Origin of the sequence: Mucilaginibacter sp. (assembly GCF_039207105.1) — a bacterium.
GTDB lineage: Bacteria > Bacteroidota > Bacteroidia > Sphingobacteriales > Sphingobacteriaceae > Mucilaginibacter.
This window is the reverse complement of record NZ_JBCECK010000034.1, coordinates 1-42,973: the sequence shown is the minus strand read 5'-3', so window position 1 is coordinate 42,973 and position 42,973 is coordinate 1. Positions and strand designations below refer to the sequence as shown.

General features: G+C 41.0%; 37 protein-coding genes and 1 tRNA gene. 13 read left to right on the top strand and 25 right to left on the bottom strand.

Annotated features, from left to right (window positions below; translation table 11 throughout):
* Positions 1-950 (bottom strand): tRNA (adenosine(37)-N6)-threonylcarbamoyltransferase complex transferase subunit TsaD (gene tsaD / locus AAGC65_RS09655; protein ID WP_343112235.1); only part of this gene is annotated, 950 nt, incomplete at its 3' end.
* Between the two features lie 189 nt (positions 951-1,139).
* On the opposite strand from tsaD, the gene AAGC65_RS09650 reads away from it, so the two are divergent.
* Positions 1,140-5,585, top strand: coding sequence for a translocation/assembly module TamB domain-containing protein (locus AAGC65_RS09650; protein WP_343112234.1), 4,446 nt, complete (start codon positions 1,140-1,142; stop codon positions 5,583-5,585).
* Here the strand turns inward: AAGC65_RS09650 and AAGC65_RS09645 are convergent, their stop codons facing one another.
* From AAGC65_RS09645 to AAGC65_RS09635, 3 genes are all read right to left on the bottom strand, one after another.
* Positions 5,586-6,791 (bottom strand): bifunctional 3,4-dihydroxy-2-butanone-4-phosphate synthase/GTP cyclohydrolase II, encoded by a 1,206-nt coding sequence (locus AAGC65_RS09645; RefSeq protein WP_343112233.1) that lies wholly within the window; start codon positions 6,789-6,791, stop codon positions 5,586-5,588.
* 146 nt (positions 6,792-6,937) lie between these two features.
* Positions 6,938-8,368 carry an LptF/LptG family permease gene (locus tag AAGC65_RS09640; protein WP_343112232.1) on the bottom strand — a complete coding sequence of 477 codons (1,431 nt, stop codon included), beginning with the start codon at positions 8,366-8,368 and terminating at the stop codon, positions 6,938-6,940.
* 107 nt (positions 8,369-8,475) lie between these two features.
* The gene (locus tag AAGC65_RS09635; protein ID WP_343112231.1) at positions 8,476-8,856 is read right to left on the bottom strand and encodes an START-like domain-containing protein; all 381 of its coding nucleotides are present in this window, start codon (positions 8,854-8,856) and stop codon (positions 8,476-8,478) included.
* A gap of 340 nt (positions 8,857-9,196) precedes the next feature.
* Here AAGC65_RS09635 and AAGC65_RS09630 point away from each other — a divergent pair.
* Positions 9,197-9,270, top strand: a tRNA-Met gene (locus tag AAGC65_RS09630).
* Positions 9,271-9,858: 588 nt separating this feature from the next.
* Positions 9,859-11,121 carry a glycosyl hydrolase family 28-related protein gene (locus AAGC65_RS09625; RefSeq protein ID WP_343112230.1) on the top strand — a complete coding sequence of 421 codons (1,263 nt, stop codon included), beginning with the start codon at positions 9,859-9,861 and terminating at the stop codon, positions 11,119-11,121.
* A gap of 152 nt (positions 11,122-11,273) precedes the next feature.
* Here AAGC65_RS09625 and AAGC65_RS09620 read toward each other — a convergent pair whose 3' ends face one another.
* The 8 genes from AAGC65_RS09620 to AAGC65_RS09585 form a co-directional block, all read right to left on the bottom strand.
* Positions 11,274-12,143: an alpha/beta hydrolase gene (locus AAGC65_RS09620; RefSeq protein ID WP_343112229.1), complete on the bottom strand. Its 870-nt coding sequence runs from the start codon at positions 12,141-12,143 to the stop codon at positions 11,274-11,276.
* Between the two features lie 21 nt (positions 12,144-12,164).
* On the bottom strand, positions 12,165-12,962 hold the full coding sequence (locus AAGC65_RS09615; RefSeq protein ID WP_343112228.1) for an SDR family NAD(P)-dependent oxidoreductase: 798 nt from the start codon (positions 12,960-12,962) through the stop codon (positions 12,165-12,167).
* A gap of 43 nt (positions 12,963-13,005) precedes the next feature.
* The gene (locus AAGC65_RS09610; RefSeq protein WP_343112227.1) at positions 13,006-13,821 is read right to left on the bottom strand and encodes an AraC family transcriptional regulator; all 816 of its coding nucleotides are present in this window, start codon (positions 13,819-13,821) and stop codon (positions 13,006-13,008) included.
* A 490-nt stretch (positions 13,822-14,311) separates the two neighbouring features.
* Positions 14,312-15,190 (bottom strand): alpha/beta hydrolase, encoded by an 879-nt coding sequence (locus AAGC65_RS09605; protein ID WP_343112226.1) that lies wholly within the window; start codon positions 15,188-15,190, stop codon positions 14,312-14,314.
* Positions 15,191-15,532: 342 nt separating this feature from the next.
* Positions 15,533-15,952 carry an OsmC family protein gene (locus tag AAGC65_RS09600; RefSeq protein WP_343112225.1) on the bottom strand — a complete coding sequence of 140 codons (420 nt, stop codon included), beginning with the start codon at positions 15,950-15,952 and terminating at the stop codon, positions 15,533-15,535.
* 61 nt (positions 15,953-16,013) lie between these two features.
* On the bottom strand, positions 16,014-16,751 hold the full coding sequence (locus tag AAGC65_RS09595; protein ID WP_343112224.1) for an SDR family NAD(P)-dependent oxidoreductase: 738 nt from the start codon (positions 16,749-16,751) through the stop codon (positions 16,014-16,016).
* A gap of 51 nt (positions 16,752-16,802) precedes the next feature.
* A complete protein-coding gene (locus AAGC65_RS09590) occupies positions 16,803-17,597 on the bottom strand; it encodes an alpha/beta fold hydrolase (RefSeq protein ID WP_343112223.1) in 795 nt (264 codons plus the stop codon).
* Positions 17,598-17,746: 149 nt separating this feature from the next.
* Complete coding sequence (locus tag AAGC65_RS09585) at positions 17,747-18,349, bottom strand: Crp/Fnr family transcriptional regulator (protein WP_343112222.1); 603 nt, start codon at positions 18,347-18,349, stop codon at positions 17,747-17,749.
* A 201-nt stretch (positions 18,350-18,550) separates the two neighbouring features.
* Here AAGC65_RS09585 and AAGC65_RS09580 point away from each other — a divergent pair, with 201 nt between their 5' ends.
* A complete protein-coding gene (locus AAGC65_RS09580; protein ID WP_343112221.1) occupies positions 18,551-19,375 on the top strand; it encodes an alpha/beta fold hydrolase in 825 nt (274 codons plus the stop codon).
* A 174-nt stretch (positions 19,376-19,549) separates the two neighbouring features.
* Here AAGC65_RS09580 and AAGC65_RS09575 read toward each other — a convergent pair whose 3' ends face one another.
* Together AAGC65_RS09575 and AAGC65_RS09570 are read right to left on the bottom strand one after the other, a co-directional pair.
* Positions 19,550-20,536: an MBL fold metallo-hydrolase gene (locus AAGC65_RS09575; protein ID WP_343112220.1), complete on the bottom strand. Its 987-nt coding sequence runs from the start codon at positions 20,534-20,536 to the stop codon at positions 19,550-19,552.
* Positions 20,537-20,599: 63 nt separating this feature from the next.
* On the bottom strand, positions 20,600-21,364 hold the full coding sequence (locus AAGC65_RS09570; RefSeq protein ID WP_343112219.1) for an SDR family oxidoreductase: 765 nt from the start codon (positions 21,362-21,364) through the stop codon (positions 20,600-20,602).
* Between the two features lie 396 nt (positions 21,365-21,760).
* Here AAGC65_RS09570 and AAGC65_RS09565 point away from each other — a divergent pair, with 396 nt between their 5' ends.
* The 4 genes from AAGC65_RS09565 (at position 21,761) to AAGC65_RS09550 (ending at position 24,891) form a co-directional block, all read left to right on the top strand.
* Entirely contained in the window at positions 21,761-22,594 is an 834-nt protein-coding gene (locus AAGC65_RS09565) for a helix-turn-helix domain-containing protein (RefSeq protein WP_343112218.1), read from the top strand.
* A 200-nt stretch (positions 22,595-22,794) separates the two neighbouring features.
* Complete coding sequence (gene cynS / locus AAGC65_RS09560; RefSeq protein WP_343112217.1) at positions 22,795-23,235, top strand: cyanase; 441 nt, start codon at positions 22,795-22,797, stop codon at positions 23,233-23,235.
* 88 nt (positions 23,236-23,323) lie between these two features.
* Positions 23,324-23,995, top strand: a complete 672-nt coding sequence (locus tag AAGC65_RS09555) for a carbonic anhydrase (protein ID WP_343112216.1) — start codon at positions 23,324-23,326, stop codon at positions 23,993-23,995.
* 14 nt (positions 23,996-24,009) lie between these two features.
* Positions 24,010-24,891: a helix-turn-helix transcriptional regulator gene (locus AAGC65_RS09550; protein ID WP_343112215.1), complete on the top strand. Its 882-nt coding sequence runs from the start codon at positions 24,010-24,012 to the stop codon at positions 24,889-24,891.
* A gap of 506 nt (positions 24,892-25,397) precedes the next feature.
* Here AAGC65_RS09550 and efp read toward each other — a convergent pair.
* The 4 genes from efp to AAGC65_RS09530 form a co-directional block, all read right to left on the bottom strand.
* On the bottom strand, positions 25,398-25,958 hold the full coding sequence (gene efp / locus AAGC65_RS09545) for an elongation factor P (protein WP_343112214.1): 561 nt from the start codon (positions 25,956-25,958) through the stop codon (positions 25,398-25,400).
* A gap of 147 nt (positions 25,959-26,105) precedes the next feature.
* Positions 26,106-26,414, bottom strand: coding sequence for a putative quinol monooxygenase (locus AAGC65_RS09540; RefSeq protein WP_343112213.1), 309 nt, complete (start codon positions 26,412-26,414; stop codon positions 26,106-26,108).
* A 31-nt stretch (positions 26,415-26,445) separates the two neighbouring features.
* The gene (locus AAGC65_RS09535) at positions 26,446-27,123 is read right to left on the bottom strand and encodes a type 1 glutamine amidotransferase domain-containing protein (RefSeq protein ID WP_343112212.1); all 678 of its coding nucleotides are present in this window, start codon (positions 27,121-27,123) and stop codon (positions 26,446-26,448) included.
* A gap of 124 nt (positions 27,124-27,247) precedes the next feature.
* Entirely contained in the window at positions 27,248-27,838 is a 591-nt protein-coding gene (locus tag AAGC65_RS09530) for a Crp/Fnr family transcriptional regulator (RefSeq protein ID WP_343112211.1), read from the bottom strand.
* A gap of 174 nt (positions 27,839-28,012) precedes the next feature.
* Here AAGC65_RS09530 and AAGC65_RS09525 point away from each other — a divergent pair, with 174 nt between their 5' ends.
* Positions 28,013-28,525, top strand: coding sequence for a DinB family protein (locus AAGC65_RS09525; protein WP_343112210.1), 513 nt, complete (start codon positions 28,013-28,015; stop codon positions 28,523-28,525).
* Between the two features lie 10 nt (positions 28,526-28,535).
* Here the strand turns inward: AAGC65_RS09525 and AAGC65_RS09520 are convergent, their stop codons facing one another.
* Positions 28,536-30,680: a TIM-barrel domain-containing protein gene (locus AAGC65_RS09520; RefSeq protein ID WP_343112209.1), complete on the bottom strand. Its 2,145-nt coding sequence runs from the start codon at positions 30,678-30,680 to the stop codon at positions 28,536-28,538.
* Between the two features lie 121 nt (positions 30,681-30,801).
* Here AAGC65_RS09520 and AAGC65_RS09515 point away from each other — a divergent pair, with 121 nt between their 5' ends.
* Positions 30,802-31,986, top strand: a complete 1,185-nt coding sequence (locus AAGC65_RS09515) for a heparan-alpha-glucosaminide N-acetyltransferase domain-containing protein (protein WP_343112208.1) — start codon at positions 30,802-30,804, stop codon at positions 31,984-31,986.
* An 85-nt stretch (positions 31,987-32,071) separates the two neighbouring features.
* On the opposite strand, the gene AAGC65_RS09510 is transcribed toward AAGC65_RS09515, so the two are convergent.
* The 3 genes from AAGC65_RS09510 to AAGC65_RS09500 all read right to left on the bottom strand — a co-directional run bounded on the left by AAGC65_RS09510 (position 32,072) and on the right by AAGC65_RS09500 (position 34,815).
* Positions 32,072-32,989, bottom strand: coding sequence for an AraC family transcriptional regulator (locus AAGC65_RS09510; protein ID WP_343112207.1), 918 nt, complete (start codon positions 32,987-32,989; stop codon positions 32,072-32,074).
* A gap of 8 nt (positions 32,990-32,997) precedes the next feature.
* Positions 32,998-33,831, bottom strand: coding sequence for an SDR family oxidoreductase (locus tag AAGC65_RS09505; RefSeq protein ID WP_343112206.1), 834 nt, complete (start codon positions 33,829-33,831; stop codon positions 32,998-33,000).
* A gap of 162 nt (positions 33,832-33,993) precedes the next feature.
* Complete coding sequence (locus AAGC65_RS09500; RefSeq protein WP_343112205.1) at positions 33,994-34,815, bottom strand: alpha/beta hydrolase; 822 nt, start codon at positions 34,813-34,815, stop codon at positions 33,994-33,996.
* Between the two features lie 349 nt (positions 34,816-35,164).
* On the opposite strand from AAGC65_RS09500, the gene AAGC65_RS09495 reads away from it, so the two are divergent.
* Together AAGC65_RS09495 and AAGC65_RS09490 are read left to right on the top strand one after the other, a co-directional pair.
* Positions 35,165-35,722 (top strand): thioredoxin family protein, encoded by a 558-nt coding sequence (locus AAGC65_RS09495; protein ID WP_343112204.1) that lies wholly within the window; start codon positions 35,165-35,167, stop codon positions 35,720-35,722.
* A gap of 109 nt (positions 35,723-35,831) precedes the next feature.
* Positions 35,832-36,809: an aldo/keto reductase gene (locus AAGC65_RS09490; RefSeq protein ID WP_343112203.1), complete on the top strand. Its 978-nt coding sequence runs from the start codon at positions 35,832-35,834 to the stop codon at positions 36,807-36,809.
* Between the two features lie 85 nt (positions 36,810-36,894).
* On the opposite strand, the gene AAGC65_RS09485 is transcribed toward AAGC65_RS09490, so the two are convergent.
* From AAGC65_RS09485 to AAGC65_RS09475, 3 genes are read right to left on the bottom strand one after another with little or no spacing between them, the layout of a single operon-like run.
* Positions 36,895-37,587 carry a response regulator transcription factor gene (locus AAGC65_RS09485; protein ID WP_343112202.1) on the bottom strand — a complete coding sequence of 231 codons (693 nt, stop codon included), beginning with the start codon at positions 37,585-37,587 and terminating at the stop codon, positions 36,895-36,897.
* Positions 37,588-37,590: 3 nt separating this feature from the next.
* The gene (locus AAGC65_RS09480; RefSeq protein ID WP_343112201.1) at positions 37,591-39,237 is read right to left on the bottom strand and encodes a HAMP domain-containing sensor histidine kinase; all 1,647 of its coding nucleotides are present in this window, start codon (positions 39,235-39,237) and stop codon (positions 37,591-37,593) included.
* A 7-nt stretch (positions 39,238-39,244) separates the two neighbouring features.
* Positions 39,245-41,170 carry a prolyl oligopeptidase family serine peptidase gene (locus AAGC65_RS09475; RefSeq protein WP_343112200.1) on the bottom strand — a complete coding sequence of 642 codons (1,926 nt, stop codon included), beginning with the start codon at positions 41,168-41,170 and terminating at the stop codon, positions 39,245-39,247.
* A 120-nt stretch (positions 41,171-41,290) separates the two neighbouring features.
* Between AAGC65_RS09475 and AAGC65_RS09470 the strand changes: the two genes are divergently transcribed.
* On the top strand, positions 41,291-42,919 hold the full coding sequence (locus tag AAGC65_RS09470; RefSeq protein ID WP_343112199.1) for a tetratricopeptide repeat protein: 1,629 nt from the start codon (positions 41,291-41,293) through the stop codon (positions 42,917-42,919).
* Positions 42,920-42,973 lie beyond the last annotated feature (54 nt).

The following is a 42,973-nucleotide window of genomic DNA, read 5'->3' as shown; positions in this document are numbered from 1 at the left end:
TTTAAATATTTATAGTAACCGGCAATGGCAATCATGGCGGCATTATCGGTACAGTATTCCATCTTAGGGATAAAACTTTCCCAGCCGTTTTTGGCGCACATATCCTTTAAGCCTTCACGTAAACCTGTATTAGCCGATACACCGCCAGCCAGGGCAATCTGTTTAATGCCGTGCTCCCGGGCAGCTTTCTGCAATTTATTAAGCAGTATCGTAGCAATCCGTTTTTCAACCGAGGCGCAAATATCAGGTAGGTTCTGAGCTATAAAATCAGGTTGTTTGGCTACATTATCCCTGATAAAATATAGGATAGCTGTTTTGAGCCCGCTAAAGCTAAAATCAAGCCCGGGTATTTGTGGTTCCGGAAACTTATAAGCATCAGGGTTACCCTGGCGCGCGTATTTATCTATAAGCGGTCCGCCGGGATAAGGCAGCCCTAAAATTTTACTGGTTTTATCCATTGCTTCGCCGGCAGCATCGTCAAGGGTTTCGCCTATAACCTGCATGTCAAAGTAATCGTTCACCAGAACTATCTGCGTATGCCCGCCAGAAACGGTAAGACATAAAAATGGGAACGAAGGTTTATGATCGCCAATAAAATGGGCCAGAATATGGGCCTGCATATGGTTAATATCAATAAGCGGCAGGTTCCTGGCCAGCGCGAAGGCCTTAGCAAATGACACCCCTACTAAAAGCGAACCTAAAAGTCCTGGTCCGCGCGTAAAAGCTACTGCATCAACATCATTTTTGTTTACTTTTGCATTCAACAAAGCTTGTTGAACAGCAGGAACAATATTTTGCTGATGAACCCTTGAGGCAAGCTCAGGGACAACACCTCCGTACGCTTCGTGAATGGTTTGGTTGGCAATTACGTTGCTCAGTATCACCCCATCAACACAAACAGATGCAGAGGTTTCATCACATGAAGATTCAATTCCTAAAATTACAGGCACGTTATTAAGTCAAAAATCAAAAGTTAAAAGTCAAAAATACCAGCCTTAGCTTTTGATGGGTTATCAATACATTTTAAAAAAGTAAAACATTTCAAGCGCTTTTGAATTTTTACTTTTGAAATTTTAATTAAACACAAAGTTATTAAAAAAGTACTCAATATAGCGTTAGGGATAGTGTTGTTCATTTTATTGACACTGAGCATACTTTTACTGGCTTTTCAATTTAAACCCGTACAAACCTGGGCCGCCAAACAGGCAGCCGATTACCTTTCAGGCGAACTGCATACCAAAGTTGCTGTTAAAAGTCTTTACATACGCCCCTTTACCTCTGTAGTATTGGAGGGATTATACGTATTGGATAAAAAGCAGGATACGCTCTTGAGTACCCCTAAGCTGGCAGTTGATATCGATGGGTTTTCGCTTGTCACCAGTATTAAACAGCGGGTTATCAACTTTGAATCCATTGAGTTGGATAATGGTTCCTTTTATTTAAAAAAGCAAAAAGACAGTACCACCAATCTAAAATTCATTATTGATTACTTCGCGGGTGATACCACTAAAAAGGATACCACCAAAAAAGCACCCGGCAAACCCTGGACACTGAATTTTGATAAGGTAACTATCAACAATTTTCATTTCCGATATAAAAATCAGCTGATAGATACGGTAGAGAACAAAGTCAACTTCGATGATATTGATGTAAGCCATTTCAGCACGGAAGTAACCGGTATGGATATCAAAAACCACTTATTCAAGGGTAATGTGCACAACCTTACCCTGCAGGAAAAAAGCGGTTTTTATGTCAAAAACTTCACCGCGCATACCACTATTGATACCAACCAGATACTGTTGCAGCATTTATCCATACAAACCAAACACTCGCACCTGAAAGATTATTTCCGGATGCGGTTCAAGTCATTTGATGATTTTGACAATTTTGAGAATAGGGTAAATATGGATGCCAATTTCAAAACGTCACGCATATCATCAACCGATATCGCTTACTTTACCAGCGGCCTGGGCAAGGTAAATTTTGATCTGGGTATTGACGGTCAGGCAAAAGGCCTGGTCAATAACCTGAAAGCCAAGCATGTGACCATTACCGGGGGGCAGGCTACCTTTATCAAAGGTGATTTTAACCTGCGTGGCTTACCAGATTGGGACAATACCTTCCTGGAACTGAAGTTTGACCAGATAGCATCCAACAAAAAGGATATGGACTACCTGATCAGTCATTTTTCGGGTACGCCTACCATGAAAGCGCCGGCCATCATCGGCAAGTTTGGCAACATTAACTTTACCGGCAGGTTTACGGGCTTGCAGAATGATTTCGTGGCCTACGGTATATTCAAAACCGGTTTAGGCAGATTTGACTCGGACATAAACCTCAAAATTGATAAAAAGGGAACGCCAAGCTACAGCGGCAAACTGGATGCCTTTAATTTTGATCTGGGCACTTTAATTGATGAAGAAACCCTGGGCCGCACCACCTTTAACGCCGATATTAAAGGCAGCGGCGACGAACTCAAGAACTTGAGCGAAGTGGTTGACGCAAAAATCAACGCTATTGACTTTAAAGGTTATACCTATAATAACCTGACCGTAAACGGCTCATTTATCAAGCAACTGGCCGATGGACACATCACCATCAATGATAAAAACGTAAAGCTTGATTTAAAAGGCAGTGTGAATTTAGCGCCTAAGCTGCCGATATATGACCTGGCTGCAACCATTAAGGATGCCCGCCTGAACAAGCTTAAACTGATCACCGATACCATAACGATTAGCACGCAGTTAAAAACCGCCTTTTCGGGTACCGAACTGGATAATATACAGGGTAACATTTTACTTTCGCCGGCCAGGGTGGTTGACCCAAGGAATAACTATGTGGTCGATTCGCTATACCTTTCATCTACCGGCACAGGAAATAACCGGGAGATAGCGCTCCGGTCAGACTTTGCAGATGCCAGCATCAAGGGTCGCTTTGATCTGGCCACCCTCCCCTCCTATTATAAAACCATTGCCAAAAAGTATATCCCATCAATAAAAACAACTATTGTCACGCCCAAACCCGAGCAGTTCGCGTTTAACCTGAAGCTTAAAAATTTAGATCCGCTAACAGCTATATTTTTACCTGACCTGAAGATCCCCGACCAGGGTACGCTTATAGGCCAGTTTGATTCTGAAAAGAAAATGGCTACCCTATCGGGCTATATTAAAACATTTAAATATGGCAAAACTGTTTTCCATGATTTTATCATCGACGAAAACACAACGGATAGCATGCTGGGGCTCAGCTTATCATTAAGCCGGGTTGATATTACCGACAGCCTGTTTATTAAGGATATCAACATTACTAACTTTGTTAAAAACGACAGCTTAAACTTTAACGTTAAGCTATCTGATAAAAACGCAGTAAACCAGCTTGACCTTTACGGCCTCGTACAATTTGGGCGTGATACTACGGCCAAGTTAATGCTGCTGCCATCAGATGTGATCCTTGAAAAGCAAAAATGGCACATACAGGAGCAGGTACGCATCCGCTTGCTTGATGGCAAAACTCAGGTGCAGGGCTTTGAGTTATCAAACGGTCCGCAAAAGGTGCGCATCAACGGTTTTATTTCTGATAATCCGGCCGATGAGTTAAAGCTTTCATTTGAGAAATTTAACATGCGCACCCTAAACCAGCTTACCCGCACCTCGGGTATATTTTTACGGGGCAGCATGGATGGCGATGTCAAGTTCACTTCCATCACCAAATCGCCGGGGGTTGACGCGCATCTGACTGTGGACTCCCTAACCATGAACAAAACACTTATTGGTAAAGTAAAACTGGAATCGACCCTGGGTAACGACCGCAAGCAGGCCAACATGAAGTTGAATATCCTGAACCGCGGATTGGAGACCATGAACATTGCCGGTATATACGCTTTTGGCCAAGACACTGACGATAAGCTGGATTTTGATATTAAGATGAACCAAACGGAGGCCATCATCTTCGCGCCGTTTATAAAAGACCTGGTATCGGACGTTAAAGGAAACATATCAACCGACCTGAAATTGAGTGGTAAGCCATCAAACCCGCAACTGAACGGTAACCTTACCCTCGAGAATACCGGCGTAACCGTTAATTACTTAAAAACCGCCTATACCGTTAATACCAAGCTTAACGTTAACAACAGCGTTATCGATATTAAAAACATGGTACTCAAGGATGTTAAAGGCGGCACCGGTACAGCTAACGGCACAGTTGATTTAAATAACATTGATAACCCCAACATTCAAGTAGTGCTTGACGCGCGAAACCTGATGGCACTGAATACTACTTTTAAAGACAACCACCTTTACTATGGTACGGCTTACGGTACAGGCAAATTTAGCTTTAAGGGCCCGGTTGATAATATGAAAATTGATATTACCGCACGTACAGAGGCGGGTACAGTTTTCAATATTCCGCTCAATACCTCATCAACCGCCAGTGAATATGACTTTATTAAGTTTGTAAGCCATAGGGATACTTTAAAAGCCCCGGCCAAGCAACGCGCCTTTAATGGTGTTACCCTGAATTTTGACCTGAGCGCTGATGAAAAAACAATTGTTAAAATTGCTACCGACTACGGCTTATTAGAAGGCAGCGGCGTTGCCAACAACTTAAAGCTGAATATTAACAGCCTGGGCGATTTTGAAATGTACGGCGACTTTTTGATAAGCACAGGTAAGTTTGAGTTTACGGCCAAAAACTTTATCAGTAAAAACTTTACGGTTAGCCAGGGTGGTACCATCAGGTGGACAGGCAACCCATCAAACGCCGAGATAAATCTGAAGGCCCTGTATGAGGTGCGTACCTCTAAAGCGCCGCTTTACACCGCGGCAGGTTTGCAGGCGCCAACATCAGCTCAACAAACATTGGTACAGGCTCAGCTGATATTAACCAAATCGTTATTGCAACCTTTAATTGACTTTGACTTTAACTTCCCTACAGATCCATCAGTAAAGGATGATCTGGCCACTTATCTGGCCGATAACAATAACCGGAGCCAACAGGCTATCAGTATTATTGTGCGCCGTACTTTTTCGTCAAATAACAACAATAACTTAACCAACCAGGTATTCAGTACTGCAGGCGAAGCGGTGAGTGAGTTTGCGTTTAATAAGTTGAACAGCCTGATATCGCAATCAAATATCAAATACTTCGATTTAAATATACGCTCGCTTTATGAGGCCAGCGCTTCGTTAAAGTTTTATGATGGAAGGCTATCCTTTAGCGGCAGTTTGTTTAATAATAACGGCTCAAATGATCCGTTCAACAACAATAATGCTACCTTATTTTCAAGGGGTAATTTAACCAAGGATTTTGAGGCACTATACCAGATCAGGAAAGATGGTAACCTTACCGCCAGGTACTCTTACCGACTTTTGAACAATACGTCGCTTAATACTTTAAACAATCTTGACTTTCAGTATGTAAACGGTATTGGTTTAGTATATACCCGCGACTTTGATACTTTTGGGGAGTTTATCAGGAACATATTCAGAAGGAGCCGGCGCGACAGGGCGCCGGTTACTCCTAACCCGGTACCACCTACAACAGGCGGAACACCGGCCGTCAAACCTGACGATGACGAAAATAATTAATTAATGATCGCGCATAATAGCGTGATCCATTTTATCTCTTTTGGTGAGTAAGTACGATTCGTTATGCGGGTTTGAAGCAATTTCAATAGGCACGTTCTCAACAATCTCCAAACCGTAACCAATAAGTCCGGCCCGTTTTTTAGGATTGTTGCTCATCAAACGCATCTTGGTAATGCCCAGGCTGCGCAATATCTGCGCGCCAATACCATAATCGCGCTGATCCATTTTAAAGCCTAATTTAATATTAGCCTCTACGGTATCAAATCCGTTCTCCTGCAACTGGTAAGCTTTTAACTTATTGATAAGACCAATCCCCCGGCCTTCCTGGTTCATGTAAACTATAGCGCCCTTACCTTCCTTACTTATCATCTCCATAGCTTTATGCAGTTGTGGCCCGCAATCGCAACGGCATGAGCCAAAAATATCGCCGGTAACGCATGAACTATGCACACGTACTAAAATTGGTTCACCAGGCTCCCAGGTACCTTTAACCAAGGCCAGGTGGTTTTCGCCGGTATCCAGCTGGGTATAGCCGATCATGTCAAAATCGCCCCACTGAGTAGGCATTTTTACAGATACCTCTTTCCGCACCAACGTTTCAGCGCTTAAGCGGTAAGCGATCAGATCTTTTATAGATACTATTTTCAGATCAAACTCTTTGGCCATGATCATCAGATCGGGCAGGCGAGCCATATCGCCGTCCTCTTTCATGATCTCGCATATCACCCCGGCAGGCTCAAATCCGGCCAAAACAGCCAGATCAATAGCCGCTTCGGTATGTCCGGTTCTGCGCAACACACCGCCATCTTTGGCAATAAGCGGAAAAATATGTCCCGGTCTGCCCAGATCTTCGGGCTTGGTTAAAGGATCAATCAGCGCCAGCGTGGTTTTTGACCTGTCAGATGCCGAGATACCTGTAGTGCAGCCATGACCCAACAAATCAACAGAAACCGTAAAGTTAGTTTCGTGTGATGTAGTGTTATGGCTAACCATTGGTTCCAATTCCAATTCGCGGGCACGTTGTTGTGTAATAGGCGCGCAAACCAGTCCACGGCCATAGCGTACCATAAAATTGATAGCTTCGGGTGTGGCGTTGCGTGCGGCGGTTAAAAAGTCACCTTCGTTTTCACGATCTTCATCGTCAACAACAATGATCATTTTACCGGCTTTTATATCTTCTATAGCTTCCTGTATCGTATTTAGCATTATATCGAATTTGGGATAGCTCAAATTAATGAGCCATAATTATTTTAATAATAAACAAATTTATAATATATATAAATTATTCTGGTCGGTATTATGTAAAATGCATATAGACTAATACTGTACTGATATACATGATTACGAATGACTTATAGTGTTGCGTTGCCTTTGCGCTTAATTAATTTATTAAAAAAGCGTTTATACAGTTCCATATCAAATATAACAGAATCTGTAGCAGCTTTATAGGACAGGAAAAGCCCTATGGGCGTGAGTACGATAATTGCTATCCACATACCAAAAAAAGTAGATACACTACCGGCCTTTACCGATTTTTCGCCAATGGTTGATATGATGTAATATATCAGGAAAAAGATCACCGAAATTACCACCGGCAACCCCAACCCGCCCTTGCGGATAATGGCCCCCAGCGGTGCCCCAATCAAGAACAATGCTATACAGGCGGCAGAGAGTGTGAATTTTTTCTGCACTTCAGAAGCATATCTGCGTATGGTCATAGAGTCTGACTTGTAACGATCTGTCCGGTTTTTCAGCACATCCTTTACCGACCTAACCTCAGACATGGCACTTGACAATGCCATAACCTGATCAGTAGACTTTATGCTTTTTAATACCCCTCCCTTATCGGCAGGTATATATTTTTTTATGCCCGGCTTTGCCGGAAGCATAAAGTACTTGATATATGGTGTAACCAGTTTATAGTTCATGGCAACACTGCCATTTACCTGCTGCTGTACTGAATCAACAAAAAACTTAAGCTGTTTTAAGTTCATCATTTGCGATGCCTGTTTAAACTCGTTCTCATCGGTACGTGCCAGCTTAAAGCTTGAAAGATCAAATTTTTGCTCGGTTTCTGCAAAGCGAAACCTTTGTAACTGCTGCCTCGGGTCAAAACTACCTTCAGCCTTAGACTCCTCATATCTGACTCCGTTTTTCAACTTCAGTACCAGGAATTTATCACCCATCGTTCTGAACATAACACCTTCCTTCGCCATAGTTACTGTAGTGTTGCTGCCATCTGGCGTTCGCTGGTATATGGTAATATCACGCAGTGTTTGGCCGTCAGGGTCTTTATGTTTTACACGGATGGCATAACCGGTAAAATTATTGCTGAAAACACCTTCGGGTAGTAAATCGGCCGATTTTTGCTTGCGCGCATCATACAGCAGCGAATAATATTTAAGGTTGGCTACCGGCAGCATATAATCTGAGAAAAAGAATGCCGCGATGCTGAGTATCGATACAATAACAATCATGGGATACATGGCCCGGCGTAATGATATACCAGCTGCCTTGATGGCTACCAGCTCATAATTTTCGCCCAGGGCACCATAGGTCATGATGGTTGACAATAGCACAGACAAAGGCAGGGCCATAGCCACATTGGTAGCAGAATTGTACATCATAAGCTCCAGGATGGTGTACCAGGCAAATCCCTTACCTATCAGATCGTCGATGTATTTAAACAAAAACAACATCAACAACACAAACATTACGATGAAAAGCGTAACTACGAAAGGCCTAATAAATGATTTTAGTAGTAAAAGATGTATCTTTTTCATCAGCACAATTTGTATTAGCGGGGCATAAACTACCCTTTGAGCCTGTTAACCTTCATTAACGCACAAATGGTATTTTACAATACAAAATTAGCTAAAATTAAGTTCCTTTAAGCACCTAATACGCTGATGAGGTATTCGATCTGGTTATCCCAGATCAGCTTGCGCTCGGCAATAGCGTCTTCAGTAGCAAAATCAGTTATGCTTAGGGCTACATCATTGGTAAGTTCATCCTGCAAAATTTCCATTTCAAAATAAAACTGGGCATCATCCTCAACCCATTTAAACCTTACCAGTTTATTTTCTTTGATGATAAGCAGTTTTGCTTTTTGCGGCTCGCCATCCCAGATAAATGTATAAACCTGGTCTCTTATGTTCACATCATCAGCAAACCACTGCGCCAAGCCATTAGGCTCATTTAAATAAGGGAACAGTATTCTTGGAGATGATTTTATCTCATACTCAATAGTAAATTTCTTTTTTTCGGACATCGGGGTTTATACTTGTAGGCTAAAAAGCCGTAAACATTAGCATTTTTTCTAAAGAAAACGAATTTCTATTATATATGCAAACTTTTTAAGGCTACCGGTTGTTAACGGCGCAGCAAAGCAACAAAATAAACCGTATGCGCTGCTCTTTAAGCCCATCTAAAAATAAGTTGATGAACGCCGGACAACTTAAAGTTGTGTAAATCAATACCAAGCCTTGATAATCTACAATTATCTGACTGATTAACAGACCTATGCATTAAATTTAATATTTTTTAAAAGTGAAACGAATTTCTGCTATATTTGCAATCCTTTTTAGGAACAACCATATTGTTAATAAAACGGCGGGGTAGCTCAGATGGTTAGAGCGTAGGATTCATAACCCTAAGGTCGGCAGTTCGATCCTGCTCCCCGCTACGTTTCAAGTAAAAAGCCTTGAAGTTCGAACTTCTCTTCTGAGAATCAGCAACTTACAAGGCTTTTCTTTTATCCATAGCAATTATCAGTTAATTTTAATTGATGTAGCTTTTTGACAATCAATTTATTATACACTCAACCCTACTCCCGTTATCTGATTTAGCTCAAGTTAAATAGCAGTACGCCACGAGCTGGCGCAGTATCGTGGTTGCCAAATGCTCATTCCAACAAACGCCCCACTACATCCGGCGATCTTAGTCTTTTCTGTCAAAGTATCGTCTGCTGGCACAACAGGTGTTTTTGGTGTCACTACGGGGCCCATTTTTGATCTATCGTAATTAACCGTAACTATGTTAGCTTTATCAGCATAATCCTGTTTTATTTTTTTAAGTTAGCGGATAATAAACCGGACCTATTTCATGCAAAGCCTTAACCTTCAGGTATCATCTGCCAATATTTTTTCTATATTATTACACCTTCACGTTCAATTTCGCTTTCTTTTTTACCAATGCCAAACAACCGATCATCAAAAATGATATCAGGTCGAATTGACATTCCTATGCAACCTTTTATCTAAAAATAAATCCTATGAAAAACACAATCTATTCTCTGATCGCGCTGGTCTTTTTAATGACCAGCTGCACCAAAAACGAACATGCTGTCCCTCCACAGACTATCAGCAAAAAACAAAAATTATCTTCCACCAACACCCAAGTGTCTGTTAAAGATTTTGGTGCAGTAGGCGACGGGACGACCGACGATACCCAAGCCATCAAAACAGTGATGGCTTACGCCAAAACCAATAACATTCAGACCGTGTATTTCCCTTCCGGCACCTATTACATCAAAGGCACAGGCTCTGTGGGTATCATTCCTTTATTAAATGGCGTATCATTAGTGGGTGAAGGCCGCGATGTTTGCAAAATAAAGCTCAGCTCCGGAAGATTTAATCCCCCTGCTCTCTTTTTCCAGGCCTGGTGGGATGAACCCGCGGTCAGCAACGTAACCATATCCGGGATAGACTTCGATGGCGATATCGCCCATCAAACTTATATGGATACTTTTCAGTATTGTCATGCGCTAAGCATCAACAACGGAGAAAACATCAATGTCAACAATTGCAGGTTCGAGAACTTCAGGGGTGACGGAGTATTATTTGGTGATGTCAATGAACCATCCTTAAATCTGCGAATCGTTAAGCATGTGGTGGTACACGACAACGATTTCAAATCAATATACCGCGAGGGTGCGATGTTTTGTACAACTAATTCTGCCGAGTTTTATAACAACTATGTTCATGGCACCGGTTATCTGGTGGGCGGGGTTGATATTGAGCGGCACAGCGTCCATGAACAAGTGACCAACGTTTATGTCCATAATAACATTTTTGATTTCCGGGATGGAACCGGCCCCATCGAGCGTGGTAAGATCGTCAAATACAGGCGTGCAGTCGCTATCGGTTTCTTTTACGATGGCTACACGAACAACACTGCTGATACGCTTTCCGGAGGACATAAAATTGATAATAACACGATATACCAGGGTCAGATAGATTGTTACAATCACATTAATGTATCCATCATCGGCAATACTTTCTCAAGTACCAATGAAGATCTTTCGGGCGTTACCCATGTTACCGCTCCGGCCATTCTTGTTTCTAACTTCAAGGGTAATGAAATCGGCCTGATCAACGTACATGCGGATAATAATAACATCACGACAACCATGCCTAATGGAGGTATCAGCTTTAAAGGGTATACGAATTGTCAGGCTAACGGCAATACGCTAACGGGAGCTACCATTAACATGCCTGCACAAGACGGAATAGCTTTGAATAATACCATACATTGATGTTTTATTTTAGTATTTAATGCTACCACGAAAAACACCTGTTCCTAAACAGGTGTTTTTCGTAATTACGAACGTGAGATTGAAAAATACCACCTGCAGGTCCTTACATCATGGTCAGAAGTTCGATCATTATAATTTAAATATTGTTAAGGTTAATAATACCCTATCAACTTTACCAATTCCAGGATAGCTGCAATAAGTTCTGGATTTTTAATAATCCGCTCATGCCCTACGTCTTGATATTCCTGTGTTAAAATATCAGGATGCGCGGTTAAAAAGCCTTCAAGATAATTATAAGGTGCAATTATATCCTCCGGATCATATGCCAGCCAATGCTTTACAGCTGCACCGTCTTTGTATAGCTTATTTAAATTAAAATCAGATGCTTCTGTTTCAAACAAAGATTGGAAGCTTTCAAAAAAACGATCCTGTGCTTTTTTTGGCACCTTGGCAAGCCTCATCGTCGCAATAAAGTTTTCCTTTAACATTATAAGAGGAGCTATACTTATCAGCAGCGACGGTTTAATCATAGTTGCATTAATGGCAATAGCATTGGCCATAGCACCCACAGAATGCCCGATCATGACATCGGGTTTACCATAAACGTTTATAATTGCCTCTATTGCTCTGACAAAAAGTAACACGTTAGATAATTCGGCCTCTGAGCTGCCATTTCCTGGCGCATCAAATGCAATGATCTGCAAATCATCTAAAGTTTGCAGTCCGGTGATCAAATCGCCAAAATCAGCAGCTTTAGAACCCCAACCGTGAGTAATTAGCACTTTATACTTACCATTACCCCATATAAAACCATTAAATTTTAACATAGTGCCACTAAAATGCGGATCATTGGCCTCCAAGGTGAAACATCTTGCATCACTCATTAACTGCTGATATTGCAGCCTTACCGGCGTTTTAGGTGAGTAGCAGATCAACTGTAAAAGCAGTTCGGTTATATCATTGCTATTTGTATTGTCCACAACTTTACTAACCTGATTAAAAATCTCTTTTAGTTTTTTCATAACTATATCTCGGCCTATAATTTATAAGCTCCTCATCGTACCACCATCTACACGAATTATAGCCCCGCTGATGTAATCAGAATATGGGCCTACAAGGTATAATACAGCGCCGGCTACCTCTTCAGGCTGACCGAATCTTCCTGTATCATTAGGAACCAGATCCTGAACTGCACGATATTTGATCTCCTCCAGTTCTGTACCCCAACCAAACTTAGGGGCTGACCTCACCAACCATTCCTCTACCATTGGATTCATAATTGCCCCGGGAGAAACCACATTCGATGTGATACCGGTTTCTTTCAGCTCACGTGCAAGAGAAACAGACAGATTGTGCCGTGCAGCCAATGTTGTATTGTAATGAGGCTGTTCTTTTATGGGTTGTATGGCTAATCCGCCACCAATATGAATTACCCGTCCCCAGCCCTTTTCTTTCATCTGTGGCACTATCCTTTGTACCATTCTAACATAAGAAACCACATTTACATTGTACACATCAGACCAGTCACTTGATGGGGTGTCAAACCATCCCGTATGTTGTGTTATTCCCGCGTTATTTATCAGGATATCAACCGTTCCTCCACGGAGCGCAGTTTTAGCTACTGCATCAGCACCCTCATCTGTTGCCAGGTCTCCGATAGCTACCTCTGCCAATCCTCCTGCCTGAATAATACTGTCTGCAACCTTGCCGGCACGAAGGACATCACGACCGTGGACTATTACCGCTGCTCCTTCGGCCGCCAACATTTTTGCTATTGCTTCACCCAAGCCCGAACTTGCACCTGTTACTAAAGCCCGTTTTCCTTTTAATTGCGAATCCATTTTTGATTTATTTTAAATTAGAAATTACTTTTGATATGTTTTTTCAGATAGTATTCTTTGTCGGCGCACGTCCGAAAGCTTTTTTATAAGCATGCGAAAAATGAGAAAGATCGTTAAAGCCAATTCCCAAATAAACATCCGATGGCTTTTGACCTTTTTCTTCGATGAGGAAATGCGCTTCCTCCAACCTTCTCCGTACAAGCCAGCGGCTTGGTGCATTATGAAAAAGTTTCTCAAAATCCCTTTTGAATCCGGATAAACTTCTACCTGTTAAATAGGCAAATCTGTCAATGCTTACATTGAACCTAAAATGCCTGTTCATGAATGCTTCAAGGTCAATCTTTCCTGGCATGCTAAAGTCGAATAACACATTCTTCAGCGCGGGATTAGTTTCCAGCAAAATCAACACCAGCTCCTTTGCCTTGAGCTGATGAATCCTGTCTTGCATTTCACCAGCAGTATTGATATAGGGAGAAAGAGAGTTTATATACGCATCGAGATAGTAATTTGACTTAAGCAGCAAGATATCATCACCGAAATAGGCTTTCTCTGCCTGGAGTCCATACTCCTTACTTATATTTTTAAGGGTGTTTTGATCAAGATGCACGGCAATTGATTTAAAGCCGCTTTGGGAAGTTTTTTTAACAGATTTTGTCAACTGGTTTCTCCGAAAGAACCGATAATCTCCGGCCTGAAATGAATAGAACCGGTCACCGATCCAAACATCATGAGCTCCCGATACGATGTAACTGAATATGTGATCTGAGACAAAACCCTCGCCTTCTATGTCACCGTTGTCGTAACAATTATACAGAACGCTGGGCTGTAATGAACCTGATCGATAATCGAGGGTATCCATATTATTGATTTAAATAAAAGACCTAATTAATAAACCTATTATTCATATTGTACTTTAAAAGCCAGGTAATCAAACCTGCATATACAAATGTCGTTACTATATGAAAAACTCGTTTTGTTGTAAAGTCCAATTTTGTTGGCTTAAAAGTCCAGGTTCACTTTGCGAATAGCATTGAAAGCTCGAAGTCGAAAAACAGATTCATCTAAAAAGCAGATGGTAATTACTCCAGCTTTTGGTTTGCCGTCTGATTAGTATGGTATTTGGTCTAATACATTATTCCGCAAGGAAATCAAAGGGCGCATTATGCTGAACATAGCCGCAGATCAGCATCGGTATAAACGATCAATTTTAAATTCGCAATATTGCGGGCTATGTTGTTTGCATTGACTACCGAATGCCGGGGTTCATTTACCTGCAAGAAAGCCGCAATCTCCTGAAAGACATTGCGGCTAAACCTTAAGCTATGAAATAAAGCCTAACAAATCCTATCTTAATTTTTTAAAAAGTCGTTTGCCGAAGTAACAAACTGATCATAAAACTGAAAAAATGCCGCATGGCCCGCATCTTGATAAATGATCAGTTTTACATTTGGTAAATTTTTAGACATATTTTGCGCGTTGATTACCGGTACGGCTAAATCTTCTGCTCCCTGGGCAATAAGCACTGGTTGTTTTACCGTTTTTAGTTCGTCCAATGCTTTCGGATCTGGCTGTGCCCAGCCTAATACCGCGGTTAATTCAGCAGCTCCTGCCTCGGCGCTTAATTCCACATCATGATCTACCGTGCGTTCCTGAGTTCGCAGCCATGCAGCCTTACCTGCCGCAATGCTGGCTGCCGAACTTGTAAAAGCAAATTTTAAAAAGCTATCCTCACGGCTTAATCCGGCTGCACCCGCCAGTAGATTCGGAAGATTACTAAGTCCTGTCGCTCCTTTAGGGCCTGTTCCAGTCAAAATAATTTTGTTTACCAGGTTAGGTTCGGTCAAAGCAATTTGTTGCGAAATAAAACTGCCCATAGAAAAACCCATTAAATTCACCCTGGAATAGCCTAAGGATTTAATAATGGTGACAACACCTTTGGCCATATCCTGTATACTATTTGGCGTTGTTCCGGTAGAAGAAGCCACCCCTTCCATATCAAATAAAATCACCTTATTTTTTGATGCAAAGCCATTGGTAACAGCAGGATCCCAATCATCCATCGAGCTTGCCAAAGCTGAAACCATAATTAGTGGAATGCCCGGCTGATCTCCCAAAACCCGATAAGCAATTTTAGCGTCACCTACATTGAGAAATTGTGTCTTAGCAGTTTTATGATAATCTACTGAGACCTCTACCGGCTTGTCATGATCCTTTTTACAAGATGTCATAGTCAGACCTAATAAAATTGATAGACCTGTCGCTTTCACAAAGTTTGTTAAATTTTGAATTTTCATAATATTGTTCAGTGTTTTTTCTCAAAACTATGCTGGGTATCTCCCATCAAAAAGCAAATTCCCCGTGAACCGGACAAATGAAAGCGCGAGTTAGACAATCGGTTGGATAAGTATCACGATGGATCATTGTTGCATGAAATATTTCGGTAGGCGCTGTACGCGGTACGCTCGAAACTTATTAGTGCCGAAGTAAAATTTGAGCATCCCAAAACAAAAAAACTCACCGGATATTATCCAATGAGTTTGAGTGGTATGATACTTGACCTTCAGGTCATGTTAAGCGTAAACAATGCTTAATGTAATGGGTACATTCAATGCTTTAGAAACAATGCAATGTGTTTTTGCGCCTTCAGCAATTTCTGCAAATGTTGCTTCATCTACACCTTCAATTACATTGGCCTGTAAATCCAAATGAATACCTGTGATGCTTAATGCCTGCATATCGAGATCTACTGTTGCTGTTGTAAATATGTCACCAGCGGTGATATTGTGATGTGCTAATGTAGCGCTAAGTGCCATTGAAAAACAACCTGCATGTGCCGCGGCGATCAACTCTTCGGGATTAGTGCCTATCCCATCGGCAAACCGGGTTTTAAATGAATATGGTGTCTGATTAAGCACGGTGCTTTGTGTGCTGATTTCTCCTGTGCCGTCTTGTAGTGTACCGTTCCAATGTGCTTTTGCTATACGTTTCATGATTTTTTGATTTATGATATAAAGTTTGATGTTTAATGATTTAATATTTACTGTAGCTTTTTTATGCCACGCCATTCAGCGCGTTAAAAGCTTTTTCCGGAGATTCCTTATTGATGTTATAAAAATGGTCTGTAAAACCGATCCTTATTTCAAATTTGTCTTCAGCTATACCGCTTACAATTGCTTCGGCAACTGCAGCAGGAGGCATCTTATCGACAGGAATATTTTTTGAAAATTCAGTATCTACCAATGGAGGCAACACCTCAAATACTTTGACATCTGATTTTGACAATAATAATCTTAATAACCGGGTGTAAGATTGCAAGGCTGCTTTGCTGGCGCTATAGGTAGGCATAACAGCCCAGGGCACAATAGCTACAACTGACGTAATGTTAACTACTGCTGACGCTGCATTTTTCTTTAAGATTGGCATAAGCTTTTCAGTCAATCTTACCGGGGTCAGGTAGTTAATTTCTATTTCCTTGCGGGCACCATCGTAAGCATTAGCGTTTTCATTTAAAGAAAATTGAAATGCGCTGCCAGAGTTGTTGATCAATACATTCAACTCAGGATAGTGTGATTGCACTTGCTTCACCAAAGCATCCAGTTCGCTTTCTACAGTGAGGTCACATTGAATCACGCTGACATTGTCCAAACTGGCGGCAGCGGCGTTTAATTTTTCAATATTTCTGCCTGCGATAATTACTTTATTACCAAGTGCAGAAAATTTACGGGCGGTTTCCAGACCGATACCAGAACCACCGCCGGTGATCAGGATGGTGTTATTATTAGTTTTCATATTATTTCGATTGATTATTTAAAAATTTATTATTTGATACTCAACTTATTGTTATTTGCTTTCTGTGATAAGGATGGCGGCCAGTTTATCGGGCATAGAAATGAATGGGGTGTGGCTGCTTTGTAAGTTATATACTTTGGCTACTTTGCTGTTTTTTACCATATATTGCTGTGCAGGGTAGCTGATGGCATGGTCATTAACGGTGTGGATATATACTTTTCTAATGCTGCCGAAGTTTTTATCGGTCAAGTGAACTGGTGTAGCCAAAGGTGCTAATGGTTCCGGTTTGATGTTTGCGGCGATGTAGTCCTGTACTTGCTGAGGTGCATCAGCTGCAAAAATATCAGCTGCTCCTTCTTTAGCAATTATTGCAGCACCGTGCTCTTTATCAATGGTAAGATATTTGCCGATATGGGAGGCCGGATCTCCTTTTGCAAGTCCTAAAAGGCTATCACCATCATGTGGCAAGGCTGCTGCCAGGAAGATCAGTTCTTTAACTTGAGCGGGTTCTTCTTCAGCTACCTGGCTGATCACCAGTCCGGCAAAGCTATGGCCCACCAAAACTACATTGGTACGGGTACCAATTGCTGCTTTTACCTGGTCAACATAAGTTTGAAAAGTGATACCGGCAAATGAGGTAGTGTCTTTTCCGTGGCCGGCAAGGTTAACGGTGATCACCTCTTCGCCCTCGGCTTTTAACAAAGGAGTTACTGCATCCCAGGCAGATGCGTCTGACCATGCTCCGTGAACAAGTACAATTGTTTTAGAATTTTTGTTGGTTGTTTTTTGGGCCTGAGCTGTAAAACCTAATACACTCATTGCCATCATTATTATTGCTGTTTTCATGTTTGTTTAATGCCTAATTGTTTAGGACATGACAAACATCGGGCGATATCGCGGCAATAACTTTAACCCAGGTTAAAATCGAAAAGCCTCTGAAAAAAAGTTTTCAAAGGCTTTAAAAATTCAGAAATATGATGGTAGGTAAACGAAGGTTACTTCCCAACCATTCGTTTACGAATGCGACTCAATGACGGCCCCTGGATACCCAGATAAGAGGCGATATGATAAAGTGGTACCGAGTTGAAAATATTCGGATGCTTTTCCATCATTTCCCGGTAACGGTCTTCTGGTGTTTTAAACAGGAACCCTTCCGTATTAACCATAACCTCATGAAAAGCCGTTTCGGCTACGATCCTTCCAAAGCGTTCCCACTGGTGTGATTGCCCGTAAAGTTCATTCAGGTGATCAATATGTATATATAGTATCAGCGAATCAACCATCGCTTCTGTATAATATTCGCAAGCGGACTGGGCCAAAAAGCTTTTATAGGAAGCCACAAACTGGTGATCAGTAAAAAACAGCATATTTTTTTCTTCGCCCGTTTCGCTGTTTACCCGGTAAATTCTGAACACGCCGTTAATCACAAACCCAAGGTGTTTACACACATTTTTATATTCGTTATAAAACCCCCCTTTTTTATACTGCTTTAATTTCCAGTGAGGCAATGATAAGTCAAACGCCTCAGCTTTCATACCAACAGATCCTAAGACAGTTCGTAATAACTCTATTTCTGTTTCTGGTTTATTTTCTAACATGCTATAAAAATATAAAATTCCATTATATCCTGCCCGTGGCTGGGTGACTATAGTATAACTAATTATTAGCTGTTTTGGTTGCTTTACATAATGACTTGATTTTACGACTTGGGCTATTTTTCGATTTTAACCTGGGTTAAAGTTATTGCCGCTATATCGCCCGATGTTTGTCATGTCCTAAACAATTAGGCATCTCAAATCATGAAAAAACTTATATTAATCTTATTTTCTGTTGCTACAGCTACTTTGATGTTTTCATCTTGTTCAAAAAAGAATGATGAAGTGAAACCACTTGCTAAAAATTATGTACTGGTACATGGCGCATGGCAGGCTCCTTATGTATGGGACGCGGTAAAAACCAAGTTGATTAATGAAGGCAACAACGTTACCGTTGTTGAACTTCCAGGCCACGGCAGCGATAATACAGCACCATCGGCAATAACTTTAAATCTGTACAGGGATAAAGTGATGGATGCCATTTCAAAAATCAATGGCAAAGTTATTCTTGTTGGTCATAGTTTAGGTGGTATGATCATTTCGTCTGTTGCTGAAAAGATACCTACAAAAATCGAAAAGCTTGTTTATCTGGCCGCCTACTTACCAACTTCCGGACAATCATTATTTAGTATTGCACAAACTGATCCGGGCTCTCAGTTGGGTATTGCAGGAAACCTTATTATGAATAATGGCGGCTTAACAGTTGATGTAAAACAAGACCAGATTGTAAATATATTTATACAAGATGGTTCAGCCCAGGTTCAAAATCTGGTGCTACAAAATTATCGCTCTGAGCCGGGAATCGCATTGCAGGATACAGTGTCATTGACTGTTGCAAACTTTGGCTCTGTTGAGAAGGTTTATATCAAGACTTTACAGGATCGTGTTGTATCTCCAGGCCTACAAGACAGGATGATTGGAACCGCCGTTGGTGGTGTAAAAACAGTATACCAATTAAATACCAGCCATTCTGCATTCTTAGCAAAACCAGATTCAGTAGCTATATTGTTAACAAAAATAGGACAATAATCAAGTAAGAATCCTTCAATATAAATAAAGCCGTCTCATAATGACATATGAGACGGCTTTTTATTTAGTAATACTTTAAATCGATAAAGTGACTAACAAAGCGAAATAACCTTCTGCCAGCCCATTTTTGTAATGCTACCCGTATGTTTATTATGAACTGGCAGATAACTTAAGTTACTGACCTACACCCAGGGTACTGTAATTGAGCGGCACCCACAAAAACCCTGTACCGTTTTTCCGTACATGGCCTATGCCCGGAAACGATATATGATCGGCAGCCAGCCAATATCCGTTTGCAGCAGCATCGCGGAAGGTAAGCAAGCGTGTTGCAGCAGCAGCTTTGGAGTCTACATCGAAATTTATAGTAGCCGATGGGTCTGGAAATTGAACAGCGGCGGCATGAACCAGGTCGCCTACAAAAACAAGCTTCTGACCTTTGCTCTCAATTGAGTAAAAGGTGTGGCCTGGCGTATGGCCAGGGGCGGCAATAGGTTTTATTCCTGGAAATAACTCTTTACCATAGCCGAAGGTTTTAACTTTGCCCGCTTTAACGTAAGGACCTACTTTATCTTCTGCTTCCTTAAACCAGTGCACCAACCGTTCAGGTGCCTTTATTTTGTTATCCTCATTAAGCCAGAAATCTAATTCAGGTTTGCTTATGTATATCATAGCGTTAGGAAACACCATCTTGCTGCCCTGCATCAGGCCGCCAGTATGATCACTATGTATGTGCGTTATCAGCACAGCATCAATCGCTTCAGGAGGAACACCAATCTTTCGCAAATTTTCTGGCAGATGACCCAGCGTTGGACCATATAGTTCAGCCGTACCGGCATCGATCAAAATATTCTTTCCGTTTGCTTTTATTAAATAGGCATTAACAGATGTTTCTGATGTTGTGGTTTGGAAACCAGCCGCAGATAGTTGATCAATTTTATCTGGTGTTATATCTGTAAGTACTTCATGCAAATTGATAGGTACTGTTCCGTCAGATAATGCGATAATATCATAATCTCCCAATTTCATGTGATGATAAAAGGGTTGATCCATTTCGATTGGGCCCTTTTCCTGGCCGTTAACATCTAAACAGGAAAAAAGCAAAACTACGGAACCGATAATTCCGGTTAATAGGTTGTATTTTATTGTTTTTAAAAGTTGCATTTTAAATTTGTTGGGATTTTCCGAATAGGTTGAAAATCAGGAAAACCTGTATGTATATATCTTTTACAAGCCCTTTATCAGAAAACCACCATCAACAGCAATATTTTGACCGGTAACATATGACGATTTATCCATTGCCAGAAATGAAACAACAGCAGCTATTTCTTCAGGATCGCCCACCCGCCCCAGTGGTGTGCGACTTAAAATACGGTTAAGACGTTCAGGATCTGTCAGTACCGCTTTTGCCATTTCTGTATTGATATACCAGGGCGACACACTGTTCACCCTAATACCCCATTCAGACCACTCGGCAGCTAAATTCCGGCCAAGCTGAATAATAGCGCCTTTTGACAGACCATAAGGAGCCCCTGCTTGAACATCCGTCATCCCTGCTACTGAGGCAAGATTGATCACCGAACTATGCGCATTAACCTTTAAATAAGGAAAAGCCATCCGGCACATCTCCAATAAACCAATCACATTAACATCAAATATTCCGCGATATTCCTCCTCCGTATAATCATGTAACTTTTTCCGTATAGTTGTAGCAGCATTATTAACCAGGATATCCAGTTTACCGCCATGCTCTTCTATAGCCGCGCTAATACGTGCACGATCAGCGGCAACGGTAACATCAGCCGCCACACCAATTGCAAAATGCCCTTGTTTTTGCCAGTGCTCCGTTACTTTTTGAATATCATCGGCATTACGGGCTACACAAATGATCTTACAACCCAAGCTTAAAAATTCTTCAGCTATGGCCTTTCCTATACCTTTACTTGCCCCGGTTATCAGTGCAAGTTTGCCTTCTAAATTCCATTTTTTCATTTTATTTCAATTGTTTTCCGCAAATGAACTATGCAATTAATTTATTTACAAGTACTTACATCAATGTCTGCCACTTACATCAAGGTTCGTATCATTGATAATCAATACCTTGCCAGGCCAGGAAAAATTCAAGACATTATACTTATGACAATCCTTTAACATTTTGCGACAGCGGCAAACTCAGGTAACATACAGCCAGATCATAGCGATCTTTCACTAAGAATTACCGATTTCCTTCTGGATACGGTTGCATCTACAGTAAATTTTAACATGTGTTTAACGGATTTTAACATTTACTGAACGCTCTTGCTATACTATTTTTGCATGCGCAAACACGGCTAATTATCATAGCGATCATTGATAAAAACAGAGGTTTTTCAACTGAGAATCAGGACAATGAAATTAACACATATTGACGGGCGGACAGGTGGCGAAATTCACTTTTTAGAAGATGAGGTATTTTGCGGCCATAGAACCGAAGTGGCCAAACGTCATTTTACTATTGCTTTTAACAGAGGCGCAGATCAAAAAATTCACATTGATAATATAACGTATACATTCCCGGCCTGGAGCTTATTGCCGCTATTCTCTAATCAAACATTTTCATTTGAAAACCCGAAACAAATTACCGCATGGCAATATAATAGGGATTTTTATTGTATAGTTGACCATGACAATGAGGTAAGCTGTGCCGGCTTCCTGTTTTTTGGATCATACGGTAATCTATTCATCGGGTTAGATCAGATCAATAAAACAAAACTGGAGAGATTAAGAGAGGTGTTTCTGGAAGAATTTGAAACGCATGATAGCACACAATCAGAAATGCTCAAAATGTTATTGAAAAGACTAATTATAATTGCCACCCGATTAGCCAAAGGTGAATATGTTAAAGAGCGGCCTGTTGAATCTGACAAATTTGACATCGTCAGAAAATATAATTTACTGGTTGACAGAAATTTTAAAACACAGCACCAGGTTCGGTTCTACGCCGATCTATTAAATAAATCGCCCAAAACGTTATCCAATTTATTTGCGCGCTACCACCACCAATTGCCTTTACAAATTATACATGAGCGTATAATCAGCGAAGCAAAAAGATTACTCTATTATACAGATAAAACCGCAAAAGAAATTGCCTATGAATTAGGCTTTGAGGATGCAGCGCACTTCAGCAGGTTTTTTAAAAATGTAACCGGGCAAAATATCTCTGAATATAAAAGAGTAGGATAACTCTTTTCATGGCTGATATTCATTCTTCCTGAACCTTACTCCCTTCCCAAATTACCAGAAGAAGTCTGTATTACCGCATTTTTTTAACCTTTACGGCAGCAAAAAATAGCCGATAAGTAAATTGTACCGCAAGCCAGCTAATTACTACCGTACCAACAAACTGATAGCCAGTACCTTTGAATAACAAAAAAATTAAGGAAATGGACAGAAAAAACGCAACTGAATTAATTATTCAAAGCATTAAAACCAAAAAGGTAAAATTTCAGGATCTGGCAAACGCTATAGGCAGTAGTTTAATATGGACCATACACGCACTGCACGGCCAGGCGGCATTAGATGAGGCTGCTGCCAAAAAAATCGGAGAAATATTATCGCTGACTCCTGAGCTGGTAGAATCATTACAGGAGATACCGTTAAGAAGCGCGTTACAGCCTACGCCAAGCGATCCAACTTTGTACAGGTTAACTGAAATGATGCAAAATTATGGCCCTGACATCAAAGCCGCTATCAATGAAATGTTTGGCGATGGCGCTATGAGCGGTATTGATTTCAAGATAGGTATAGAACGTGTTGAATCGCCAAATGGCGCCCGTGTAAAACTTGTTTTAGATGGTAAGTTTTTACCGTTCAACAAATTTTAACCTGCTATAAGGAGCATAAGGTGAAAGCGAAACACCCTATGCTCCTCAAATAAATTTCAAAACCTAATTAATTAAAAATCAACAAATCATGAAACTAAAATTAGCGCAAACTGAAAGTTATAAGGCATTGCTGAAAGCCAATAAAGACTGGGCAACCAAACGCGCGGCAGAAGAACCCGAGTTTTTTAAAAACCTGGCGGCAGGGCAAAGCCCGGAGATATTATGGATCGGGTGTGCAGACAGCCGTGTCCCGGCTAATGAGGTTACAGGTACCCGGGCAGGCGAAGTATTTGTGCATCGTAATATTGCCAATGTGATTGTACATTCAGATATGAACATGTTAAGCGTGCTGGATTACGCGGTGAACGCGTTAAAAGTTAAGCATGTAATTGTTGCCGGCCATTATGGTTGCGGCGGTGTAACTGCCGCTATGAGCAAAAAACAGTTTGGATTAATAGATAACTGGTTGAGGCATATCAAAGATGTTTATCGCATGCATAGCCAGGAGTTGGATACCATTGCCGATGAGACGGAAAGGGTTAACCGACTGGTTGAATTGAACGTAGAAGAACAAGTGTACAACCTATGCAGAACCACCGTGGTGCAAAATGCCTGGAAAGAACGTACCGACCTGGAAGTTCATGGCTGGGTAATTGACCTGAAAACAGGCTTAGTGAAAGATTTAAATGTAACACATAAAAATGCGCATAGTCTGGGTTATGTGTATGAATTAAATGAAGAACCCGTTAGCAATCACTAACTTTACCTTTGAACATGAAAAGTGAATTTAAGGTATATGATATTTGTGAATTCTCGATAGACAGACAGCAGGAGGTGATTGTTAGCCCTTTTGCTGTCTATTTAAAAAACCTCAAAAACCTTCATTTCCCGCATCGCCATGATTTTTATCATCTGATATTATTTACACGTGGCGGCGGCAGCTTTTCTATTGATTTTCAAAGTTTTCAGATCATACCTTACAGGGCTTATTTTATGGCGCCCGGCCAGGTACATGGCTGGGATTTTGAAGGCGACATGGACGGATATGTCATCAATTTTTCAGTTCAGTTTTTTCAGTCATTTTTACTAAAATCTGATTACCTTGATCAATTCTATTTCCTGAACGGCATCGCGGCCGATTCCGTGATTGACATTCCAGAAGATCAAAGAAAATTGATCATCGAAATTTTAGACAATGCCGTTCGGGAAATGGAAAAACACACCCGCTTTAAGAAAGACGCGATCAGGGTTTGGATCCTTCAATTGTTTTTACAGATCGGGAATATGAACGTAAAAACCGAGGCACATGCGGCAGAATCCTATAACCTAACGCTATTAAAAAACTTTGAAAAACTAATTGAACAAAATTACCTGCACTTGCGGCTGCCTAAACAATATGCCGAGCTCCTGTTTATTACACCTAATCATTTAAATGCGCTTTGCAGCGGTGCTTTAGGAAAATCGGCTGGCGATTTAATTCGAAACAGAATCGCGTTAGAGGCCAAGCGCATGCTGATCAATTTTAGTTTAACGGTTACCGAAGTTGCTTACGCGTTAAACTTTGAAGACAACTCCTACTTCTGCAAATTCTTTAAAAAACAAACGGGAATGTCGCCAGATGGTTTCCGGAAAAACATTCATACCGACGCTAAATAATTACCGGTAATACTCTAATTAAAATAACTTTTTTTATAGATTTTATTGATCAATTTATTTGTTTAACTTTAAGTAAGCCAATCAAATACAGTCCAGTTCCACCTACTAATCAACACCTTACAAAGCAGGGGCTTCATCTTCACATAGCATAGTTATTTAATATTACTATTGGTTTAGTTATTCACATTTAAAATTAAATGTTATGTTACAAATCCTTTTTATCCTCTTCGTATATTCCCTTATTAATTGTTTTCAGTTCGCCGCAGGTATCTTAGCAAACCAGACAGGGCAACCTTTTTGGCGTTGGTTCTGGATATCGCTCATTATTCCCATCATTTCTCTCTGGATACTGCTTTACCTATGGGATGAAGAAAAACAAAGGCAAATTAAAAACATCAATTCGTAGTGTGTTTACTCATGCATACCCAACAAAAAGCCCTTTAACAAATGTTAAAAGGCTTTTGTTGGTATTATGATGCAGCGGGAATGTCCGACTTACAATTCAATCACTTAACACGTTCAATATACTCACCGGTGCGTGTATCTACTTTTATCTTATCGCCCTGGTTTATAAAAAGCGGCACTTTTATTTCAACACCATTTTCAGTGGTCGCGTTTTTCAATGCGCCTGAAGATGTATCACCTTTAACGGCAGGCTCCGAGTAAGTTATTTCCAACTCAACGTTATTAGGTGCCTGTGCCATGATAGGCTCTTCACTTTCAAAAGAAACTATAACGTTCATCCCTTCTTTCAGGAATTTGGCAGCCGGGCCAAACAGCGATTTGGGGATGTTATGCTGTTCAAAGTTAGTGTTATCCATGATCACCATGAAATCACCATCCTCATAAAGGTATTGATAATCATTAGTTTCTACGCGGCAAATTTCCACCTGCTCATCGGTAGCCAAACGGGCCTCTACAATTCTTCCTGTTTTTATATTACGAAACTTATCCAAATAAAATGCTCCGCCTTTACCCGGTGTACGGTGCAATACTTCTATAACCGTTACCAGTTCGCCGTTGTAACGTAATATATTGCCTACTTTAATCTCTGATGCTTTTGCCATGAAACAAGGTTGTTAATTTTTGCCCCCAAAGATATATTAAGTTATGGTCTAAAAAACATAGTATTTTCTTTTGTAGGTAATTAGTTACTAAAAAAGGTCCCTGCAAACCATCACAGAGACCTTTATTTCGGACACGTTATACATTCTTTACTCAAAAACCAGCTGATTTGATAGAATGATCTTCCGATCCTCCAGGAGCGGAACAATTTTCCCGACAACCAATGTTTGAAAATGTTCCGAATTCCGGTGTGCAGCCAGGGCGGCCTCATCTTTATATCGTTCAAATAGTATCAGCGTATTTGCCTCTGTTTGGCTTTGATGAATGTTATAAAGCAGGTTGCCATCTTCGGCGGTACTTTTCTGAACAACTTCCCTCAATAAGTTCAACACAGTATTTAACTGGCCTTCCCTAACACGCCATTCTGCAAAAACAGTAATTGCTTGTTCGCTTTTCATTAGTTTTTTGTTTGGATGGGTTAATAAAATTTTATGCTTCTACTGCTTCTAAAATAGCTATTACACTTTCGGCCACCCCTTTAGCCGATGCCGGATTCTGGCCGGTTACCAATCTACCGTCGGTTACAACGTGGGCTTGCCACGGTGCTGCGCTGGTATATTGGGCATTCCGGTTTTTCAGGGCATCTTCCAACTCAAAAGGTACATCTTCTTTGGCATAGTTTTCTTCTTCGGCAATACTGAAGCCAGTAACATTTTTACCATCAATCAAATAAGAACCATCCTGCAGTTTTACGTTTATTAACGATACCGGACCATGACAAACCGCGCTCACTACTGCACCCTTATCATACATGGATGATAATATCTTTTGAACGGTTGTATTATCGGGCATGTCAACAACTGGCGCCAGGCCGCCCGGTACAAAAACTGCATCGTAACTGTCAACAGAAACAGCATTGATGCCAGCGGTATTTTTCATTTTGGTTAAGCCTTCATCATTCAGGAACGCAATGTTCAGCGGATCTTCCAGGTCAACCATATCAATTGGCGCCTCTCCTCCATTTACGCTGAAAATATCAATATCATATCCCTGTTGTTTAAATGTTTCGTAAGGGTGGGCAACTTCAGTAAGTAAACTTCCGGTAGCACGATGGTGTGGGCCAATATGGGCTGCACTTGATACCACAAATAAAATTTTCTTTTTCATGACCTTAAAATTTAAATGGTTAATGATGAATTAGTTTTAACATTTCAAAGGTCATGAATTGAAGCCCCCATTGCGAGGAGGCAAGTCACAAAAAAAGTGTGACGGGAATCACACTGCTGGTAGCTTAATGGCTTTTGTTAGCGGAATAAAGCCGGCTTAAGGTTTCGCGGCTGACACCGAGATATTCGGCAATATATTTTTTAGGGATTTTTTGCAACATATGCGGATACAGCTGCCCAAACTCCTCGTACCGTTGTTGCGGGTTACCCGAAAGCAGGGAGATGATCCTGCGTTGCTGGGCAACATATCCATTGGTGAGTTTTGCCCTGAAAAAGTGCTCCATTTTATGCAGATCGGCTGATAGTTTTTCCCTACCATAAAGCGTCATGCACAACACCTCTGCTTCCTCCATACAGGTAATATATAAAGTTGCTTTCTTTTCATTAAAATAGGCCTGGTAATCTGCCATCCACCAGTTTTCGCCGGCAAACTGCACAATGTATTCCTTCCCTTCATCATCCAGGTAAAACATTCTGAAAATACCCGACATGATCAAAAACTCATAGTTGGCCTGGTCGCCCTCCTGAATTAAATATTGATGCTTTTTAACCCTTTTCAAGGTAAAAAAGCTTTTAACATGCTCAAACTCCTCGTCGCTCAGCTCGGTGATCTCCTCAATGTGCTTTCGTAAATTATCCCATGAATAATGGACCATGCTAACTGTATTTTAAGGGCTGTTTTAAATAATGTTCAATAGTAAACATAAGTTACCATTTAGAAATGAAAAAAACAGCAGTAACCTTGGATAAAAGTATGCAAACCATCTAAAAATCAACAATTAACGAACCATTTATCATTACCATTGTTAGCCTTAAAAAATCCAATTATCATGAACGACCTGCTATTTGCCCAAGAATTTGCACACGAGCTAAAAGGCGAAGCGCCTGCCACTCAAAAATGTCTGGAACGCATTCCACCTGAATTATTTGGATGGAAGCCCCACGAAAAATCAATGGAACTGGGTTATCTTACTTTGCTGGTAGCCGAAATTCCGCTATGGATCGCTCACATTGCAAAATACGCCGAAATCGATCTGGCCACTTTTAAACATATCCAACCCCAAAGTTCCCAGGAGGTAGTTGATCATTTTCAGAGTAATCTTCGCGAAGCCGATGAAGCACTGCAAGCCATTGCCGAAGGCGATATGGCCAAACCATTTCATTTAAAAGCCAATGGCAACATCCTCTTTACTTCTACCAAAAAAGAACAAATAGAATCAAGCATTAATCATATGGTTCATCATCGCGGACAACTGACGGTTTACATGCGGCTTAATGATATCGCGGTGCCATCTATCTATGGCCCATCAGCCGATGATAAAAACTTTAGTGCTGGTCAATAACAGTGTTGTTTTAGTTAATAAGCTGCCACTTTTTTATCAGGTACCTTGTGCTTTTGAATTTACCCTCGCGCTTAACTTCGCCTTTGTTTTTGTTCCAGGTGAGGTTAAGCGTATTGTAGCCCCCTTTTTCATAATTAAAGGTGATACCATCATCTTCAAATAAGGTCGCCTTTGCATCAGCATGGCCATATACGTAACAGATAATCTCAAATTTGGTATCGGGCGCAACATGTTCAACAGGCTTGGCCAGAGGTAATATTGTCCCAGCTTTTATAAATATGGGCAACTGTGTTAAGGTTGGTTTAATGGTATACTCCTTGCCGCCTTCATAGGTCTGATTAGTATTAAAATCATACCAGATACCTTGGGGCAGGTACACTTTTCGTTCATCCTGCTTTTCAGTTAACGGCGCGGCCAGTATGGCGTTACCGATCATGTATTCATCCGATAAATTGTAGGTATTCTTATCTTCCGGATAATCCATCACCAAAGCCCGGAAAGGCGGTATGCCTTTAAAATGATATTCGGCAAAGGCATTGTATAAGTAAGGAATAAGGCTCATCCTGAAATTCAACAGCTGACGAACATCCGCTTCCACGGTCTGCGCATTATCCATCAATTCGCCTTTGTTATTCTTTTCCCGGTTTATTTGCAGCCAGGGCGGATTTTTAAGGTACCATGAATTGAACAGCGTTTGCGCGGAAAGGACTGCCGTTTGGCTGCGACGCATAAAATCTTTAACGGAATTTGATTCACGCACCTCAGGCGACCAGATCATTCCTGCAAAACCTGAGTTCAGGATCATCCGGATATACTCTTCATGAACGTAGGTATCACTGTATAATGCTGCCGGGTATGATGATGCAAAAGCGTTTGATGCCCGCACATCAAGATAAGTGCGCTGATTCAGCCTTTTGTAAATTTTATATATTGTTTTTTGATAAAGCAGGCCAAATAGCTGGTGCATTTGCTCGCCATCAATACCTGATGGAAACTGGCTCAACTCCGGAAAACTCCAGGTATCGCTCCCAAATGATATATTAGAGTTATCACACTCGTCCATTTTAAATCCTGAAATACCCTGCTGCACAAATGTTGCCTGATGATAGCTGGCAAAGATGCGGCTTGCAGCGCTATCGGCAAAATCAGGCACCAGGCCGTTCCAAACTAAATAGTTACCGGCCTTGTTTTTTAAAGGTTCATATAAAGGCGATTTGGGCGACACAAAGGCATGCTCCCACAGATTTAGGTGGAAACCCTTGCTTTTCATACTATCAATAAACTTGTTGGGTGTTGGGAAAAGATCTTTATTCCATACATATGAACAGGAATAGGCCGCCGTTTGCCATTTTGGTTCTAAACCAAGCACATCGCAGGGAATATGATTATCGCGGAAATAAGCGGCCATTTTATCAACCTGACTTTGATTAAAATCGGCCTTAACACGGTACTTCACGCCAAGACCCCAGATGGCCGGTAAAGCCCCGCCGCCGCCAAACAGGTTATAGCGCTGCATCACATTTTTCAGATCAGGGCCTGCAAAAACAAATACTTCAATACCTTTAGCACCCGGAATATCCGCGGTAACGTATCCGGAGGTTTTACGATTATTTTTATATAACTCCTCTACCGAATTACCGCTTTTAACTGCGGTGCTGGTATCGCCGGTATTTTTTAATTTGGCTGTGCTCCCGCAATAAAAGGTGGTATACCTCGCCGTGTTAATTAAAATACCATAACCCTTGTTTGATACATAAAAAGTTGCCGGGCCGTGTGTATACCCCAGATCATTTAATGGGTTGTCGTTAACAATTGGCCGTTTCTTTAAGCCGCGCTGATTAAAAGAGCCTATCTGCATACCAAAGCCATACAATTGCTCTCTGGGGTCTAAAGGTACCTCGACCACAACGCCCCTCTTATTTATCGTGATCTTGATATCAGTTATATTGAAAGGAAATTTACCCGTCGGCAATTTATCCAACTCGGCTTTTGCAGGCTGTTCATTACAAAAAGCATATGGCGTAAACTGGTCAATTTCGCCGTTCGAAATTTTGGTTACCCCTGCTGCCATTAACGTAGTTTGGCCATAGGCATTGATTATACCCATCTGCAGCAGGACGCAGATGATAATGATATAAGTAGAATATCTTTTCATGATAATTGGAAGCAATATACAGAACCATTCGGAGATGCTGTATTAAAGGATGAAAAACGTATGACCTGAAATAAATTCAATTTATAAAAAATGTATTTTTATAACCCTTTAAAAATCCTGAATGAACACAATTATCAAAAACCGGATAACATCCATTGATTTTCTTCGCGGCACCATCATGATCATCATGGCGCTTGACCATGTACGGGATTATTTATATTCGGGTTCATTTCTTTTTGACCCGCTTGATCTGACCAAAACAAGCGGTATATTATTTTTCACCCGGTGGATCACTCATTTCTGCGCGCCCATATTTATGCTCCTGGCCGGAACTTCGGCTTACCTTATCGGGCAGAAGAAAAGTAAAAAGGAATTATCTGTATTCCTGGTAAAAAGGGGTTTATGGCTCGTGTTCCTGGAATTGGTAATAGTAAATTTTGGCTGGAATTTTAACCTCACCTTCCCCATGCTTTTCTTTATTACCATATGGGCGCTGGGCATTAGCATGATCATACTGGCTGCATTTATACATCTGCCCAATAAACTCATTTTGGGTATTTGTATCATCATTATTGCAGGGCATAACCTTTTAGATAGTATTCATGTGGCGGGTAATACCTTGCCTGCATTTGGCTGGGCACTAATACATGACCAACAGTTTTTTACCTGGCACCAGGAAATATTTTTGGTAGGCTACCCTATTGTTCCTCTCATGGCTATTATGCCTGTAGGTTATTGCCTGGGCTCATGGTATGCATCAGGTTATGACGCGCAAAAAAGGCAAAAGAATTTATTGGTACTGGGTAGCGTTACCATTATTTTATTCATCGTACTCCGTTATACCAACTTATACGGCGACCCGGTAAAATGGTCTGTACAAAAAGATGCTTTTTTCACCTTCCTGTCGTTCATCAAAGTCAACAAATATCCACCCTCGCTATTGTATGTTTTACTGACATTGGGTGGTGCATTTTTATTTCTTTCATTTACCGAAAAATTAAAAGGCGCTATTGTAAATGTTGTTTCGGTATATGGCAGGGTACCTATGTTTTATTACCTCATTCATATCTACATCATACATTTGGTGGCGGTTATTTCATCGGTATTTTTGCCCGGCCAAAACTGGAAACTATGGTTCCTGACAAAACCTATCTGGTTCACTTCAGACCTGAAAGGTTACGGATTTTCCCTGCCGGTTGCTTACCTGATCTGGATAGTAATAGTGGCTGGCTTATACCCGCTGTGTAAACGTTACGATGCCTATAAGCAAGCCAATAAGGCTAAATGGTGGTTGAGTTATTTGTAAAATGCATAACAAAGAAAAGAGCCCTCTTTAGGTGGCTCTTTAATCGCTCTATTTGCTTAATTAATATCATTCATAGTGTTTATGTTTAGTTGAAAGACTGTCTGAAATCAACCGGCGATATTTTGGTTTTGCTTTTAAACAGCCTGTTAAAAGACTGAGGATGTTCAAAGCCTAATTGATAAGCCACCTCACTTACTGACATATTGCTCGTACTCAAAAGCTCCTTGGCTTTTTCAATCAGTTTATCATGGATGTGTTGTCTGGTATTCTGTCCGGTTAAAGTCCGAAGCATATCACTCAGGTAATGCGATGATATGTTCAAATCTGCAGCCAGTTGATCTACAGTTGGCAATCCATTCACCAAAGGCTTATCTGCATTAAAATAATCGGCCAGCATATTTTCAAAGCGCACCAATAACTCATTGCTGGCCGCTTTCCGGGTAATGAACTGCCGGCTGTAAAACCGTTTACTATAATTTAATAAAAGCTCTATTTGAGATACCAACACATCCTGGCTAATCTGATCAATAGCCGAATCCAATTCGTGTCCGATGTTTTGGAATAAGCCTATGATCACCTGCTTTTCCTTTTCAGAAAGGTAAAGCGCTTCGGTTACCGAATAGGAGAAAAAGCCATAGTTCTTAATACTTTTACCCAAAGGATAGTTCCTGATAAAATCCGGGTGAATCAGCAAAGTATAACCACCATAATCCGCCTCGCCCTCAATTGCGGTTATCACCTGATTAGGCGAAATAAAAGATAAGCCACCCTCGTCAAAATCATAATAATTTTGCCCGTACTTTACCTTGCCGCTAAAGTTTTTTTTGTACGATATTTTATAAAAATTAAACAGCATACCTTTTTCCAACTCGGTAGTATCAGCCTGGATATTACTGTAATCAACCAGGCTGATAAGCGGATGTAATGGCTTCGGCAATCCCAGTGCCCGATGCAGCTCGGATATAGAATTGAAAACGTAGGGTTGCCTGTTAGTTACTTTCATCTTAAAAACTAAACTTTTGTTTGTTGATACGGGCTTTGCAAATTAAGATATTTTGTCAGGTTAATGCGGTAATTTTCCGGCCCCTCGGCCTGGCGTTTGGCATATAACCTCACCGCATCATTACCGGCAGGATACGTTAACTGATCCTGTTCATCTGTAGCTGCGCGATAAACCACTTCGGCTATTTGATCTGCTTCGGTAAATTCCATCAGTGTACCGTCACTAAAACCTTCCATCATTTTAGTCATAGTAGCCTTGTAAGCATCATCCTCGGTTACCTGCATTGCTTTCATAAAATCACTTTTAATACCACCTGGTGCTACATTTTTAATACCGATTCCAAACTGAGCCAGATCATATGACATGCTTTCGGCCAGGCCCTGCAAAGCCCATTTACTTGCATTATAAATAGCCGACTGCGGGTTAGAAACCAAACCGCAAAGAGAGGTAGTATTGATAAATAACCCCTTCTTTTGCTGGCGGAAATAAGGTATAAAAGCCTTTATCACCCAAATAGTTCCAAAAAAGTTAGTATCAAACTGAGCCCTTATCTGCTGCTCTGTATGTGATTCAACCGCACCAACCAAGCCATAACCGGCGTTGTTGAATACTACGTCAATATCGCCCAGTTCCAACGCTTTATTTACTGTTTCGTTAACCTGGCTAATGTTGGTAATATCCAGCGGTAACAAGGTAACATTTTGCAACTGGTTTAGTTCTGTTTCCTTTTCTGGTGTACGCATAGTGGCTATAACTTTCCAGCCTTTTGCCTGAAATAGTTTGGCAGTAGCCTTGCCCAATCCGGTTGATGCACCGGTAATGAAAATTGTTTTTGTGCTCATTTTGTTAATGTTTTAGACCGATACAAAAGTGGATTATCGCTTATCGGCGTTAGTAACCAAAACGGACAATATTGTAACCAAAATGAAGCTTTGCTCAACAAAAAAGCCGTCACTATGATAGTGGCGGCTTTTTACTTTCCATTATTAAATAAGGTTTTTTATTTACGATCTGATAAAGGCCAAAAGATCTTTGTTAATGGTATCAGCTTCGGTTGTCGGCATACCATGCGGAAAACCAGGGTATGAAATCAGTTTTCCGTTTTTCAACAATGCGACCGCTTTTGGTGCCGAAACGTGGTAAGGAACAATCTGGTCATCTTCGCCATGCAGCACCAATACCGGGATGTCTACACTTTTCAGGTCCTCTCTGAAATCTGTTTCTGAAAATGCTTTGATACCGTCGTAATGTGCTTTTATTCCGCCCATCATTCCCTGGCGCCACCAGTTGTCCCTTATCCCCTGTGATATTTTGGCTCCTTCACGGTTATATCCATAAAATGGCATGGTCAAATCCTGATAAAATTGCGATCTGTGGGCTCCTGTACCTTCGCGTATCTCATCAAAAACAGACATCGGAACTCCATCAGGGTTGCTTTCTGATTGCACCATGATCGGCGTAACAGCACTGATCAGTACCACTTTGGCCACACGGCCTTTTCCCAGATTAGCAGCATAATGGATAGCTTCGCCACCACCTGTTGAGTGGCCAATATGTATGGCATCTCTCAAATCAAGCGCTTCGGTTACGGCGGCAACATCGGCTGCATAAGTATCCATATTATGCCCCTCTGAAGTCTGGCTTGATCTGCCGTGTCCACGGCGGTCATGTGCTATAACCCGAAATCCTTCTTTAAGAAAAAACATCATTTGCGCATCCCAGTCATCGCCGGATAGGGGCCAACCGTGGTGAAAGAAAAGAGGTTGTCCTGTACCCCAGTCCTTGTAATAAATTTCGGTTCCGTCTTTTACTGTAATTTTACTCATTGTTGTTTTGATTATAGTGATGTAATAAAGTATACTCCTGTTAAAATAGTCTGATTTCGGTTATAAATAATAACATTTAATATAACCTCAGGACGTGGCCACGTTCTGATAACGCACAGATCAAGGGGAGAACCAGGGCCGGGATGAACAGCTTAAAAGTAATAAATAAAAGCAGATTTGCAGATTCAAAAAAGCAACAAAAATTGATCAATTTGTTAATAAGCAGGTGCATAATACTTCAAACCAATCCTCATTATTGGCCGTAAAAGCAATAAAGAAATCTACAAAATTATTACATCAAGGTTATTTAAAAAACTTTACCTTTAATTAATTCAGCCGAAACAACTTAATGGATTTTATTACCTACCAGCAATTATTTGAGGGCATTTTTACTGATACAAACCCTCAGGCCCCTTATGATAATCCGGCCTATGTGCATTACACCCAGTTAAACTGGTCGCGCCAGCAACGTTGGCTAAAAACGGGAATACTCAATGAACATCTGGTAGCTTTTATTCAAAATATTGATCAGGAGCAAACATGGATTATTATTACCGAGCCCTGGTGCGGCGATGCAGCCCATACCATACCTTTTATACAAAGACTGGCCGAACTAAACCCGCTCATAAAAGTTGATTATCAGCTACGCGATTCGCCCCCGTTTTTGATTGAACAGTATCTGACCAACGGAGCTAAAACCATCCCCAAGCTTATCATTACCAATACTATAAATAACCACCAGGCAGTATGGGGATCGCGCCCAGCCGAATGTCAGGTATTATATTACCAGATGCTTAAAGATAACGTTGATATGGATCAGCGAAAAATAGCTTTACAGCAATGGTATAATAATGATAAGGGAAAAAGCTTTCAGTTAGAGTTGCTTGCTCTTTTAACTTCCTTATAGTAGCTTAAGCTCTATTTTAACAATGGCTGGCCTGTTATAAATTGTTACCTGTTTGTTACACCGGGTGTGATGCTTTGTTTCGTAATTTTAATGACTAATACATTACTTTATGGAATACATCAGATTTGGAAATACCGGCATGAGTGTTTCGCGCTTGTGCCTGGGTACCATGACCTACGGTAAGCCTACCGAACGCTGGCCCTGGGCCCTGAACGAAGAACAGAGCCGTCCTTTTATTAAAAAAGCGCTTGAGCTTGGCTTCAATTTTTTTGATACGGCCGATGTTTATACCGCAGGTGCCAGCGAAGAAGTTGTTGGCAAAGCATTAAAAGATTTTGCTAAGCGCGACGATATTGTGCTGGCTACGAAAGTTTTTAACGCTATGGGCCCGGGCCCCAATGACAAAGGCTTATCACGCAAGCACATCATGAGTGCGATAGACGCGAGCTTAAAACGGTTGGGTACCGATTACGTTGACCTGTACCAAACACACCGCTGGGATTACAACACCCCGATTGAGGAAACAATGGAAGCCCTGCATGATGTTGTTAAAGCCGGCAAAGCCCGTTACATTGGCGCATCATCCATGTTTAGCTGGCAGTTTGCCAAAGCCCAGTATACTGCCGATCAGCATGGCTGGACCCGCTTTGTATCTATGCAGCCGCATTACAATTTGCTTTACCGCGAGGAAGAGCGTGAAATGCTGCCTTTTTGCACGGATCAGAAAATTGCGGTGATACCTTGGTCACCGCTGGCGCGTGGCTTACTAACCGGACAACGCACCAAAGAGCGTAATGAGACCGAGCGCTCTAAAACAGACGCCTTTGGTAAAACTTTATATAATGATGCAGACTTTGATATCGTAAATCGCGTTACCGAAATAGCCGAACAAAGAGGCATACCCAATGCGCAAGTAGCCTTAGCCTGGATGCTTACCAAACCGGTTATCACTTCGCCTATTATTGGTGCCAGCAAACCAGGCCACCTGGAAGATGCGGTAGCTTCCCTTACGGTAAAACTATCCGCAGAAGAAATCAATAAACTGGAGGAGTTATATCAGCCGCACCCGGTATTAGGGCACAGCTAACAAGACAAACCTGATAAATCAGAAATCAGTTTTATAAAAAAGCCATTTCATTATAGTATGAAATGGCTTTTTTTATAAGTGCAGACTACTGGTTATAAACAAACTTATAACCTATGCCCCGCACGGTTTGCAGATATTGCGGCGAATCAGCATTGGTTTCTATTTTTTTACGCAGGCGCACAATGTGCATATCAAGCGTGCGGGTATTTACATCGGCGTTGTAGCCCCAAACTTCCATCATGAGCTCTTCGCGGTTTATTACTTTGTTTTTGTTTTTCAAAAAGTAAAGCAATATCCTGTTTTCCAAAATGGTGAGCTCAATCTTCCGGCCATCCCTGATCAGCAGGTGGGTATTAGGCAGATGCTCCATGTTGGCAAACTTATATGATTCCGGCTTTTCGCTATTTAACGAAAACTTGATCTTATTATCAATCATGGCCACCAAAACATCCATATTAAATGGCTTGGTGATGTAATCAGATACGCCAAAGTTATAGGCCTCTATCTTATCAACATCCTGGGCTTTAGCTGTCATCATGATAATCAATTTATCATAGCCTTTCTCGCGGATATTACCACACACCTCTGATCCTGGCTGGCCTGGCAGCATCCAATCCAGCAAAACAATATCAGGTTGTTCTTCCAATATTATATTTTCAGCATCGCTGCCATTATCAGCTTCCAATACTTTATATCCTTCTGATTGCAAACGTTCTGCAACCAGGAAACGCAGGTTTTCATCATCTTCAACCAGCGCGATCTTGATTTCTTTGTTCATATTTTAATTTTCGTATGGAAGCGTAACTATAAATTCCGAACCTTCATTAACCTTACTATGAACAGTTATTTCTCCATTCATAAAATTAACCAGTTCTTTACAAAATGCCAAACCCAAACCTACGCTTCCATTTTGGTTATATTGGTTTTCTATCCTGTAAAACTTTTTAAAAATATTATTCAATTCTACTTTCGGGATGCCTATCCCTCTATCAATAAATGAAAATACGATATTTCCTTTCTTATGTGTAATATTAATATTCAACTCCTTTTTTTGCGGATGCGAATATTTGTAAGCATTCTCTATCAGGTTTTGGAAAACGCTCCCTAATAATACCGGATCCGAATAAAATGTATGCACGCCAATCACCTTACAATGCAACTTAAAATCGGGGTATTTAATTTTAAATGTATCGGTATACCGGCTCACAAAATCATCAACATTAATTTCTTCTTTTTTTATGGTTATAGATTTATTTTCAATCTGTGTGAATGATAACAACTTATTCATCAACTCATTTAACTTATCTGCTTCTTCATCCAGTATCTTACCATAATGCTTGCGCTGCCTTTCGGTAAGCTCACCATCACCCCGCAAATTCGAGCCCGCAATTTTTATAACGCTTACCGGCGTTTTAAACTCGTGGGTAAAATTGTTTATAAAATCATACTGTAGCTTAAACAGTTTCAAGTTAACATTCAGATTTCGATAAATAAGCCAGCCTATTAACACCAGGAAAAGTGATATCAATAATACCACCGCACCTATGGGCATAAACCTGCGATTGATCTCGGCGGTCAGATAACCTTGCTGCGAACTGAAAAACAACTTATAATCAGAAAATGCTCCGGGAAATGATACCTCTGTGATCAGTTTACCACCCTCGCTATCAATAGGATCATATACCACCGGTTGTATGGATACGCTTTGATATAATTCCTGGCGTGTGTTTTTAACCTTCAGCAAATAAGGGTCAAGGTGAAAGGTCACCATATTTTGCTTGTACGATGCCGAGGTGATGTTATCTTGCTGCTGTAGTTCGCGATATATTTTAATGTCTTCGCGCCTTAAAATATTGGTATAGGTTATTTTATCGGGCTTTACATCCCAAAATGTTTTAAACAACTCATCCTGACTGGATACACGCGATGTATCTGAAAAAGCGATGAAGTTGCTCAACTTGCCCCCCATTTCTTTAAAATCAGATTCATCGGCCGGGCGACTTTGCCTGGCGCCATGTATCTTACCATTCTGGTACCAGTATTGAAATATCGCTTTAACAGATATATCCAGGTTGTTTACGCGAATAGTAATCGGCATTTTACTCCCTATCAGCACATCGTAAAAAACAATTTTTTTCACAAAGGCATAGTCATGAAAAACCGAGGCCGCGTATTTGGCTGCCGAAGCCGAATCTAAAAAACCCTGATAGGAAGTGATCTCGGGTATTTTATTCTGAAAAAAATCGTTATAAGGTTTTATAGTTTGCTCCAGTACATCTATTTTTTTGGAGGCAAACTCATTCTCCACATATTTAGCGGTAAGGTTATACGATACAAAAAGCGCTACCACAAAGGTTACCGATATGAGCACCAGGAATATGATGATCAGCGTAAAGTTTTTGCGGTAAACATTTTTATGTACAGGCATCTGGGGCTTATGGTTTAACCCGCATATTATTATCAAGGAATTTTTCTATCTCGGCATACATTTCCATACGGGTATGTTCGCTTTTGAAAAACGCGCGCTCATTGGGTTTTAAAAAGTATTTTACATCAACATTCTTTTTACGCAGCTCGCGCACAAACTGGTTTAACTCGCTAATATTTGCACGCTGATCTTTTGCCCCCTGAAAAATAATTAACGGTACTTTTATTTTATCTGTATGAAATACCGGCGAAATAGCCCTTAGCTGATCGGCATCAGTTTCGGGGTTACCAACCATTTCGTAGGTCATTTTTAAATATGGTTTAAAAAACGGCGGCGCATCCTTAATGTATGTAAAAAAGTTAATGAGCCCATACTGCACAACCGCGCAATTATAAAGCTCGGGATGGAATGATACGCCATACAGCGCCGAAAACCCGCCGAAACCACCACCAAAAATAGCTATTTTTTTAGGGTTAGCTATTTTTTGATTTATGAGCCAATGTACACCATCGGTAATATCATCCTGTATTTTGCCGCCTACCTGTTTAAATCCGGCGCTCCGGAACGCTTTTCCGTAACCTGTTGAGCCCCGGTAATTAACCTGAAAAACAGCATAACCTCGGTTGGCCAAAAACTGTACCTGTTCGTCATACCCCCATGAATCGCGGTTCCAGGGGCCGCCATGAGGCATCACTATTACAGGCAAATTAAGCCGTTTATCGCCTTGAGGCAACGTTAAATACCCATTGATCAGCAAACCATCGCGGGCTTTATAAACTATAGGTTGCATAACGCAAAGTTCATCAGGTATCAGGCTTGAATTGATATCGCCCAGCTTGGTCAGCTTATCCGTATTGCTTTCATATAAATAATATGAGCCAGGGTTACGGTCGGTATAGGTGTTTAAAATAAATTTATTTTCGGCGCTGTCACGGTCTATCACCTTTATTTCGTTTCCTGCCAATTGCGAGCGTTGCTGCAGATTGTGATATACACGTTCAATATCGGGTACCAAAAAATGCTTACGAGGCTTAGCCTCTTCCCAGGAGGCAAACTCAACCCGGTGTTTATTTTTTGAATATTCAACATACAGCACATCGGCTTTGTTGCAGCTGAAGATCGTTTTTTGCTCTTTACCGTCCTCGGCGTTAATTTCAACCAGGGCGGTTTTATCACGGTTAACGTTTGACAGTGCATAGAAATAATTTTTCACCCCGGTAAAAGCCACCGGTTTAACCGAGTTTTTAAAATTATTTTCAATAATAGGTTTAAAGGGCTTGTTATCATCGGGCCGGTATAAAATAGTTTCGTTTACCCCGTCTGATGCCTTAACCAGGCGTATTTTACCATCCGCATCTGGAAACCACTCGGTAATATTACCTGGATTTAACAGGTAAGGCTTTAACTCACCTGTGTTTATATTGAGCTTGTAAATATCAAAATTAGCGGGATCTCGCTTATTCATCCTGATGGTGATCATATCAGGCTGCCCTTTATTACGATTAAGCAAACTCACACGTACTTTTGCCTCTGCCATGATGATCCGCTTTTTATAAGTGGTCACATCCATAGCGTACATTTTTAAACTATCGTAATCAATAACATCCTGACTAAACACCAGCTGATCGTTATAAGTCCAGAAATAATCAGACCGGATAGAATAATCATTAAATGTAGTGGCCATATGTTCCTTACCATCGGCCAGGGATTGTATAAAAAGATTCTGCTTGTCTTTGTAGGGCTTTAAGTAAGATACGTACTTGCCATCGGGCGATATTTTATAAGAGCTTTTTTCGGGTGTCTTAAAAAAATCGACAATAGGTATCTGTCTAACTTTATTCTTGCAGGAACATAAGGTTAGGATAAAAACAACCGTTAATAGATATCTAAACTGGCCAAGCATATAAATTGCCCCTTTTACTGATCTGGTCAAAATACGTTAAATAACTTTACGTTAACAAAATGTCACTACAATTTTACCCGCTTTTGGGGATATATGAATATTAATACAATGTGCCTGAAGCATATAAATTAATTGATTATTTTTGAAAAGATGAGGGCTATAATCTGTGCTATTATTCTTGCTTTTACAACTACTACCCTGCTTTTTGCACAGGATAATGACATGCAGTTGGCTAAACAGTACAACACTAACGGCGAGCCTCAAAAAGCCCTGGAGATCTATCAAAAACTATATCGGCAAAATAACGAGGTCTACTATTCTTATTATGTTAATACGCTGTTAAATCTTAAAAAGTTTGACGAAGCCGAAAGCACCTTAAAAAAGCTGATCCGCAAACATCCTAACGAGCATCAATACCCTATTTTACTGGGCACTGTTTATACCCAGCAAGGCAATCAGAACAAGGCCGACGCCATATACGACGATTTGATCAAAAACCTGCCTGCCGACCGTAATGAAATTGCCATGCTGGCCGGGCAGTTTTACCAGGGATCCAATTTGGATTATGCTGTCAAAATATTTTTGCAAGGCCGTAAAATACTCAACAGCGATGATGCCTTTACCTATGAACTCATAAACCTTTACCGCTTTAAACGGGATAAGGCCGCGCTTACAGAAGAGTACCTGAATTTTTTGCCTACCAACCCTAATTTTATTACCCAGGCCGAAAACGCTTTTGCTACCGTATTTGAGGGCGATGTTGATTACAATATGTTAAAAAGCGCATTATTGAGGCGGATACAAAAAGATCCGCAGCAGATCATTTATACCGAACTGCTTACCTGGCAATACATGCAGCAAAAAGAGTTTGATCTGGCCCTAAACCAGTCGCTCGCTTTAAGCCGCAGGCAAAATGATGATGGCAATAGCATTTTTGAACTCTGCCGAACATTAACATCCAACGAAGCTTACGATACCGCCATACGCGGGTATGAGTTTATTATAAGCAAAGGCAAAACATCGCCCTTGTACATCCCCTCAAAAATTGAGCTGATCAATACCAAAAATTTAAAGGTAACATCAGGCAAATACGTACAAGCCGACCTGCTTGGTCTGGAGCAGGATTATACCGACCTGCTTACAGAATTCGGTCGTAGTAACAGTACCGTTTTCGCCATGCAAAAACTGGCACAATTGCAAACCTTTAAGCTGCACAAATTATCCGAAGCTCAAAAGCTGTTGGAGAGCGCTGTAGCTATTCCAAATATTCGTCCTGAATTACTGGCTGCCTGTAAACTTGATCTGGGCGATGTTTACCTAATCAACAATCAGCCCTGGGAAGCCACACTACTGTACAGCCAGGTTGAAAAAGATTTCCCGAATACCGATATTAACCAGGATGCCAAATTCCGGAACGCCAAGCTGGCCTATTACACTGGTGATTTCACCTGGGCTAAAGGACAGCTTGATGTGCTTAAGGCAGCTACATCACAATTGATTGCCAACGATGCGCTTAACTTATTGCTATTGATAGAGGATAATACAGCGACAGACAGTACCGGGGGCCCTTTAAAGACCTATGCCCGGGCCGATCTGCAGATATTTGCCGAACGCCCTGATAAAGCGCTGATGGCTCTGGATAGCATTGATAAAAAATATCCCAACAATACTCTGAGTGATGATATCCTGATGTCGAAATCAAGGATATTGATACAACAAAAAAATTATGCTGACGCGGTGCCGCTGCTGAAAAAAATAGCCGACGATCATCCCAATTAACTGTGGGCCGACGATGCCGTTTTTATGCTGGGCGATATTTATGATAACCGCCTT

Coding starts and splice junctions, on each gene's coding strand:
- AAGC65_RS09645 (WP_343112233.1), bottom strand. CDS start 6,791: ATGCTAAATACGATACAGGAAGCTATAGAAGATATAAAAGCCGGTAAA.
- AAGC65_RS09640 (WP_343112232.1), bottom strand. CDS start 8,368: ATGAAAAAGATACATCTTTTACTACTAAAATCATTTATTAGGCCTTTC.
- AAGC65_RS09635 (WP_343112231.1), bottom strand. CDS start 8,856: ATGTCCGAAAAAAAGAAATTTACTATTGAGTATGAGATAAAATCATCT.
- AAGC65_RS09625 (WP_343112230.1), top strand. CDS start 9,859: ATGAAAAACACAATCTATTCTCTGATCGCGCTGGTCTTTTTAATGACC.
- AAGC65_RS09620 (WP_343112229.1), bottom strand. CDS start 12,143: ATGAAAAAACTAAAAGAGATTTTTAATCAGGTTAGTAAAGTTGTGGAC.
- AAGC65_RS09615 (WP_343112228.1), bottom strand. CDS start 12,962: ATGGATTCGCAATTAAAAGGAAAACGGGCTTTAGTAACAGGTGCAAGT.
- AAGC65_RS09610 (WP_343112227.1), bottom strand. CDS start 13,821: ATGGATACCCTCGATTATCGATCAGGTTCATTACAGCCCAGCGTTCTG.
- AAGC65_RS09605 (WP_343112226.1), bottom strand. CDS start 15,190: ATGACATCTTGTAAAAAGGATCATGACAAGCCGGTAGAGGTCTCAGTA.
- AAGC65_RS09600 (WP_343112225.1), bottom strand. CDS start 15,952: ATGAAACGTATAGCAAAAGCACATTGGAACGGTACACTACAAGACGGC.
- AAGC65_RS09595 (WP_343112224.1), bottom strand. CDS start 16,751: ATGAAAACTAATAATAACACCATCCTGATCACCGGCGGTGGTTCTGGT.
- AAGC65_RS09590 (WP_343112223.1), bottom strand. CDS start 17,597: ATGAAAACAGCAATAATAATGATGGCAATGAGTGTATTAGGTTTTACA.
- AAGC65_RS09585 (WP_343112222.1), bottom strand. CDS start 18,349: ATGTTAGAAAATAAACCAGAAACAGAAATAGAGTTATTACGAACTGTC.
- AAGC65_RS09580 (WP_343112221.1), top strand. CDS start 18,551: ATGAAAAAACTTATATTAATCTTATTTTCTGTTGCTACAGCTACTTTG.
- AAGC65_RS09575 (WP_343112220.1), bottom strand. CDS start 20,536: ATGCAACTTTTAAAAACAATAAAATACAACCTATTAACCGGAATTATC.
- AAGC65_RS09570 (WP_343112219.1), bottom strand. CDS start 21,364: ATGAAAAAATGGAATTTAGAAGGCAAACTTGCACTGATAACCGGGGCA.
- AAGC65_RS09565 (WP_343112218.1), top strand. CDS start 21,761: ATGAAATTAACACATATTGACGGGCGGACAGGTGGCGAAATTCACTTT.
- cynS (WP_343112217.1), top strand. CDS start 22,795: ATGGACAGAAAAAACGCAACTGAATTAATTATTCAAAGCATTAAAACC.
- AAGC65_RS09555 (WP_343112216.1), top strand. CDS start 23,324: ATGAAACTAAAATTAGCGCAAACTGAAAGTTATAAGGCATTGCTGAAA.
- AAGC65_RS09550 (WP_343112215.1), top strand. CDS start 24,010: ATGAAAAGTGAATTTAAGGTATATGATATTTGTGAATTCTCGATAGAC.
- efp (WP_343112214.1), bottom strand. CDS start 25,958: ATGGCAAAAGCATCAGAGATTAAAGTAGGCAATATATTACGTTACAAC.
- AAGC65_RS09540 (WP_343112213.1), bottom strand. CDS start 26,414: ATGAAAAGCGAACAAGCAATTACTGTTTTTGCAGAATGGCGTGTTAGG.
- AAGC65_RS09535 (WP_343112212.1), bottom strand. CDS start 27,123: ATGAAAAAGAAAATTTTATTTGTGGTATCAAGTGCAGCCCATATTGGC.
- AAGC65_RS09530 (WP_343112211.1), bottom strand. CDS start 27,838: ATGGTCCATTATTCATGGGATAATTTACGAAAGCACATTGAGGAGATC.
- AAGC65_RS09525 (WP_343112210.1), top strand. CDS start 28,013: ATGAACGACCTGCTATTTGCCCAAGAATTTGCACACGAGCTAAAAGGC.
- AAGC65_RS09520 (WP_343112209.1), bottom strand. CDS start 30,680: ATGAAAAGATATTCTACTTATATCATTATCATCTGCGTCCTGCTGCAG.
- AAGC65_RS09515 (WP_343112208.1), top strand. CDS start 30,802: ATGAACACAATTATCAAAAACCGGATAACATCCATTGATTTTCTTCGC.
- AAGC65_RS09510 (WP_343112207.1), bottom strand. CDS start 32,989: ATGAAAGTAACTAACAGGCAACCCTACGTTTTCAATTCTATATCCGAG.
- AAGC65_RS09505 (WP_343112206.1), bottom strand. CDS start 33,831: ATGAGCACAAAAACAATTTTCATTACCGGTGCATCAACCGGATTGGGC.
- AAGC65_RS09500 (WP_343112205.1), bottom strand. CDS start 34,815: ATGAGTAAAATTACAGTAAAAGACGGAACCGAAATTTATTACAAGGAC.
- AAGC65_RS09495 (WP_343112204.1), top strand. CDS start 35,165: ATGGATTTTATTACCTACCAGCAATTATTTGAGGGCATTTTTACTGAT.
- AAGC65_RS09490 (WP_343112203.1), top strand. CDS start 35,832: ATGGAATACATCAGATTTGGAAATACCGGCATGAGTGTTTCGCGCTTG.
- AAGC65_RS09485 (WP_343112202.1), bottom strand. CDS start 37,587: ATGAACAAAGAAATCAAGATCGCGCTGGTTGAAGATGATGAAAACCTG.
- AAGC65_RS09480 (WP_343112201.1), bottom strand. CDS start 39,237: ATGCCTGTACATAAAAATGTTTACCGCAAAAACTTTACGCTGATCATC.
- AAGC65_RS09470 (WP_343112199.1), top strand. CDS start 41,291: ATGAGGGCTATAATCTGTGCTATTATTCTTGCTTTTACAACTACTACC.